This window comes from Sinorhizobium fredii USDA 205, from assembly GCF_001461695.1.
Classification (GTDB): domain Bacteria; phylum Pseudomonadota; class Alphaproteobacteria; order Rhizobiales; family Rhizobiaceae; genus Sinorhizobium; species Sinorhizobium fredii.
The window spans coordinates 1-43,132 of record NZ_AUTC01000162.1; the positions used below are offsets into that span (position 1 = coordinate 1).

Annotated in this window: 41 protein-coding genes and 2 pseudogenes; 21 read left to right on the forward strand and 22 right to left on the reverse strand. The window is 61.3% G+C overall.

The window, feature by feature from the left end; translation table 11 throughout:
• Window positions 1-1,033: 1,033 nt before the first annotated feature.
• The 6 genes from N181_RS23385 to N181_RS23405 form a co-directional block, all read right to left on the reverse strand.
• Window positions 1,034-3,262, reverse strand: coding sequence for a xanthine dehydrogenase family protein molybdopterin-binding subunit (locus N181_RS23385; protein WP_037434459.1), 2,229 nt, complete (start codon window positions 3,260-3,262; stop codon window positions 1,034-1,036).
• On the reverse strand, window positions 3,259-4,236 hold the full coding sequence (locus N181_RS23390; protein WP_037395629.1) for an FAD binding domain-containing protein: 978 nt from the start codon (window positions 4,234-4,236) through the stop codon (window positions 3,259-3,261). Before N181_RS23390 ends, N181_RS23385 begins: the two co-directional genes overlap by 4 nt.
• A 3-nt stretch (window positions 4,237-4,239) precedes the next feature.
• Window positions 4,240-4,854, reverse strand: coding sequence for a (2Fe-2S)-binding protein (locus N181_RS23395; protein ID WP_037395631.1), 615 nt, complete (start codon window positions 4,852-4,854; stop codon window positions 4,240-4,242).
• Complete coding sequence (locus N181_RS33390) at window positions 4,851-5,027, reverse strand: hypothetical protein (RefSeq protein ID WP_153451609.1); 177 nt, start codon at window positions 5,025-5,027, stop codon at window positions 4,851-4,853. Before N181_RS33390 ends, N181_RS23395 begins: the two co-directional genes overlap by 4 nt.
• Window positions 5,028-5,069: 42 nt before the next feature.
• Window positions 5,070-5,768, reverse strand: coding sequence for a helix-turn-helix domain-containing protein (locus N181_RS23400; protein WP_234885938.1), 699 nt, complete (start codon window positions 5,766-5,768; stop codon window positions 5,070-5,072).
• A gap of 352 nt (window positions 5,769-6,120) precedes the next feature.
• The gene (locus N181_RS23405; RefSeq protein WP_037395635.1) at window positions 6,121-6,969 is read right to left on the reverse strand and encodes an oxidoreductase; all 849 of its coding nucleotides are present in this window, start codon (window positions 6,967-6,969) and stop codon (window positions 6,121-6,123) included.
• Window positions 6,970-7,114: 145 nt separating this feature from the next.
• Between N181_RS23405 and N181_RS23410 the strand changes: the two genes are divergently transcribed.
• The 3 genes from N181_RS23410 to N181_RS23415 all read left to right on the forward strand — a co-directional run bounded on the left by N181_RS23410 (window position 7,115) and on the right by N181_RS23415 (window position 8,829).
• Window positions 7,115-8,005 (forward strand): LysR family transcriptional regulator, encoded by an 891-nt coding sequence (locus N181_RS23410; RefSeq protein WP_060563913.1) that lies wholly within the window; start codon window positions 7,115-7,117, stop codon window positions 8,003-8,005.
• Between the two features lie 333 nt (window positions 8,006-8,338).
• On the forward strand, window positions 8,339-8,512 hold the full coding sequence (locus N181_RS34305) for a hypothetical protein (RefSeq protein WP_086018617.1): 174 nt from the start codon (window positions 8,339-8,341) through the stop codon (window positions 8,510-8,512).
• A gap of 74 nt (window positions 8,513-8,586) precedes the next feature.
• The gene (locus tag N181_RS23415; protein ID WP_037395657.1) at window positions 8,587-8,829 is read left to right on the forward strand and encodes a hypothetical protein; all 243 of its coding nucleotides are present in this window, start codon (window positions 8,587-8,589) and stop codon (window positions 8,827-8,829) included.
• Between the two features lie 382 nt (window positions 8,830-9,211).
• On the opposite strand, the gene N181_RS23420 is transcribed toward N181_RS23415, so the two are convergent.
• Window positions 9,212-10,408, reverse strand: coding sequence for a hypothetical protein (locus N181_RS23420; RefSeq protein WP_037434463.1), 1,197 nt, complete (start codon window positions 10,406-10,408; stop codon window positions 9,212-9,214).
• Window positions 10,409-11,107: 699 nt separating this feature from the next.
• Between N181_RS23420 and N181_RS23425 the strand changes: the two genes are divergently transcribed.
• Window positions 11,108-11,539, forward strand: coding sequence for a CHRD domain-containing protein (locus N181_RS23425; protein ID WP_037395661.1), 432 nt, complete (start codon window positions 11,108-11,110; stop codon window positions 11,537-11,539).
• 131 nt (window positions 11,540-11,670) lie between these two features.
• On the opposite strand, the gene N181_RS35270 is transcribed toward N181_RS23425, so the two are convergent.
• The gene (locus N181_RS35270) at window positions 11,671-11,799 is read right to left on the reverse strand and encodes a hypothetical protein (protein WP_255875570.1); all 129 of its coding nucleotides are present in this window, start codon (window positions 11,797-11,799) and stop codon (window positions 11,671-11,673) included.
• A 690-nt stretch (window positions 11,800-12,489) separates the two neighbouring features.
• Window positions 12,490-12,679: pseudogene (locus N181_RS34995) on the reverse strand (hypothetical protein).
• An 82-nt stretch (window positions 12,680-12,761) separates the two neighbouring features.
• Here N181_RS34995 and N181_RS32265 point away from each other — a divergent pair.
• Window positions 12,762-12,917 (forward strand): annotated as a pseudogene (locus N181_RS32265) (ISNCY family transposase); the annotation flags it as partial.
• A gap of 211 nt (window positions 12,918-13,128) precedes the next feature.
• On the opposite strand, the gene N181_RS23440 reads toward N181_RS32265, so the two are convergent.
• A complete protein-coding gene (locus tag N181_RS23440; RefSeq protein ID WP_037395665.1) occupies window positions 13,129-13,908 on the reverse strand; it encodes a class I SAM-dependent methyltransferase in 780 nt (259 codons plus the stop codon).
• An 86-nt stretch (window positions 13,909-13,994) separates the two neighbouring features.
• Between N181_RS23440 and N181_RS23445 the strand changes: the two genes are divergently transcribed.
• From N181_RS23445 to N181_RS23455, 3 genes are all read left to right on the forward strand, one after another.
• Complete coding sequence (locus N181_RS23445; protein WP_037395666.1) at window positions 13,995-14,450, forward strand: Rrf2 family transcriptional regulator; 456 nt, start codon at window positions 13,995-13,997, stop codon at window positions 14,448-14,450.
• A gap of 305 nt (window positions 14,451-14,755) precedes the next feature.
• Entirely contained in the window at window positions 14,756-15,343 is a 588-nt protein-coding gene (locus tag N181_RS23450) for an ankyrin repeat domain-containing protein (protein WP_037395668.1), read from the forward strand.
• A gap of 14 nt (window positions 15,344-15,357) precedes the next feature.
• Window positions 15,358-15,870 carry a YHS domain-containing (seleno)protein gene (locus N181_RS23455; RefSeq protein WP_370009200.1) on the forward strand — a complete coding sequence of 171 codons (513 nt, stop codon included), beginning with the start codon at window positions 15,358-15,360 and terminating at the stop codon, window positions 15,868-15,870.
• Window positions 15,871-15,909: 39 nt separating this feature from the next.
• Here the strand turns inward: N181_RS23455 and N181_RS23460 are convergent, their stop codons facing one another.
• The 7 genes from N181_RS23460 to N181_RS23490 all read right to left on the reverse strand — a co-directional run bounded on the left by N181_RS23460 (window position 15,910) and on the right by N181_RS23490 (window position 23,658).
• Window positions 15,910-18,072 carry an adenylate/guanylate cyclase domain-containing protein gene (locus N181_RS23460; protein ID WP_060563915.1) on the reverse strand — a complete coding sequence of 721 codons (2,163 nt, stop codon included), beginning with the start codon at window positions 18,070-18,072 and terminating at the stop codon, window positions 15,910-15,912.
• A gap of 368 nt (window positions 18,073-18,440) precedes the next feature.
• The gene (locus tag N181_RS23465; protein ID WP_037395714.1) at window positions 18,441-18,722 is read right to left on the reverse strand and encodes a MurR/RpiR family transcriptional regulator; all 282 of its coding nucleotides are present in this window, start codon (window positions 18,720-18,722) and stop codon (window positions 18,441-18,443) included.
• Between the two features lie 25 nt (window positions 18,723-18,747).
• Window positions 18,748-19,764, reverse strand: coding sequence for a Gfo/Idh/MocA family oxidoreductase (locus N181_RS23470; RefSeq protein WP_037395672.1), 1,017 nt, complete (start codon window positions 19,762-19,764; stop codon window positions 18,748-18,750).
• A 28-nt stretch (window positions 19,765-19,792) separates the two neighbouring features.
• Entirely contained in the window at window positions 19,793-20,587 is a 795-nt protein-coding gene (locus N181_RS23475) for a hydroxypyruvate isomerase family protein (protein WP_037434466.1), read from the reverse strand.
• A gap of 81 nt (window positions 20,588-20,668) precedes the next feature.
• A complete protein-coding gene (locus tag N181_RS23480; protein WP_037395677.1) occupies window positions 20,669-21,457 on the reverse strand; it encodes an ATP-binding cassette domain-containing protein in 789 nt (262 codons plus the stop codon).
• Window positions 21,457-22,578: an ABC transporter permease gene (locus tag N181_RS23485; RefSeq protein ID WP_037395679.1), complete on the reverse strand. Its 1,122-nt coding sequence runs from the start codon at window positions 22,576-22,578 to the stop codon at window positions 21,457-21,459. Before N181_RS23485 ends, N181_RS23480 begins: the two co-directional genes overlap by 1 nt.
• A gap of 129 nt (window positions 22,579-22,707) precedes the next feature.
• Window positions 22,708-23,658, reverse strand: a complete 951-nt coding sequence (locus N181_RS23490) for a sugar ABC transporter substrate-binding protein (RefSeq protein ID WP_037395681.1) — start codon at window positions 23,656-23,658, stop codon at window positions 22,708-22,710.
• A 181-nt stretch (window positions 23,659-23,839) separates the two neighbouring features.
• Here N181_RS23490 and N181_RS23495 point away from each other — a divergent pair, with 181 nt between their 5' ends.
• Window positions 23,840-24,835: a LacI family DNA-binding transcriptional regulator gene (locus N181_RS23495; RefSeq protein ID WP_037395682.1), complete on the forward strand. Its 996-nt coding sequence runs from the start codon at window positions 23,840-23,842 to the stop codon at window positions 24,833-24,835.
• 84 nt (window positions 24,836-24,919) lie between these two features.
• Window positions 24,920-25,834 carry a myo-inosose-2 dehydratase gene (iolE, locus tag N181_RS23500; protein WP_037395684.1) on the forward strand — a complete coding sequence of 305 codons (915 nt, stop codon included), beginning with the start codon at window positions 24,920-24,922 and terminating at the stop codon, window positions 25,832-25,834.
• Between the two features lie 158 nt (window positions 25,835-25,992).
• On the opposite strand, the gene N181_RS23505 is transcribed toward iolE, so the two are convergent.
• The 3 genes from N181_RS23505 to N181_RS23515 all read right to left on the reverse strand — a co-directional run bounded on the left by N181_RS23505 (window position 25,993) and on the right by N181_RS23515 (window position 30,949).
• The gene (locus N181_RS23505; RefSeq protein ID WP_234892879.1) at window positions 25,993-26,577 is read right to left on the reverse strand and encodes a TetR/AcrR family transcriptional regulator; all 585 of its coding nucleotides are present in this window, start codon (window positions 26,575-26,577) and stop codon (window positions 25,993-25,995) included.
• Window positions 26,578-26,729: 152 nt separating this feature from the next.
• Window positions 26,730-29,837 (reverse strand): efflux RND transporter permease subunit, encoded by a 3,108-nt coding sequence (locus tag N181_RS23510; protein ID WP_037395688.1) that lies wholly within the window; start codon window positions 29,835-29,837, stop codon window positions 26,730-26,732.
• A complete protein-coding gene (locus tag N181_RS23515; protein WP_037434467.1) occupies window positions 29,837-30,949 on the reverse strand; it encodes an efflux RND transporter periplasmic adaptor subunit in 1,113 nt (370 codons plus the stop codon). Before N181_RS23515 ends, N181_RS23510 begins: the two co-directional genes overlap by 1 nt.
• A 99-nt stretch (window positions 30,950-31,048) precedes the next feature.
• Between N181_RS23515 and N181_RS23520 the strand changes: the two genes are divergently transcribed.
• The 5 genes from N181_RS23520 to N181_RS23540 all read left to right on the forward strand — a co-directional run bounded on the left by N181_RS23520 (window position 31,049) and on the right by N181_RS23540 (window position 35,582).
• Window positions 31,049-31,651 carry a TetR/AcrR family transcriptional regulator gene (locus N181_RS23520; RefSeq protein WP_037434468.1) on the forward strand — a complete coding sequence of 201 codons (603 nt, stop codon included), beginning with the start codon at window positions 31,049-31,051 and terminating at the stop codon, window positions 31,649-31,651.
• 483 nt (window positions 31,652-32,134) lie between these two features.
• Window positions 32,135-32,827, forward strand: coding sequence for an MFS transporter (locus tag N181_RS34135; protein WP_202907434.1), 693 nt, complete (start codon window positions 32,135-32,137; stop codon window positions 32,825-32,827).
• Window positions 32,764-33,393: an MFS transporter gene (locus N181_RS34140; protein WP_202907435.1), complete on the forward strand. Its 630-nt coding sequence runs from the start codon at window positions 32,764-32,766 to the stop codon at window positions 33,391-33,393. The genes N181_RS34135 and N181_RS34140 overlap by 64 nt, the downstream gene beginning before the upstream one ends.
• Window positions 33,394-34,692, forward strand: coding sequence for a beta-ketoacyl-ACP synthase II (gene fabF / locus N181_RS23535; RefSeq protein ID WP_037434470.1), 1,299 nt, complete (start codon window positions 33,394-33,396; stop codon window positions 34,690-34,692).
• Between the two features lie 74 nt (window positions 34,693-34,766).
• A complete protein-coding gene (locus N181_RS23540) occupies window positions 34,767-35,582 on the forward strand; it encodes an oxidoreductase (protein ID WP_037434471.1) in 816 nt (271 codons plus the stop codon).
• 194 nt (window positions 35,583-35,776) lie between these two features.
• Here the strand turns inward: N181_RS23540 and N181_RS23545 are convergent, their stop codons facing one another.
• Window positions 35,777-36,802 carry a LacI family DNA-binding transcriptional regulator gene (locus tag N181_RS23545; protein ID WP_234885937.1) on the reverse strand — a complete coding sequence of 342 codons (1,026 nt, stop codon included), beginning with the start codon at window positions 36,800-36,802 and terminating at the stop codon, window positions 35,777-35,779.
• Between the two features lie 209 nt (window positions 36,803-37,011).
• Here N181_RS23545 and N181_RS23550 point away from each other — a divergent pair, with 209 nt between their 5' ends.
• From N181_RS23550 to N181_RS23575, 6 genes are all read left to right on the forward strand, one after another.
• The gene (locus tag N181_RS23550) at window positions 37,012-38,043 is read left to right on the forward strand and encodes a sugar ABC transporter substrate-binding protein (protein WP_037395698.1); all 1,032 of its coding nucleotides are present in this window, start codon (window positions 37,012-37,014) and stop codon (window positions 38,041-38,043) included.
• 102 nt (window positions 38,044-38,145) lie between these two features.
• Complete coding sequence (locus N181_RS23555) at window positions 38,146-39,102, forward strand: ABC transporter permease (protein ID WP_037395720.1); 957 nt, start codon at window positions 38,146-38,148, stop codon at window positions 39,100-39,102.
• Between the two features lie 17 nt (window positions 39,103-39,119).
• Window positions 39,120-39,896, forward strand: coding sequence for an ATP-binding cassette domain-containing protein (locus tag N181_RS23560; RefSeq protein WP_037395700.1), 777 nt, complete (start codon window positions 39,120-39,122; stop codon window positions 39,894-39,896).
• Complete coding sequence (locus tag N181_RS23565) at window positions 39,896-40,870, forward strand: ABC transporter permease (protein WP_037436114.1); 975 nt, start codon at window positions 39,896-39,898, stop codon at window positions 40,868-40,870. Before N181_RS23560 ends, N181_RS23565 begins: the two co-directional genes overlap by 1 nt.
• Window positions 40,871-40,880: 10 nt before the next feature.
• The gene (locus tag N181_RS23570) at window positions 40,881-41,891 is read left to right on the forward strand and encodes a Gfo/Idh/MocA family oxidoreductase (RefSeq protein WP_037434476.1); all 1,011 of its coding nucleotides are present in this window, start codon (window positions 40,881-40,883) and stop codon (window positions 41,889-41,891) included.
• Window positions 41,892-41,903: 12 nt separating this feature from the next.
• On the forward strand, window positions 41,904-42,863 hold the full coding sequence (locus N181_RS23575) for a sugar phosphate isomerase/epimerase family protein (RefSeq protein WP_037395707.1): 960 nt from the start codon (window positions 41,904-41,906) through the stop codon (window positions 42,861-42,863).
• A 25-nt stretch (window positions 42,864-42,888) separates the two neighbouring features.
• Here the strand turns inward: N181_RS23575 and N181_RS34310 are convergent.
• On the reverse strand, window positions 42,889-43,132 hold a 244-nt coding region (locus tag N181_RS34310; protein ID WP_210172817.1), incomplete at its 5' end, for a hypothetical protein.

Below are 43,132 nucleotides of genomic sequence, written 5' to 3' on the forward strand. Positions count from 1 at the left end.
CTTCTTCGGCGTCAATCCGAAGTGCGGCCCCACCGCGCGTGAGGAGCGGAATCGCTCGGGCGCATCGACGGCCACGACAAACGTCAGACAAGGTACGAGGAGCTGATCCTGATCGGGATCTCTCCCCCTTGAACCGCACCCGAGGGGTGCCATCGTAGTCGATCCAGATGACCTCGCCCTGGCCACCACGTGATCGCCCTAGTGAAACTTGCTCTGTTCAATCTTCTTGTCGGCATGGCGCCAGCCCTCCGACTGCTACTATGCGCGCAGCCGGCAAACGGTAACACTCAGAGCGCGCCCCAATACCCCAATTGGGCGGCGCCCTAATCCTTGACTGCAACCTGCGCTGTGCGACCCTACGATTTCTCGTGTAGTGCGTGGGAGGCAAGCAGTGAAAATCAGAAGGGCGAAGAAGAAGTATTCCGGAACGGTCCAAAAGGCAGGTGGAACCGCCCGCCTGAACGAGGAAGGCTTCAACGCAATTGGGCGCGGCCCCCATGGCCCTGGTTTCTCGTATCGTGGGATGTGGACTGACTCGGGATGTCCGGGCACGTTCGAGGGGTGGCTCGTAAGCAGGGGCGTCATCTCGAGTAGTGGCCTACGGGAACGGCATTGACACGCTGAAAGTCAAACTCTGATGACCTTTGACGACGACGTTGAGAGGGCGCTCGCTCGCGCCAGCGAAGAACTTGAGATGAAGCGACAAGAGCTAATCCGCCTCATCATTCGCGAATGGTTGGAGTCGTACGGCTTTCTGCCCTTCCATGAGTTGGACGAAGGTAGCGAGACAGAGGGGAGTGCGTGAGACGCGCCAAGTTGCAGCGGTCCTCCGACTGGCCCAGTGCCGTCGGCGAAGGCCGCACAAGACGCACGGCCTCCTCCGGCGCTGTCGGATTGTGTAGCGATGGCTCGCGGCTGGCCTGACCGGGAACAAAAAATCGAGTACGACGGCACGAAGGATGAGGTTGGCTCACTCAGCGTTTCCGCGCTGCCGACCGTCACAAGAAACGTTAGCTCAGAATCCGTCCCCGTTTCATGCACTCAGCACGTCGTCGATGTGGATCGGCAGCGAGCGGACGCGCTTGCCGGTCGCGTGGAATACCGCGTTGGCGATCGCCGGTGCGGTGCCTACCAGCGCGATCTCGCCAAGGCCCTTCACGCCGAGCGCATTCACATGCGGATCGACCTCGTCGACAAAATGCGCCTCCAGTCGAGGTATGTCGAGGTTCACGGGCATGAGATAGTCAGCCATGTGGGCGTTGACCGGCCGCCCGTCACGCGGATCGAGAACCGTGCGCTCCATCAACGCCATGCCGATGCCGCCGATCATGCCGCCGGTGCATTGGCTCCTTGCAAGCAGCGGATTAACTACGCGCCCGATGCCATAGGCCCCGACGATGCGACGCACCCGAATGGTTCCGACATCAGGATCGATCGCGACTTCCGCAAAAACTGCGCCGAAGGAATGCATGGAATAACGTTCCGCAACGTCCCCACCGCGCTCGGCAGAGCCGTCTGCCTCGACCGGCCTTCCGCTCCTCGCGACGATGTCGCCATAGGATAAACCCGCCCCGGTCTGTCCGCGACGGCGCAGTCGGCCCTCACTCCATTCCAGATCTCCTACCGGCGCCCTGAAGAGGGGCGAGTTGTCATCCGCCATTGCGCGTCGCGCCGCCTCAGCCTGCGCCGCGATACAGGCAGCCCGGATGGCCGACCCCACCGAGGCCATCGTCCACGAGCCCCCATGCGACGGCGTCTGGGGGTAGGCGGATCTGCCGAGGTTGAAACGGACTTGTTCCGGCGGCAAGCCGAGGAATTCGGCCGCCACCTGCGTCATCGATGTGTAGGTCCCCGGCCCCATGTCGCTCGCGGCAGCCTCGACCTCGGCCACGCCATCCCCAAGCAGCCGCACCCTTGCGTGCGCAGGCGCCTGGTAGGCCGGATAGGTGGCGGTGGCCGCTCCCATGCCGATCAGAAGGCGTCCGTCGCGCATGGAACGCGGCTCGGGTGTTCGTCGCGCCCAGCCGAAGCGCTCGGAGCCGAGCTCGTAACATTGGACCAGAGAGCGGCTGGAAAATGGCTTGTTTTCCGCTTCGTCGAGCTCGGGTTCATTGCGGCGCCTGAGTGCGACCGGGTCGATGCCGAGCTTGTAGGACAGCTCGTCAATGGCGCTTTCGAGCGCAAAGATACCACTGGCCTCCCCCGGTCCGCGCATATGATTGGGCGTGCTCGTGTCGAGCGGCGTCAGGCGATATTGCGTGCGCACATTGGGGCACGAGTAGAGGTAGTCGGTGACATTGGTCAGGGCCTCCATGAATTGTTCATAACGGCTCGTCTCTCCGGTGCCCTCGTGAACTATTCCAGTAAGCCTGCCCTCTGGCGTCGCGCCGAGCGCCACCCTCTGACGTGTGCGCGGGCGGTGGCCGGTGGCGAAAAACATCTGCTTGCGCGTGAGAACGAGCTTCACGGGCCTGCCGACATGACGCGCGGCAACTGCCGCCAGAGTGACATGCGGCCACGTCCGGAGGCTCGTCCCGAAGGCGCCGCCGATGAAGGGGCAGACGACCTCCACGTTCTCGGCAGGCATGCCGAAGACGGCGGCGATTTCCGCTTGCTCGTTCACCAGATACTGGCTCTTGCTCCAGAGCGTCAGCCGCTCCTCTTTCCAGGCGGCGATCGTCGCATGCGGCTCCATAGGGTTGTGGTTCTCGCGGGCGATCTCATAGGTCTCGTCGATCTTGATCGGGGCCTGTGCTACGGCGCCATCGGCATCGCCGCGCGCCCTGTCGGCGAGCGCTCTCGCACGGGTGGCCGCTGCCGGCACGATCGCCTCTGCACGCGGATCCGAAGGATCGACAAGGGGCGGCCGGGCGGCATAAGTGACACGCAGCGCAGCGGCAGCGCGTTCGGCATGATCGAGGGTCTGCGCGACGACGACGGCGACGGGCTGGCCGTAAAAACGCACCTCGTCATCCTGCAGGACATGCAGCCGCTCACCGTCGGCCGGATCGATGACGGCCTTGTGCGGTAGGTAAGCCAGTTTCGGCGCGTTGTGGTGGGTTATCACGGCGACGACGCCGGGCATGCGCTCGACCTCGTCGTTCCAAATCCCACTGACCCGACCGAGCCCAACCGTTGCGTTGACGATCACTGCGTAGAGCTGGTCCGGCTGGTTGAAATCGGCGGCGTAGTGCGCCGCACCGGTGACTTTGGCGCGACCGTCGACCCGCGTCAGAGGCTTTCCGATAGACGTCGCAGTCATGCTGCTTCCCCCGCCATTTCGAGCGCGCGGACAATTGTCCGCGGCAAGAGTTCGACTTTGAACGCGTTGTGATGTAGCGGCCGGGCGCCTCGCGTAGCCAGCCCAGCTGCTTCCTCGAAGACGTGCCGGTCCGGCCGTTTCCCTACCAAAGCGGCTTCGCAATCGCGCAGCCGCCAGGGCCGCGTGGCAACTCCGCCCACGGCGAGACGCACTTCGCGGATCACGCCATCCTCTATCACCAGCGCAGCCGCTGCCGAGACTAGCGCGAATTCGTAGGACGCCCGGTCGCGGACCTTCAGGTAGCGGGCGCGGCGACCGTGTGGCCCTCCCGGCACGCGGATTTCGACGATGAGCTCGCCGGCGAGGAGTGAGTGCTCGAGATGCGGTGTGTCACCCGGCAGCCGGAAAAGCTCTTCAACCGGAAAGCCGCGTTCGCCTTGTGGTCCCCGGACCCGCATCGTCGCATCAAGCGCCACGAGCGCAACGGCCACGTCGGACGGGTGCGTCGCGACGCAGTGGTCGCTCGTGCCGAGGATCGCATGCCCGGCATTCAGTCCCTCGATGGCACTGCAGCCGGAGCCTGGCGTGCGCTTATTGCAGCCGGCGTCAAGCATGCGGAAATACGGACATCGCACCCGCTGCAACAGGTTACCACCCATCGTGGCCATGTTCCGCAACTGCGGCGAAGCGCCCTCAATCAGACTTTCGGCGACGACAGGTTGCAGGCGTTTGACATTGGGGTCGGCGGCGACTTCGGCCATGCGCGCGAGCGCGCCGATGACCAGATCTTCGCCCTCTACACGGATGCCGGCCAAGGGAAGCGCGTTGATGTCGAGCAGCCGCTCCGGCCGTTCCACTTCTTCGCGCATCAGGTCGACGAGCGTCGTGCCGCCGGCAATATAACGCGCGCCGCCGACGGCGGCGGCAACCGCCTCTTCGGTGCTCTGAGGCTTCTCCAACACGAAGGGAAACATGGCTCAACTCCTCCCTGCCGCGTCGGCAATGGCTGCGACGATGCCCGGATAAGCGCCGCACCGACAGATATTGCCGCTCATCCAGAACTGGATCTCTTCCGGCGAGCCCGTATGACCCTCGGCAATGCAGCCCAGCCCCGACATGATCTGGCCCGGCGTGCAGAAGCCGCACTGCAATCCCTCATGCTCCACGAACGCTTCCTGGAGGGGATGAAGCTCGCCGCCCTTTTCGAGACCTTCGATCGTTTCGATCTGCGCTCCATCGTGCATTGCTGCCAAAGTCAGGCAGGAGACAATGCGTTTGCCATTGACGAGAACCGTGCAGGCGCCACAGGCACCCTGATTGCACCCCTTTTTCGTGCCGGTGAGGTTCAGCGACTCGCGCAGAACGTCGAGGACCGACTGGCGCGGGTCGACGGCTAGTGTGTGCACGCGACCGTTCACCGTCATCTTCACAGTCACCGTCACCGTGCTCGTCGCGGCCGCAGGCGCGTTCGCCGCTGCCACGGATGCGGGCGACAAGGCTGCCAGCGCCGCTGCTCCAGCTGTCGCCTGGAGCGCTTCCCGGCGAGATATGATTGGGCCTGGCTGACGCAGTTCTGACGGATTCTCGGTCATGAAGGAACACCCTCTTCCACTACTGCATGTCTCTTGAAATCGGAGCCGATTTTCAGCCTTTGCGCGGCTGACGCGCGGTGCTGTAGGCGATTAGCGGCGGCAAAATAGAACTCGCGCGCCTTCGTGACTGTCGCGATCTTGCGAAGTTGCGTGAATCTTGCGGCGATCAGCACGTATGGCTCTACGGACGAGCTCGCCTGTATGGACACTCAGCCTCAGAGACGGCGGCGGAACTCGCTCGGCGTGAGACCCACCACCTTGCGAAAAATCGCGGCAAAGGAAGATTGCGTTTCGTATCCGACGATCACAGCGACGTCGATGATGCGCAGCGTTGGGTTTTTAAGGAGCTCCTTGGCGTGGGCGATCCGCTGGCGAGTCAGCCAGCCGTAAGGCGTTTGTCCGGTCGCCAAGCGGAAAGCCCTGCAGAAATGAAAGCGGCTCAAATTGACGAGATCCGCAAGCTCCTGAAGCTGGATGTCCTCGGCGAAATTCTCGCGCATATAGGCGGTGACGCGTTTGACTTGCCGCTCGGACAGGCCGCGCCGCGGCCCGGGCGCCATCGGCATCGCCGTTGCGGAATGAGCTCTGAGAAGCTGGAGGCATACAAGATCAAGGAGCTGCTCGATGAACAGGTATGCTATCCCATCTCCGGAACTGACTTCGTCGTTGATCAAGGCCATAATCGCGAAGAGCTTGGGGTCGCCGAAGTTCACGCGGTCGAGCAACTCCGGCTCGCGGCCATTGCCGATCTGATCCGCACAAGCCAGAAGACGCTTGTGCCCCAAGAAGACGTTTGAAACCTCGACGACGCCGTCCGCCCGCCAAAAGCCGGCGTGCCCTCTCGGCGCCAGGGTGATCGTCCCCGCCGCCGCGGGCGCCGAAGTCGTTTCCCGCCCGATCGTCACCGATGCCATCCCCTCCCCGAAATATTTCGCAGCGAGGACATGGTCCTTTAAGGGCGGCAGATCATATTCGAACGGCTCGTTCCGCCATCGACCCACCAACCGCGTATCGCCCGCAAACGCCTCTGGAATTACCGGCGGCAGAAGGCCTCGTTGTAAACGGCGAATATGATCCGTTGTGTCCGCAAGCCGGCCTTCACGCATGGGAGACTTCTCTCACGATCTGAAGCGTTTATACGTAATGCGATGCTTCGTATTTCCCTCAGCAACCGACGTATCCGGGCCAGAAACGCGGGCTCCGATTACCCAGGAGTTCGGGGCTCCGTTTGTTGGTCTCCAACGGAGCCCGGGGATCGGGGGATACTTAAACGGCTATCCCATTCTTCGGGAAATCCGTAGAGAGAGCAAGTTCGCGCCACTCGGCGAGCTCTCGGGCGACACTGGCATTCTGTTCCTCGATGACGGCCACCGTGTCGCTGCCGAAGGGCATGCGCAGCGGCGGCTTGGCCGAGTTCACCAGAGTGACGATCCCCGCGGCGAGCTTTGCCGGATTTCCGGGCTGAGCGTGATTTGCATCGGCTGCAAAGTCGCGCATGTTGCCGGCCGGCGTGCCGATGTAATCGGGGATTGCGGCCGCACTGACCGATAGCGAGTTGTCGGCCAGAAAATCGGTGCGGAAGAAGCCCGGCTCGATGATCGTGACCTTGATGCCGAACGGCTCGAGTTCCGCCGACAGCGACTCCGAGAGGCCCTCCACGGCAAATTTCGTCGAACCATAAACGCCCCATCCGGGATAGCCGAAATAGCCGCCGATCGACGAGAAGTTCAGCACATGGCCCGACCGCTGGCGGCGCATGTAGGGCAGGACGGCGCGCGTAACTTTCAGCACGCCGAAGACATTCGTTGCATAAAGCTTCTCGATTTCCTCTGCTGTTGCTTCCTCGACGGCACCCAGCAAGCCATAACCAGCATTGTTGACGAGGACGTCGATGCGCCCGAAGCGCTCAATAGCCTTCGCGGCGGCTTCTTTCGCCTGGGCTTCATTCGTGACATCGAGCGCGACGGCGAGAAGATTGGAATTGTCGCCAATCTGCTCGATCACAGCGCTTGGGTTGCGGGCAGTAGCGACCACGGCGTCGCCGGCTGCGAGTGCCCCCTTGGTCATCAGCGCGCCGAAGCCACGGGATGCCCCAGTGATAAACCAGACCTTCATGACACATTCCTTCCAGATTTGATGGCTCTTTCAGAGCCGATGTGGTGGTTGGCGTCCGCACTGTGCTGACGGGCTGAATTTGACCCAAATCGTTGTGATGCATAAGATTCGTTATTCTCGAAACTATGATGAGTGGAGTTCAATAATGCGGGCATCCGAGCTTTCCGAACTTGCAGCCTTTGTGGCTGTGGCCCGGCACAAGAGCTTTCGGAAGGCGGGCGAGGAGAGGGGCGTCACGGCTTCGGCTATCAGCCACGCGGTGGTGAACCTCGAGAACCGTGTCGGTGTCCGGCTTTTGAACCGCACCACACGCAGCGTTTCCCTAACGGAAGCAGGCGAACTCTTGCAGTCGTATCTCGATCCGGCCTTTGGCGAGATCACATCCGCGCTCGACGCGCTGAACAGGTTTCGCGACACGCCATTCGGCAGAGTAAGAATCAACGTGCCGAACTCGATCGCGCCATTTGTGATTGGCCACGTCATCGGGCCTTTGCTCGATAAGAACCCGAATCTGCAGCTGGAAATCAGCGCCACCGATCGTTTGGTCGACATCGTCAGGGAGGGGTTCGATGCCGGAATAAGGTTCGGGGAGCGGGTGAGCGAGGGGATGGTCGCACTCCGCATCAAGCCGCGGCTGCGCCTCGTCGTCGTCGGTTCGCCCGCCTATTTCGAGCGGCGGCCGAAGCCGATCACGCCGCACGACCTCAAACGCCATCTCTGCATCCAGAATATGTTCCCATCCGGCGCGAGGTATGCCTGGGAATTTCAGAAGGACGGGCAGTCGGTGAGCTTTCATCCGACCGGACCGCTTTCGCTCGATGATCACGAACTGATGGTCGAGGCCGCCCTCAGCGGCGTGGCGCTTGCCTATGTCTGGGAAAACCGCGTGCAAAAGCAGATTGCAGGCGGTGAGCTCGTACAGGTGCTGGACGACTGGTGTCAGCCGGAGGAGCCGCTTTATCTCTACTATCCCAGTCGCCGGCACCTATCTGCGGGTTTCCGGACTTTGATCAATGCGATGAAAGCCCAAGCTTGATGAAGGCCGGACTACCTCAAGGTTCAACTTCTATGTCGTGGCAAATCGGTTCCCCAGAATCGGGCAGCGACTGGCATGGCAATGGAGGGAGCTGACGCAGGGAATTTGGCCGCCCTCGGCGCTTCTCCATCCGGCTGGAATGAACACGACGGTCATCGTCTTGAGCCACACCGGCCATCGCGCGGTATCCGGTTAACGGCGCCAGTTCAGCGGCGGCAGTTCATGAGCGTAGGACCTTTGGCCATATCGTCTCGGACTAAAGTCCCGCGGGACGCGCGAGGGGGAACCGGAGAACGCCCCCTTCGTTCTCCTACCTGCTAACGGAGCCGTGAAATGTTACGCCGCGATCGTCACAACACGCAGTCAACCGCCTTCCCGATCGGCCTACTTTTGCTCGCCATCGGCGCAATCCTTGCCTATCTCGCGGTTGGTGGAGCTTGGTCGGACAATAGGACCGAAACCGCTGTCTATGCGCCGCAAACCATAGACAACTCGAAGCCGCGCTGAGTTCCTGCCGCCATCTAGAAGCAAGATACCGGACAGAGACGAGAGGCCCCTTTTGGGGCCGGGAGAAAACCGCAATGCCCAAGCATTCAGCAAAAGAGATTTCGCCAAAGAGAGAGGCCGAGGCCGAGCTTGTCGAACAGGTCGTCTCTGATTGGTGCAAAATGCATCAAGTGGACCTGATGAGCCATTCGGCTGTGATGGAGGGGCTGAGAGTTCTATACATGATCCGAGAGTTTGATCTGACCGACAGAGATGAGCTTCTGAAGGAATTGCTAGCAAGCGGCGAGATCGGCACCCACTCCCCGGTGGGCGAATAGACCCGGAAGGCCCGCTCAGCTCGCTCTGGGCCATCACGGTGGTGTCCCACAAGCGAGAGCCGCGCTTCTAGACGGCCGCGCTCTGATCGACCGTTGTTACAATCCCGAAAGACCCCGGGAGAACGTTACCTCGGAACGTTGGTCCTTGGTCCGACGCTTGTCGCTAAAGGTCTGAGTCCGGTTGGTAGCTTTCCCGAGATCGAGGACGAGCTCCTCGCCCCGCACCGTACCTTCTGGCGAAGCTGACGAGCCCCCTTTCGCAGGTGATGCAAAGGTTGCCCTCGGCATCCGGGGTCAATCTCACACGATCGGCCATCAAAAGTCCAAGACGGTAGTGGCGCGATGGCCCGACTCGTCGCCGGGCCATGCTGTTCGCGGCGATTTAGGCCCAGTAGTCGTATTCAAGTTGAACGCTAATCGACGAACCGTTCGCGACTTGCTGGCTGAACTCACCGTTAAACGCAATCATTCCGTCGGTGAAATCGGCGTCGCTGAGTGTCACCGTATCGGAATATGGATTTAAGCTTTCGGTTGTGGAGCTGTTCGAAGCGGCGCCCACAAATTTGAACGAATGTGTGTCAATCAAACCTTCAAGGCTCTCGTTTCTCGCGTTCAGATCGGCGTCTCCGGTCACTGTGACTATGCCATCAAAACCGTCTGGATCGACGGTGAAGGATCCCGAAAACGACCGTTCATCCTCACCGCCGCCGATCTTCTGAAAGGTAAATGAGTCTGTGGCGGTATAGACGTCCGCCGTGCCAGCTATCTGAACGGTCAACGAGTTGGCCGTCGAGCCGCCCTGGCCATCCTCAATCATGTAATTGACTACGACGCTCAGCGTCTCCCCCACCTTCAGATCGATGGCTCCGCCGGGCTGCAGATCGGGGTGGGACGTATCGACCGTCACTACGCCGTCCAATATGGTGACGTAACCAGGAGGAGTGGTGGACTCAGGTCCTCCATCGATGGAAAAGCTCAAGCTGCCGGTGACAACCGAAAGCGTTCCGCCATCCGGATCGGATGCGGTCGCGAGAAGATCGATAGGAGACGCGACAATGTCTTCGGTCAATTCCTTCAGGATCGGCTCGGCGCTCGGGGGCTGGTTCGTGTCAGCCCAACCGGCGTGGTAATCGGCCGGCTCTTGCGTATCCGTGTAGAATTCTCGGGTATGATAGATCGTGTCGAGTTTCTTGCCGTTCGCCTGGACCGTCGACCAAGTTTCGGTGTCGAGACCGGTGAGAATGGCTGCCAAGTCAATTTCAACGCCATTGACCAGCATCTTGGGCGCAGGGTCGGTAATGCTGCTGCCGTCGACGGCGCCAGTCTTGCTTTGTGCCGCTCCGAACAGGCCCGTGAGCGTGAAATCACCGGCGATCACCGAAGCCTTCACGGCCAATGCATCATCGATCGAAAGGCCAGCCTGGTTGGCCAGAAAGCCGACGTAGTCAGCGACCGTCGCATCCTCCAGCGCCTCCGTTAGCGCGTTGGTGTAGCTCGATGAGAGCTGTCCTTGCGCGGATTGGCTGAGGCTGGCGCTGTACGGCCCATCCGACATGAAGCTCGTTGTGAAGAAAGTCATTTTGCTTATCTCCTTGCCGCATTGCTGGCGCTTTCACCCCGCGCCGCGTTCAAAAGTTTCAAGAAAATTCATTCACTCTTTCCCGACTCTTGATTGCGGGCGAGATGGAGCCGGTGCACCCTAATTAAGAAAACTTCTCAATGGACGCGCAGCTCCTCCCCTGACCGGCGCGCTGAAATCGCCGGCCCGACGACACTTGGTTTTTGGCTTGGCCCGCCGCAGTCGTTTGTGTACCGCTTTAGGAGTAGGTGATGTGAAATCTATAGTTGAGCGCTTCCGACATGTCGTTAGCACTGCGTCCGAAAAGTTGTCCCCCCGTACATTTCGCCTTTTGATGGCGTAAGCGCTTTTCGCAGCGTAGCATCAGAAACGCCGCCGAAGCGCGGTTCCTCAAGGCAGCACAACGAGGTAGTTCTCGCACCCACAACTTGCCACAGCGCCGGCCTGTGCATCGCTCAATTCTAGTTACTATTCATCTGCTCCGGGATGATCACTAGGGATGAGTAAGCGGCGTTTGTAACGCGTGCTGCATTCAATCTGATGTGCAGCCTAAGCGCATCCGTGAGCGACGACGAGGAAGACGCGCGCACGGATAGCTGCACCTGCCCCGGTCTGACTTGAGTGGCGACTGGAACTCATCCCGGGTCTAAAGAGTTGAAAGGCCGGCTGCTGTACACCTGAACTTTTGGAGAATGTGCGATGAGATCTATCCGTAAGAACTCGCTCCTGGCCGGCCTCGCCGTAGTTGCTTTAATGGCTACGAGCCCCGTTTCGGCCGAGACATTGAAATTCAAGGCTGACTTGAAAGCATCGAGTGAGGTGCCGCCTAACGACAGCGCCGGCCAGGGTACGGGTGACATTACCTTGGACACCGCCACCAAAAAGCTGACATGGACGGTGACTTCCAGCGGTCTGTCCGGGGAAGCCACGGCCGCGCATTTTCATGGCCCGGCGGCTCCGGGCGAAAATGCCGATCCGGTGGTCGATATCTCCAAAGCCATAGCTTCCGGATCTGCCGAAATCACCGACCAGCAACTGGCGGATTTGCAGTCCGGAAAATGGTATCTCAACATCCACACGCAAAAGTTCCCCGATGGAGAGATCCGCGGGCAGGTGGAAAAAGCACAATAGAGTTCACCACGCCGGCGCTTCGATGTTTGGGCGCACGAAACGACAGTGCGCCCAAGGCGACGGGTGGTGGGGTTCGAAGGGAGACGAATCCGTGCTCCTTGGCGTCGTGACGACCCTCAGTTTACACCCCGTCAAATCAGCTTGAACGAGAGTAACGCCGAGAGCGAACCGGGCTGCGACGTGGCTTCAGGGGCTTCGTCGCTCGCGAGTAACGCCTTTAGAAGCTCATCTTTTTCCGTCATATCATACTCGCGGATCATGTAGAGAGCTCTCAACCCCTCGACAGCGGCCGTATGGCCCTTCGGGTCCACCTGGTGGATATATTGCACGAATCGGAAACGACCTGCTTCACAAGCTCGGCCTCCGTCTCTCTTGTTGGCGAAATCATTCTTGCAAATCGCTTGGCCATTGCGGCTCCTCCCGATCCCTCGCAGTGAACCCTCAACCCCCAAGATAGTTCCAGCCTCGCCTCTGTCGGGTGTCTGTCTTCGCCGTTTGGGTTCTCATCGGACCCTAACCTTTCAGGCGATCATTGGATGCTGGGACAGCCCGGAGAAGGCTAGTCACAAATGGCAACTGGACAGACGCGCTGGCTCGTTCACGATGGAATTGCAAAGCCTGCAAAAGCTCGTGACCATCGCGGGCTGAGAAATGCCTCCAGTCGCGCAGCGTCTGCGATAGCCGGCGCTGCGTGACATGGTCTCGTTCGCTTCGGTCGTATCCCCGCACATGCTGTGCGACAGAGGGCATTCGCATGGGAACACTCGCTTCCGGCACGCTGTCCTTCTTTCGAGCTCCTCCGAGGAGCCGGACGGGTCGACTACTGACCAAGCTTATCGCGCTCGGATCAGGCGCTGTGCTCGGAGTCGCGCTCGCCGCTCTATCGCTCGCGGTTGCAGATTACGGAGCGGCATGCAACTGGTGTTGACGTTTCGACCTGGCAGTCGGCTTCACAAATGAGGAAGATTTTGCTGCTCCCTGATGTAGGCAATCGTAGCGGCCTCCAGTTCCTTGCATTCTTCCTCGGCACTGAGAAGGGTTTAGTCGTCACGCGCCTCCGAGCAACGAAGAGTATCACGGCATAAACAGGCATGCTCGGAAGCCTCGCACAGCTTGAAGAACACAAGATCGTTCATCCATCCACGCGCTGTCGCGAAGCTCAGGAGCGGCTAAGAAGAGCCGCTGCGTCAGTAGATGATGGAAGCCGGCCTGGATGGCGTGACGCGAACGCAAGAAGCGGGTTTTCGAGCCCCGGCCGGCGCGATTGCTTCGGCGAACTGGTCCAGATCGACGGCTCACATCACTGGTGGCTTGAGAATCGTGGCCCCAAATACGCCCTGCTATTTATATCGATGATGGTACCGGCAAGCTGCGCCATGCTCTTCGCCTTCGCCACATTCGCTTCCGCATCAGGCCCAACCTCCTGGAACAGCGAGCAGATCGCTCCACCTTGCATAAACACGGCCTTTTCGAAATCCGGGAGGAGGCGTTTCATTTCGCACGATCATGCCAGTCACCTTCAGCAGAGGAGATATCGGAGCCGAACCTTCTTGAAAGCAGTCATCCGTTCAGCCGCCGCCGCGCGATGTTCAGCGGCGCGCGACACCGATCAGTGCGGTAGATGGTATCGGCAGAACCGCTCGATCGGCAGCAATTCTGCGGACCTCGGCGACGACTGCCGCTTTCTCCTGATCGGAAAGACTAGTCCAATCCGGAGACATGCCAAACAATGTGTCGGGCTCATTGAGTGTCGCGACCTCAAGTTCATATTCATATATGACTTGATCGATCTGCGGATCCCGATAGCCTGCATCGATCAGTTCCCGCGCGAAATCCTTCGGATCGTTTAGCGCCTGGACGGCTTTCGGCATCGCCATGCTCTGAAGGTCAGGAAACAGCGTCTGGCGGATCTGGCCCAGCAGCAGAAACGTCGCCGCGCCACGACTCTGCCAGGTTGCGACCACACCATATCCACCCGGACGAGTCACTCGCGCCATCTCGGCGAGGCCCTTGCGCCAGTTGGGGAACATGATCACGCCGAATATCGAGAAGACTGCGTCGAAACGCGCGTCAGGAAGGTCGAGCTTCTGCCCATCCATGACGCGCGCCTCCACATTGGGCAGTCGGGCAGCCGCGATGCGGGTGACCATGCCGGGCGAGAAGTCGGTCGCGAGCACCTGAGCGCCCGTGCGCGCCGCAGCCAGTGCCAATGCGCCAGTGCCGGCCGCGACATCCAGGACTCGAGCCTCCGAGGTCAGCGGCACGCGTGCCAACGCCGCTTCGGCATAGCGCGCAGTGAAGGGGTGCGCGGTCTTCTCGTAGTGCCGAGCGGCAGTATCCCAATGATCGGGGTTCTCAAATTCACGCATGTCACGCCTCTACGAATCATGTAACATTTAATGTAACGTGAATTGCCGATGCTGCCAATCCACTCCACCGTGCAAAGGATGAAACCGTGCGCAACGACAGCCGTCTTTCCCGCATGCTCCATGTGTTGCTCCACATGGCACGCCACGATGGACCTATGACGTCCGAGGTGGTCGCGCGCATGCTTGGGACCAACCCGGTGGTCGTACGTCGTACCATGGCAGGCCTGCGTGAAGCGGGTTATGTGCGATCGGAGAAAGGGCACGGCGGCGGTTGGTCGATCGCCATGGACCTGACGAAAGTGTCGCTGCTCGATGTTCATCGGGCAGTGGGAGGTCCGCGCATCTTCGCCATCGGTAGCGAGCATCCCAACCCCGACTGCGCCGTCGAGAAGGTCGTCAACGAGGCGGTCGAAGGCGCCATGCGTGAGGCTGAGGCATTGTTGATCGGCCGTCTCGGGGAGGTCAGCCTGGCGGAACTCGCCAAACGCTTCGACATGCGTTGTACTGGGGCGATTGATGCGCGGGCGCCGAAGCAAACCTAAGCATACTAGCAGGCGGGATACATTTTAGGCGTGTCCGCAATGCGCGCCCTCATGTCGGCCATTGAGGTGATCTTTGCTGTTGCCCGATAGCAGACGTTGCTGGCGACCACCCTGGACATCGTAGTTGCGCCATTTCCGGGCCTACGCACACCATGCCGACAAGGTCACGTCTCGGCCTAATATCAGCCATTCAGCCTTGCTGACGACGGACTTTGATGTTTGAGCGGTGACCCAGAACCAATCGATCGCCGCTTTCACTAAGCAGGCCTGAGGTGTAAACTATTTAGCCTTTCGAGGGGGCAGCCATGTTTCGAATCCTGTTTGTGGTGGCTGTCTTACTCGCGTCGGCGAGTGTCGTCGCGGGTGAGTCCTTGTTTGACGCCGTGAAGGCCGGCGACACGGCCAGAGTCGAGCGCCTGCTGGCGAGCGGAGCCGAGGTCGACAGCCGTGATCGCGACCAAGCCACGCCGCTGATCGCTGCGTCGCTCAGCGATCACCCGGCGGTCGCCGCGCTGCTGCTCAGCAAAGGCGCCGACGTGATGGCGCGCAACGCCGGGGGCTTCACGCCGCTCCATGCGGCGGCGTATTCGGGCAGCGTGCGGATCGCAGAACTGCTGTTGGGCAAGGGCGCTGTTCTCGAAGATGCTGCCAACAAGGCGGGCGTGACACCGCTGATGGTCGCCGTAGAAGAGAACCGCGTCGCCATGCTTGAGCTGCTGATCGCCCGCGGTGCCAATGTCAACCGGCCGGAGAGTCTTCACAGGTACACGCCGGTGACGCGCGCCGGCTTCAAGGGTCATAGAGACATTATACGGGTGCTCAAGCGCCACGGCGCGGCCTGCCCGCCCGCCGAGGTGATAGGCGCCTCGTTGTGCATCGAGATGAGTGACTGAACGGAGGACGGAGTATGTGCGAAGCACTCCAAAAATATGGCGTCACCCCCACTCGAGGATCAGCATTTGGAGCGACACTCTCGATCGCCTTGATGGTCAGTTGCGTTCCTGCCCTCGCCGCCGACCAGGTCAATACCGGCTATTTCGGCGGTGTAGCGATCATGGGCTACGACCCGGTTGCCTACTTCACCGAAGGCCGGGCGATGAAGGGCTCCGAGGAGTTCTCCTACGACTGGCTGGGGACGCCGTGGCACTTCGCCAGCAGCAAGCACCGTGAGCTCTTCATCGGTGAACCTACCACGTATGCGCCACAATACGGGGGCTACTGCACCGGAGAAGTGGCCTTTAATGGTGCCACGATCAATATCGATCCGGAAGCGTGGGCGATCATCGACGGTAAGCTGTACCTGGCTTACAGCAAGGAATTCATGGCCGAGTTCAAGGCCCGCCCGAGCGACCTCTTGGCAAAGGCTGAGGCTAATTGGCCCGCCGTCGAGACCCAGCTGGAGCAGGACGGGTTCCGGTGATGCGCAGATCGAGGTGCCACGTCGAGACGGGCAGCGGACCTACTCGACGGGCGAAAAATGGAAGAGCGTGAATGCGTTGACATAGGTGTATTCGGGTTTGCCCGGGTCATGGGTTCGCCGATAAACCGGGCCGCAGCGGGGCCGCCCGAGTAACACGTTCTCGCTCTGCTCGCACAGCATGTCCCGATCGACGAAGGCGGTCCCGGTTGCGATCTGTGTCGGAGTCCGGAAAGCCGTCTTGCCATCGCGGCGAAGTTGCAGGAGAGCCGGCTCGCCCGCGCCTGTCTGTCCCTGCCATGTCCGCCCGAAGGCCAGGCGGGAGATATCCGCCCCACTCAGCCTGTCGCGATCCTCGCCGCGGAAGTCGAAGGGCCATTCGGGAAGGCCGGCGTCGCGCATGGCTTCGAGGACGCGCTCGAGGTCCTGACCATTGCGAAAATGGGCATAGAGAACGCGCCAGGTCTCGACGGAAGTGACGGGGGCGGTACGGCGGGCTTCCCCCGCCGCGTCGCGGGCTTCGCTCAAACGACCGGCGCGAGCGTAGGCCGCGGCGAGTAAGGCATGAATATCGATGAGGCGCGGCGCCTCGGCGCGGGCGCGCTTCAGCGTTTCAATCGCCCGGGCGTAATCCCCATGCAATAGGAACGCCAGTCCCGCGACCAGCCGTTCGCTCGTCGAGAGGCTGGGGTTGAGCCGCTGCGCGGTCTCGATTGCAGCGACAGCCTCGGCGTGGCGGCCGGCGAAAGTGAGGACGAGGCTCAACGCCGCATGGGCCTCGGCGTCGCTGGGCCCCAGCGCCACGGCCCGCCCGGCGGAAGCGAGTGCCTCCTCGTATCGGCGATCCACGACTTGAAGAATGGCGAGGATGGCATAGGGCCGCGAGGATTCCGGGTTCAGCTCCAGCGCGCTTCCGGCCTTCTCATACGCCCGTCTCCTAGCCACGGGGCCTGGCAGAACGTTGTCATAGTCGAGGCGCCAGACATAGACCGCGGTGCGCGCATCCGCCGCATGCGCCTCGGCGAAGGAGGGATCGAGCGTGGTCGCTTTCGCGTAGAGCTGCAACGCTTCCCGCAGCAGGCCGGTTCTCTCCGCCTGCTCGCCGCGGAGATAGTAGTCATAGGCTTCGAGGTTCGCGGTCGGCGGCCGCGCCAACTGATCTTGCTCCGACGCCGTCGGCTGCACCCCGAGAGCCTCGACGATATGGCGGACTACTTCGTCCTCCACGGCGAAGACATCCGAGGCGCTGCGGTCGAACTCCTCGGCCACCAGATGGTCGCCGGTCGCCGTATCGATGAGCTTAGCATTGACATGAATCCGGTCGCCGCTTCGCCGGACGCTGCCTTCCACCACATAGCGGACACCGAGGTCGCGCGCTATGTCCTGCACGACGACCGGCCGGCCCTTATAGGTGAAGACGGAATTGCGAGCGATGACGACCAGTCCCGACAGCTTGGCGAGGTCGGTGATGAGATCGTCAGTGATCCCGTCGGCGAAGTATTCCTGTTCGGAGTCGCCGCTCAGGTTTGCAAACGGCAGGACGGCGACGGACGGCCGCTCAGGCGGCATAGACATCTGCCAGACCACGAGCATCGCGACGGCGGCGGTCAACACCGCTCCAGCCACTGCCAAGATCAGGAGCCGAGCGCCCGCCTTGCGCGTTGTGCCGACAACTCTTCCCGCTGCCCCAGCATCGAATAGGACGCGATAGACGCGCACCGGATCGGCGATGTTCTTGAGGTGTTGCTCACCGAGATAGGCAAAGCCCACATCGGCCTTGTGAATGGCCTGATCGAAGGCGGTGCCAGAGATCATCACGCCGCTGGGATCGGCGATCGTCTGCAATCGGTCGGCAATGATCACGCCCTCGCCGTGGATGTCGTCGCCCTCTACGATCACGTCGCCAAGATTGATGCCAATGCGAAACGCAAGCCGACGGTCGGCCGCAACGCCGACGTCGCGCTCGGACTTGGCGCGCTGGACCTCAACCGCGCAGCGCACCGCATCGACCACGCTGTGGAACTCCACCAGCAGCCCGTCGCCCATGGTCTTGATCAGCCGGCCATGGTGCGCGGCGATTCTGGGCTCGAAGACCTCGCGCAGATCGGCTTGGAAGCGGGCACGCGTGCCTTCCTCGTCGGCTTGGCTCAGGCGGCCATAGCCCACGACGTCCGCGATTAGGACGGCGGCGAGCCGACGCTCCATACCTAGTCCTTCGTGAGAGCGACCACACGGCTAACCACGCAAGGTTACGCCGAGCCATTGGCAAACGCGAGTGCGCCGAAGATTGAGCTGAAAGATTGACGCGGCTTGTAGGTTGATACTAGCGGACGGAGTGGTCAGCGCTGCCTTTTCGATCTCTGTGTGAGAAGGTCGGCTTAGGGTCCGGTCAGTCAGGGACGACCTCGGACCTACCGTATCGAATGTCCGCTATCGCTTTTTTGGACGCCAGAAACTGCCGGACGGCTGTCGGCCCCGGAGCGGTCGCTGACTGACGATCGCGTGTCGACGAGACGAAGGTGGCCGCCGCAGAGGCCGCGGACGACCGAAGCCCGTCAAAGACACCCGCTGATCTAGGAGTTCGCAGTTCTCCTTAGATGCTGTTGGAAGAACAACTTGAAATCCCGAAAACTGTCGAAGCCAAGGGCGGTAGCAAGACGTGTGACCGAGGTGGGGGAGACGGAGCACACGGCAGCGATCGAACGAGCGCTGCCGAAGGCGATAATATCTGGCCTTGCAAGCGCCAGACGAGCGACCTGCTCGAGCTGTTTGGGCAGCGTAAGGGACCTGCAAGCGAACAGGCCCTTGAGCTCCATGACGTCGGTCGGAGGTTTTGTCCCCTCGCTCGTCTTCATGACCGCCTCCATTCCTCGCCCTTTATTACAGCGCGATGGCTGCCTTCCGTGAGACAGACTCAATGCAGGCCAGCGCGATGCTCAGCGCATTGCGCGCATCGACACCGGTCGGTCCTTCGGTGATCTCGCGGCGACGAACGGCTGCTACGAAGGACGCGAGCTGCGCTGTGTAACCGTGGACGAAATGGTCGGTGTCGCGACGCCAGGTGTCGCTCGACACGCCGTTCTTATCGAACAGCGTCATGCTGGAACGACGGACGTCGCCCATGGTCACCATGCCGCCGGAGCCGAAGACCTCGCCGCGGATGTCGTAGCCGTACATCGCGCAGAAGTTCGCCTCCGCGACAGCGATCGAGCCATTGTCAAATCGGATCGTGACGACCGCCGTGTCGTGGAAGCCCTTGTCGGCGAAATCCGGACGAACCAGCGCGTCGGCAACGGCCGTAACCTCGACCGGCTTGGCATTCGGGTTCAGCCAAAGCAGCGTGTCGAAATCGTGGATCAGCGTTTCGTAGAAGATCGCCCACTGCGGAATCCTGGCGGGGTCGGCACCGAACGGACCGGGGTCGCGGGTCAGCGATCGGAGCAACTGAGGGGTACCGATCTTTCCGCCATCGATCGCGGAACGCCCTTCCGAGAAGGCCTGATCCCAGCGGCGGTTGAAACCGACCTGGAGCGGAACGTCGGCTGAGCGTGCCGCCGCGATTGCCCGGTCGGCGTCCTCCAGCGTCAACGCCATCGGCTTCTCGCAAAAGATCGCCTTGCCGGCTTCGGCGGCCTGCACGAGGATGTTCGTATGAAACCGCGCCGGCGTGGCGATGATCACCGCATCGAGTGCCGGGTGGGCGAGGAGATCCGCGACGTCGGTGTAAGAGCTTTCAACGTTGAGCTTGCCGGCGAGACTGGCCGAAGCCCCTGGCGCGGGATCGGCGATGGCGACGAGCTCGGCGTCGACGAGGCGGCGTGCGACGGTCTCACCGTGGAAGGAACCGATGCGGCCGGCACCGATCAGACCGACATTGACGCGTTTGTTCTTGAGCATTGAATTGATCCTGTCAGGGTTGAAAAAGTCAGACGGTGAAGGCGGTGCGGAACGCTTCGAGCGCCGCTTCGGGGTCGCCTGCCGCCCAGGCTTCCATGCCGATCGGGCCGGAATAGCCCATGGCATTCAGCGCCTTGGCGATGCCGTTCCAGTTGACCTCGCCGGTTCCCGGTTCACAGCGGCCGGGTACGTCCGCCACCTGGATCTCGCCGATCCAAGGCAGGCACTTGCGGCAGAGTTCGATCAGGTTCCCCTCGCCAATCTGGGCATGGTAGAGATCGAGATTGAGGCGGAGCCGCGGATGATTGACGCTCGAGACAAGCGCCAGCGTGTCCTCGGCGCGGCCGAAGGGCACACCGGGGTGGTCGACCGGCAGGTTGAGGTTTTCGAGCGTGAAGGTGACGCCTTCGTCTTCGGCCATATCCACAACACGGCAGAGAGTGTCGCGCGCCTTCAGCCACATCGCGCCGGTGACGACTTCGATCGGCTGGACAGGCAGGCCTCTGTCTCCCAAGCCTGTGCCGTGCAGGTTGAGCCGCTCCACGCCGAGCCGTTTTCCAACCTGCGCGGTCTCGCGTGCGGTCCTCACGAGTTCTGCTGCACCGTCGTCGTCCGTCAGACGGCCGGTCAGATAGCCGTTCATGATCGTGAAGGTCGCGCCGGTCGCTTCCAACTTCTTGAGATCGTGTTCCGGCCAGTTCCAGAGACCAACGCCGAAACCCATTTCCTTGAGGCGCGCGGCGCGCCACTCGATCGGCTTGTCGCGCCAGAGCATTTCCGCGCAAGCTGCGAGTGGGAAGGGAGCAGTCTTGGATACAGTCATTGCGATTTCCGTACTTGGATATGACGATGGGTGGAGCGGCGCAAAAACGCCGCACCGGCATGCATTGCGAACAGCATTTGATCAGATCGTTCCGCCGAGCTCTTCCGACAAAGACTGCAACTCCTTGCCGCCGGCCATCAGGTTCTGCAGTTCATCGATACCGATCTCGTTCTTGGCATAGGTTCCAAGTGTCTTGCCGCGGTTGAGCACGGTGAAGCGATTGCCAACGGCATAGGCGTGACGAACGTTGTGGGTGATGAAGATCACCCCGAGCCCCTTGGCTCGGACCTGGTTGATATATTTCAGCACCATCGACGTCTGGGCGACGCCGAGCGCCGACGTCGGTTCGTCGAGGATCAGCACCTTGGCGCCGAAATAAACCGCGCGGGCGATCGCCACACATTGCCGTTCGCCGCCCGATAACGTGCCAACCGCCTGCTGCGGGTCGCGGACATCGATGCCGATCTTGTGCATCTCGTCACGCGTGACGTTGTCGGCCTCATCCATGTTCATGCGCTTGAAGGGGCCGAAGCCGATCAAGGGCTCCCGCCCCATGAAGAAATTGCGGGTGACCGACATCAGCGGGATCATCGCCAGGTCCTGATAGACCGTGGCAATGCCAGCATCGAGGGCGTCGCGCGGGCCGGAAAACACCCGGGGCTGGCCGTCGACCAGGAAATCACCCGAGGTCGGCTTGTGCACGCCGGCAAGCGTGTTGATCAGGGTCGATTTGCCCGCGCCATTGTCGCCAAGCAGGCATAGAACCTCGTTGTGATTGACGCTCATGGACACGCCGTTGAGGGCGATGACCGAGCCGAAATGCTTGACGAGGTTCCTGACCTCGACGAGGGGCGTCTGAGATGTGCTCATCAGCGTTCTCCCGTGACGCGTTTGCGGATGACGTTGTTGAAGACGACGGCGGTCAGCAGCATGCCGCCGAGGAAAACGAGGTACCAATCCTGGTCGATCGAGGTGTAGGTCAGACCAATCAGCACCATGCCGAAGACGATCGATCCGAAGAACGCCCCGATGGCGGAGCCGTAGCCGCCGGTCAGCAGGCAGCCGCCGATGACCGCCGCGATGATTGCCTCGAACTCTTTTTGAAAGCCGCGACGGGCGTCCGTCGAGCCGGCGTCGAGCACGGTGAGGATGGCGACCAGCGTGGCGCAAAGAGCGGTGACGACGAAGAGCGTGGTCTTGACCCTCGCCACCGGCACGCCCGACTTGCGCGCTGCGCGCGGATCGCCACCGGATGCGAAGATCCAGTTGCCGAAGCGCGTCCTCAACAGGATCCAGGTGGCAAGGAGCGCGATGGCGATGAACCACAGGATCTCGACGGGGATGCCGGACACTCTCGGCGAGCCGTTTGGAAAGGTGTCGATAATGCCCGCTTGCGCAAGCCAGGTGAACAGTCCGGGGAAGGCGTCTCCAGAGAACAGAGGGGCCAGCGGACTGCCGGCCACCGCTTCCTTCATGCCGCGAAGCTGGGTCGCGCCACCGCTTGCCCATTTCAGGCCGACCAGCGTCAGGCCGCGCAGAATGAACAGGAAGGCCAGCGTCACGATGAAGGACGGAAGGCCGGTGCGCATGGTGAGCTGAGCGTTGGTGATGCCGATGAATACGGCAAAGGCGATGGCGACGAGAATGGCGACGCTGAGCGGCACCTGCCAGACGACCAGCGCCGTGCCGAAGACCAGCCCGGCAAAGGCGACCATCGAGCCGATCGAAAGGTCGAATTCGCCGCCGATCATCAAGAGAGCTGCGCCGATGGCGAGAATGCCGAGCTGGGCGGCCGGGGCCATGAAGTTCATCACACCCGCCAACGTGAACATGGCGGGATTGGCGGTGAGAAGGAAGAAGATCGTCACGAGCACCAGACCGGCTACAGCGCCGAGTTCGGGACGCCGTAGAATTGCGGTCAATGTCGAAACCTTTTTCAGCCGCTCATCGGATCTGGCTACAGACCCGTTCTGTTCGTTGGCTAGCGTCATGGTTCGTTCCTAAAATCTGGGTCGTTGTCCGTTCGCGCGACGACCGCCTGCGAATCGAAGTTTCGCGTTGGCCAAATGCGCGGCGACAGGGGCAGCCCCCGTTCAGGACGGGGGCTGCCAGGCTCCGCCTTAGCGAATACCCTGGGAGGATTTCTCGATTACTTGCGCAGCCGTCTCGGCGGTCACGAAGCTCGGACCAGACGCCACGTTGCCGGCCGGGATCGTTCCGTAACGCGCATTGAGCGCCAGGAAGGTCACCGGCAGATATCCCTGCAGATAAGGCTGCTGATCGACCGCGAACAGCGCCTTGCCGTCGGCCACGGACTGAAGGAAGCTCGCTGAGAGGTCATAGGAGGCGACCTTCACCTTGTCGCCGACTCCCATCTTCTCCACGACCGCCACGGCCCGCTCGCCGACGAGCGGAGCCGAAAGGCCGAGCACGACATCGATCGACGGGTCGGACGTCAGCGCCGCCTGGATCTTCGATTCGATCTCGGCGGGATCGGAGGTCGTCGGCAGCACCGTGACCTTGCCACCCTCGAAGCCCTGCTCCGTACCGGCACAACGCTGGTCGAGCGCGGCGTTGCCAACTTCCTGGTTGACGCAGAGGACGTGCTTGAGGCCGAGCGACTTCAGCTTCTCGCCGACCTTGACACCAGCCGGCGTCTCATCCTGGCCGACATGCAGCTTGATTCCGAGTTTTTCGGCAGCGGAGATGCCCGAGTTCATTGATATGACCGGAATGCCGGCGGCGACGGCCTTCTCGATCGCCGGGCCGAGCGCATCCGGGTCCGGGTTCGAAATGACGATGCCGGCAGGGTTCTGGTTTACGGCAGCTTCGATGAGCTGAGCCATCGCCACCATGTCGAAGGTCTCCGGCGCGCGGTAATCGACCTGGACGTTGCTGTCCTTACCGGCTTGCATGATGCCGTTCTTCACGATCGACCAGAAAGGGTCGGATGCCTGCCCATGCGTCACGGCGATTATGGTGGGCTCCTGAGCTTTCGCGCTCACGGCCGCCGAGGTGGCGACGCCGAGTACGACCGCGCCGAATGCGAGCTTCTTCAAAAGGGATTTCATTTGTTCCTCCTCATTCGCCGTCCACTCCACAGGATGGCGAGAAAAACGAATGCTACCGGGTGCATTTCTGTTGCTACCGGGTGCAAACGGGTGCATATTATCCTTGAATAGCGTAAAAGCAAGCATTCATTTCATCTAAATCAAAAAATGGAATATCCGTTCCATTTCACAGGGAGGCTCTATGCGCAAGCGGGCGACAGCGAGGGAAGTGGCGGATGCCGCCGGTGTCTCGAAGTGGACGGTCATACGGGCTTTCACTCCGGGCGCATCGATCGCGGAGGAAAGCAAACGCAAAGTCCTCGAAGCGGCTGCGGCGCTCAACTACACTCCGAACCTGCTTGCCCGCAGCCTCGCGACCAACTCCACCCATCAGGTGGCTGTGTTCGTCGATGATTTCGCCAATCCTCAGAAATTGCCGTTCCTCGAGACATTGACCGAACGACTGCAGGCCGAGGGGCTGGTCGCCGTGCTCATCAATATCAACACGCACTTCGACCATGTGCACGCACTGCTCCACGCAGACCAGCGCCAGGTCGATGCCGTCATCCTGTTCGGAACGGCATTTCGCAGCGAGACACTGAGCGATCTGCAATTCGGCCGGGGGACGCCACCCATGTTCGTGCTGGCGAGAGACAGTCAGATCGAAGGCGTGCCGGCGGTCACATGCGATGCCGAACTGGCGCTGCGGGAGATCGTCGATCATCTGTTCGAAAGAGGATACCGGCGTCCCGGCTTTATGACGGGTGCGACCGTCCTGTCGACGGCACTCAGACGTCGGCAGCATTTCGTCGAATTCTGGAGAAAGAAGGGCGTGGACGACGTCGCGGTGTTCTCGGCTGAGAAATACAGCGCCGAAGCCGGGGCCGACGCCGTCCGCGGCTACCTCAAGCAGACCAACCCCGCGGACCGAGTCGACGTCCTGATGTGCGAAAACGACATCTTGGCGCTCGGAGCGATGGATGAGATCCGCGGCCGTTTTGGCTTGCGCGTCCCGGAAGACATGGCCGTCGTCGGCTTTGACAACTACGAGCTCTGTGGATCGTCCGCCTACAGCCTCACTACCTACGAGCAGCCCCGCGACGAAATGGTTGAGGTGATCGTCGGGATTATCACGGGACGGCTGGAGCCCGAGACCGTGACACTGCCGGGCACCCTTGTCGTGCGCAATTCCACATAAGCCGGAGTCATTGGCGAGACCGTCATTTCTCGAGTACGGGGAGCGCCCCACCGCTCAAAGAATCCAGCCCATGCGGAGAACAATATGATCCCTCGAAAAGCCATTGCCTTGCCCGCCGGCGTGTGTCTTGCCGTCAGTCCGCTGTCCTGGACCAATGACGTGCTTGAGGACCTTGGCGCCGACATCTCGCTAGAGACATGCCTGAGCGACGCAGCCGAGACCGGTTACCAAGGCGTCGAACTCGGAAGGAAATTCCCACGAGATGCCGCAACCTTGCGACCGCTTCTTGCAAGCCATGGCCTCGCCTTGGCGTCCGGCTGGCATTCGGGAGAATTGGCTGAACGCGGCGTCGGCGAAGAAATGAAAGCCGTTGCCCGCCATGCCGAACTTCTGCGCGAGATGGAGTGCAAGGTCATGGTCTATGGCGAGGTCGCGGTGATGACACCAGGATCGCCGCTCGATGCACCGATGTCTGAGCGGTTGACTATGCCGAAGACGGAGGTAGTCGCCTATGCCGCCCGGCTCACCGAGTTCGCCAAGCGTCTGGCGGGCGAGTACAATCTCAAACTTGCCTATCACCATCATCTGATGATGGTGGCAGAGACATTCGATGAGATTTCAGACATTTTTGGCAGAACGGGCCCGGAAACCGGGCTTCTCCTCGACACCGGACATGCGGTAGCGGGCGGCTTTGACTATGTCCGGCTGATCGAGCGCTTCGATGATCGGATCGTTCACATCCATCTGAAGGACGTTCGCGGCCCAGTGATACGCGATGTCCGGGCGGGCGACCTGAGCTTCAACGCCGGTGTGCGCAACGGCATGTTCACTGTGCCCGGCGACGGTATTGTCGATTTCGGACCGATTGCCCGCTTTGTCCGGGGAAATGGATACCGTGGGTGGCTGGTGGTCGAAGCGGAGCAGGATCCTGCGTTCGCCCCGCCGCGCCCCGCCGTCGCCCGCGCTTTCGACCATATCCGGGACGTCTTTGCTGGCTGAACGCATCTGCGCATGATGGTTCGTCGCGGCGGCCCGATGACGGCTTCCGGCGCTTTCTGCCGTCCATCCGCAGCGAAATTCCGCTCTTTACCCTGTCGCGACGGATGGAACCGGATCGATCCTGGATCGACTGTCCCGTTAGGTCCGCATCCGGCTGGTCAGCGGGCATGATCGGACCTCCCGATAGCTTTTCGGATGAACCGGATCTGCTCGCGCAGGCCCGCGTCGGTGTCTTCGCAGTGTTGAAGGCAGTGCTCGATCAGAATCGGATGGATGAACGGCATGAACGCGGTCTTGACTGCGCGCGCCGCTTCGGCGGGATCTTCGATCTCGAACTCGCCGGTTTCGATGCCCTCGCGGATGATCGCCTCGAAGATCGTCACCATCTGCTCAGCGTGCGCCTTGATGACCGGCCGGTTCTCCTGCATGTTGGCTACAATCAGGTCGTGCATGCGCCTGTCGTTGAGCAGTCTCGTCTTGTTGTGATGGTGGACGGCGGTCAGGAGTTCCTGGAGTTTCTCCGAGGGCGGCGTGCTCCTGCGTGCGATCGTAAGGGCGAGCTCGGCGGTACCGTTCAAGACCCGCCTGCAGATGGATTCCTTGATTGCATCCCTGGAGGGGAAGAAACGGTAGACGTTCGCCCGGCTCATGCCGAGTTCAGAGGCAATGTCGGCTACGGACGTCTTATGATGACCTATACGACGGAAGTGCTCCTCCGCCACCTCCTGGATGCGCGCACGCATGCTCTCGGTATCTGCCGCCGGTCGGACCGGATAATCCATGGTATCCCCAGAGTGGATGAACGGAACGGCCCGCCGTGAAGCATCTGCGAGCGGGAAGTCGTGAGGCTGGCCAAGCTCGCGTGCAGGCAAGGCCAGCAAGCCCGCGACAGACGCTACTCGGCAGCCATTGCTATTCGCAATTCCAGCTCCTCGGTCGGCTCATGGGTCTCATCTGCAGTCGGCTTGATCCTGAACCACGCCGCGTACAGTGCCGGAAGGAAGAGCAGGATCATCACAGTACCTACCGCGGTTCCACCAATCAGCGTATAAGCCATCGATCCCCAGAACACCGAATGGGTCAGCGGAATGAAGGCAAGGACGGCTGCAAGTGCTGTCAGGATGACCGGGCGTGTCCGCTGCACCGTCGCCTCAATGACGGCGTGATAGTCGTCGAGGCCGGCCACCATGTTCTCCTTGATCTGTTCGGTCAGGATCAAGGTGTTACGCATCAGGATTCCGGCCAGTCCGATCAACCCGAGAATGGCGTTAAAGCCGAAGGGCTGATTGAAGAGGAGCAAGACGGGAACCACCCCGGCAAGCCCGAGCGGCGCGGTCAGCATGACCATGGTCATCGTCGACAGGCTTCGGACCTGGAGGATGATGACGATCAGCGTGGCAGCTATCATGGCCGGGAAGATTTTGACGAGCGCGACATTCGCCTTGAGAGACTCCTCAATGTTTCCGCCCATTTCGATACGATATCCGACGGGAAGCGAGGCAATCAGCGGCTGAAGCGCGGTCATGACCTGCTGTGAGACCTCCGGGGGCTGCGTCGCCTCATTGATATCCGATCGGATCGTGATGACCGGGGTTCGATCGCGGCGCTTCAGGATCGGTTCCTCAAACCGGATTTCCGAATGGCCAATCTGATCGAGCGGAACCTGGCGGCCGTCCCTGCTCATCAGCGAAAAGTCGGCGAGCCTCGCCGGATCGAGGCGGCTCGCGCCAGCACTGCGTGCCACGACAGGTACGTTGCGGATGTTTTCGCGAACCTGCGTCACCGGAATACCACTCAGCAGCAACTGCATCTGCTGGGCTGCCTCAGCCGGCGAAAGGCCAATCAGATTGAGCCGGTGCTGGTCGGGGACAAAGCGAAGCACAGGCGTACGATTACCCCAGTCGCGGTTTGCCTGACGGACGTCCGGTACGCCTTTCATGATGTCGAGGGCTTTCTCAGAGATGTCGTACAATTGCACAGGATCCGGCCCCATGATGCGAAACTCGACGGGGAACGGTGTATAAGGACCGAACACGAGCTGCGTCACACGGACATAGGCTTCGGGCGCGAGTCCTTGGGACACCGCCTCTCGCAGCCGGTGCTTCAAAGCCTCGCGCGCGTGAGAGTCGGGGGTCAACACAACGATCTTGGCGAAGGCGGGATCCGGCAATTCCGGTGCCATGGCAAAGAAAAACCGGGGAGCGCCCTGACCGACATAGCTGGTGACGATTTTCGCCTCGGGCTGTTCCTGCAACCAGCGCTCGAGTTTCTCGACCGTGGCCGTCGTCGTCTCGATACTCGTGCCTTCAGGCATGCGAACTTCGACCAGCACTTCGGGACGATCCGACGTCGGGAAGAACTGCTGTTTTACTCCACCCATCCCAACGACAGAAAGAGCCATGACGATGCCAACGACAGCGCATGTCATGTACTTGTGGCGCACGGCAAACTCGATGAGACCCCGCAGGCGCCGGTAATTCGGAGTGTCGTAGATGGCGTGGTGGCCCCCCTCGACCGGCTTGATATCCGGGAGCATCTTGACCCCGAGATACGGCGTGAAGATCACCGCGACGACCCATGAAACGATCAGCGCGAAGCCCACGATCCAGAAGATGTTGCCAGCATATTCGCCGGCGGTCGATCTGGCGAAGCCGACCGGCATCAACCCGATGATCGTCACAAGCGTGCCCGACAGCATCGGCGCGGCCGTATGGCTCCAGGCATAGGCCGCCGCCTTGATGCGATCCATGCCCTCTTCCATTTTCACCACCATCACCTCGATGGCGATGATGGCGTCGTCGACGAGAAGGCCGAGCGCCAGGATCAGTGCACCAAGCGTGATGCGGTCAAAGAACCGCCCGGTTTCCAGCATGATCAGAAAGACGACGGCAAGCGTCAGGGGAACGGCCAGTGCCACGACGATCCCAACACGCCAGCCGAGGCTGAGCAGGCTCACAAGCAAAACAACGCCAAGCGCCATGGCGAATTTCATCATGAACTCGCCGACCGCAGCGTCGATGTTCACGGCCTGATCGCTGACCTTGGCGAGCGTCATACCGAGCGGCAGCGTCTGCGCGATCGCGGCAGATCTTTCTTCGAGCGCCTTTCCGAGTTCCAGACCGTTCCAGCCCTGCTGCATAACTGCGCCGAGCATGATGGTCGGCTCGCCCTCATGCCGGATCAGATAGGTCGCGGGGTCTTCATACCCTCGCCGCACCTCCGCGAAATCAGAGAGTTTCAACGTACGTCCGGCAGCCACGATCGGCGTGTCGGCAATTGCCTGGACACTATTGTAGGCGCCATCGAACCGGATAAATACCTGCGGTCCGCGCGTATCGATCGAGCCTGCCGGTGTGACGGTGTTTTGTCTCTGCAAAGCAGCGGCGATGTCCTGTGCCGATACTCCGAGAGTGGCGAGCTTGGCATAGGAGAACTCGACAAAGATCTGTTCCGGCCGCTCGCCAAGGATGTTGATCTTCTTGACGCCCGGCACGTGCAGAAGGTCCTGGCGGATCACCTCTGCCTGCCGCACAAGCTCGCGCATTGGCATACCCTTGGCCTTTAGCGCATAAAGAGCGAAGCTCACGTCCGAATATTCGTCGTTGACGAAGGGACCGAAGACGCCAGCAGGCAGGTTGCGGGCTTCATCCCCCAACTTCTTGCGCGCCTGGTAGAATTCCTCTTCCACGGCCGTGGCCGGCGTGCTGTCCTTCAGCGTAACGGTCAGATATGCGTAGCCAGGCCTTGTCGTTGTCTCGACACGATCGTACCAAGTCAGTTCCTGGACGCGCTTTTCGAGCGGCTCCGCGACAAGATCCTGCATTTCGCGTGCAGTTGCGCCTGGCCATACGGTAGTGACCGTCAGGGTTTTGATGGTGAAGGAGGGGTCCTCCGCGCGCCCAAGACTGAGGAAGGCGTAGATGCCCGCAGCGGCCAGCAGAACAATGAAGAACAAAGTGACAGCTCGCTCCCGAACCGCGAGCGCGGAAAGATTGAAGCTCATCAGTTGGACTCCTCTGCCTGAAGCTCGGTCCTGACGGGCGCGCCATCTTTGAGGAGATGCGCCCCGAGGGCGACGACCTGCTCTCCAACCGTGATGCCGGTGACAGACGCTGTTTCTTCACCGAGCCGTTTGACCTCGATGGGAGCGAAGTGCACGGTGGCAGAGGCTTGATCGACAACCCAAACCCCGGTCCGGCTGCCGTCATTCAACACGGCGCCGACCGGCACCGCGACCTCCGACTGCCCTTCTCCGTTGAGGATTCTGATGGTAACCGTCGCACCGAGCGGCGCCGAGGCGGCGTCGCCGTCGAGCACGTAACGCGCTTCGTATGTGCGGGTCTGAGGATCGGCGGCATCCGAGATCTGTCGCAGGCGCGCTTTTCCGCGCCGCCCGTCACTTCCATAGACACTTGCTTCGGCTTCCGACCCGATTGCGGGACGGACGGTTTCGGGAAGCGCGACCAAGGCCTCGCGCGGGCCTGCATGCGCCAGTTGAACCACCGTCTGTCCCGCTGCGACGACCTGTCCGGGTTCGCCGAGCGTCGCGACCATCGTTCCGTCCGCATCGGCCACCAGAACCGAGTAGGTCGCTTCGTTTTCTGCGACTTTGGCTTCCGCTTCCGCGGCGGCAAGCTGCGCCTCAGCCGTATCCAGCGCCGCCCTTGCCTGCTCGTAACGTTGGGGAGTAGCGGCGACTCCGCCTTTGACAAGAGTGGCATAGCGCCTCTCGTCCGCGCTTGCCTGAACGAAGACCGCGCGGGCCGCGGCAACCGCATTGCGCTTGGCAGTCAGCGCAAGACGCAAATCCGTTTCGTCGATGCGCATCAGAGCTTGACCCGCCTTGACCTGCTGACCGACGTCGACCAATCGCTCCACGATCTTGCCAGGTACGCGAAAGCCAAGGTTGCTCTGCACCCGGGCGGCGGTTGTACCTGTGAAGGCGCGCTCGGATCTTTCCGGTCTTGTGGCTTCCACCAATTTCACAAGTGGTGGCGCGATGCGGGGATCGGCGGCCTCCGCGTGCGGTGCTGGCGTTTCAAAAACGAACGCGAACGCCGCGCTCCCGGCTGCGGCCACGAGGCCGATCGATGTGAATAGAAATTTGCGGTTCATGTCAGATGACCCTTGTTGACGGCCGCCGCCTCAATTTAGATTGCGATCTAAATCTATCCGTGGTATAGATGTCAAGTGAAATCTAATTAGAGGTCGATCATGAGAGTTAGTCGAGCCCAGGCGGAGGCCAATCGCGAAGCGGTCATCGATGCGGCGAGCCGGCTTTTTCGAAAGCACGGCTTTGATGGCATCGGGCTCAAGGATCTGATGAAGGGGGCCGGCCTGACCCAAGGTGGATTCTACAAGCAGTTCGCATCCAAGGACGATCTGGCGGCACAGGCGTCGAGGCGGGCCCTGGAGAGTGCCCTTCGTCGATGGTCCGCTGCTGCCGCGGTCAATCCGCAGGACCCGTTTGGCGCAGTGGTCACCTTCTATCTCAGCATGGCACATCGAGAGGAGAAGATGGACGGCTGCCCGGTCGTTGCGCTCGGCTCGGATGCTGCCAGGCAAGGCGTCGACGTGAAGGCGTCATTCGAAGCCGGAATCAGGGAATACCTTGAAATGCTCGGTGATTGGGTTGGCGCGGCCGACGGCGAGGAGCCAGACGGCAAGGCCATGGCCATTCTGTCGACGATGGTCGGTGCGGTGCTCCTCTCGCGCGCTGTCAACGACGAGCAGATGTCGAAGCGGTTCCTGAAGACGGCCGCCGAAAGCGTACTGAAGGCGTCTGCGGGCGATACAGAGTCGGGAACGCGCCAATGACGATGCGTCCGGCCGAAGAGCGCAGCGCAACTGTTTCAGTCGCCCACCAGGAGCTCTGGTCCGGGCTGGAGCTCGTTGCGAAACTGGCGGACGGGAGCATCCGCCGGCCACCGATGGCGGAAACTCTCCCTTTCACCTTGCTCCCTCCGGAAGAAGGCAAGGTCGGGCTCCTGGCCACGCCCGAGCCGCGGTTTTGCAACCTGACGAATACGGTTCACGGCGGCTGGATCATGACGATGCTCGACACCGTCATGGCGCTTGCCGCCCAGACGACGCTTGTGGCCGGCGAAACCTGTCCGTCACACGAAACCACCGCCAAGTTTGTCCGCCCGATCTTTGCCGATTCCGGCGAAATGCGTGTGTCCGGCCATGTGTGTCCCGCGGCCGGACCGTCATTACGCTGGAGGGCAGCATCGAGGACGCTCAGGGTCGGATCTACGCGCACGGCACGTCGACCTGCCTTGTCTTGGGCAGGAAACCGTGATGTCTGCGTTTTCGATCGTAAACCCCGCGCCTTCCGAACGCCGCCTCACAGGCGGAGCCCTGTTCCTGCTTGCCGGCCTAGCGGCACTCGGGGCGCTCGCCACCAACATCATCCTTCCCGCCTTTCCGCGGATGGGCGCAGAGCTTGCGCTTTCCTCACCCGAACTCGGTCTTCTGCTGAGCAGCTTCTTCGTTGCGTTCGCTGTCGGGCAGCTTGCGGTTGGTCCCCTCTCCGACCGTTTCGGCCGCAGACCGCTGGTGCTGGGAGGCATTGCGATCTTTGCTACGGGCAGCATCCTTTGCGCCTTCGCCGACACCTTGTCCTTCCTGGTCCTTGGCCGCGTTATTCAGGCGTTGGGGGCTTGCACGGCCTCTGCGCTGTCACGCGCCATCGCGCGTGACCTGTTCGACGGCGAGGCGCTTGGCCGGGCTCTGTCGCTCACCATGATTGCCGGGGCGGCGGCACCAGGATTTTCGCCTCTGCTCGGCAGCATCCTTGCCGGCCTGTTCGGCTGGCGGGTCACCTTTCTTGTCGTTGCGGGCTTCGGCGCGGCGCTGGCTTTGCATTACCTCGGCCGCGTTGGTGAAACCCATCCCGCTGGTTGCAGAACGCCCTTGGCGCCTTGGCCGTGGCGGCCGCCTATGGCCGCCTGGCGGGCGACCCCCGCTTTTTACTGCCCGCGCTTGCGGTGAGCCTCGACATCGGCGGTCTCTACAGTTTCTTCGCGGCTGCGCCCGGCGTGCTGATGAACGAGCTCGGGTTGACGGCCTTCCAGCTCGGCTTGTCGTTCGCAACGACGGTCCTGATCGTCTTTCTGGCGGGATTTCTCGCGCCGCGCCTGGCGCATCGCTGGAGCCAGCGCGCCATCAGCATGGTCGGCCTCTTGATCGCGCTCGCTGGAGGCGCCGCCATGTTCGCATTTGCGGCCGTGCCGACCCTTGTGACCTTCACCCTGGCCATCGCGTTGTATCTGTTCGGGATGGGCCTGATCAATCCGCTCGGCACTGCGATTGCGCTCAATCCCTTTGGACGACAAGCTGGGCTTGCATCCGCGCTGCTCGGTTTCATGCAGATGGGCTGCGCCGCGATCGGCGCGTCCTTCGTCAGCGCCCTGCCGTTTCCGTCGTCTGTTTCCCTTGCCGTCGTCCTGACCACGGGTCCGGCGCTTGCCCTTCTGATCTTTCTACCGGTGGTGCTGCGCCAACCCCGTGCGGAGCCGAGCGGTTCCAGCGGCGTACCGGTATCAACAGGAGGATAAATGCGACGGATCGTTATCACAGGCATGGGAGCAGTCAGCCCCCTCGGAGCCAACGTGGCGACTTCCTGGTCTCGGCTCTTAGCGGGCCGTTCGGGAATCCGGCGGCTTCCGGACGAAGTGGTGGGAGACCTCCCGGCGAAGGTCGGTGGAACCGTGCCCTCGCTGGAAGAAGACCCCGAGGCGGGCTTCGATCCGAATACCGTCTTTGCCCCAAAGGATCAGCGCAAGGTCGACCGGTTCATTCTCTTCGCGCTGGCAGCGGCGGAAGAGGCACTCAATCAGGCAAACTGGCGACCTGACTCCGAAACGGACCGCCTGCGCACAGCCACGATCATCGCGTCAGGGATCGGCGGATTTCCGGCCATCACGGAGGCGGTGCGTACGGTTGATCAGCGCGGTGTCCGACGGCTTTCGCCCTTCACTGTGCCATCCTTCCTGGTGAACCTCGCAGCGGGACAGATTTCCATCCGCTACGGCTTCAAAGGTCCGCTCGGCGCGCCGGTGACGGCGTGTGCGGCCGGCATTCAGGCGATTGGCGATGCGGCTCGTCTTATCCGCGCGAATGAAGCCGACATTGCTGTGTGCGGCGGAACGGAAGCATGCATGAATGCCGTCAGCCTCGGTGGTTTTGCCGCCGCACGCTCCCTTTCCACCGGCTTCAATGACAGGCCGACCGAGGCCTCGCGTCCCTTCGACATGTTGCGTGACGGCTTCGTCATGGGCGAAGGCGCCGGCATCCTCGTCATAGAGGCATTGAGCCACGCTCTTGCACGCGGGGCGAAACCGCTCGCCGAGCTCGTCGGCTACGGCACGACAGCGGACGCTCACCACGTCACGTCCGGTCCCGAGGACGGCGACGGTGCGCGCCGCGCGATGGAGATCGCCATTGCCCAGGCCGGAATTTCGCCGCGCGAGATCCGCCACCTCAATGCGCACGCGACCTCGACGCCAGTCGGCGACCTCGGAGAAATCGCGGCGATCAAGAGGGTCTTCGGTACAGACTCCGCCATAGCTGTCAGCGGAACGAAGTCGGCGACCGGACACCTGCTCGGAGCTGCCGGCGGGCTTGAAGCTATCTTCACGATCCTGGCGCTTAGGGATCAGATCGCCCCGCCGACACTCAACTTGAACGCTCCAGATCCGGCCGGCGATGGGACTGACTTCGTTGCGAACCGGGCTCGGCCAACGGAGATGGACTACGCGATCTCCAATGGCTTCGGCTTCGGAGGAGTCAATGCGAGCGCGGTGTTCCGACGTTGGACGGACAAGCTGGCCGGCGCCGGAGAGACCCGTGGCTGACGGCTTGCCTCTGACCGCTCCCGTTATTCCCAATCCACCCGAAACAAAATGCCAAAAGGAAGGAAGTAAATCTCATGAACAAAGCCACTCTTGGTGTCGCCCTGGTGACGGGGGCATCGACCGGCATCGGGCACGCTACCGCCAAAGCCCTTCAGCGCGCAGGCTTTCGCGTCTTCGGCACCAGCCGTCGCACGGTGCCCGCAAGATCCGACGGCGTCACCATGCTGACCTGTGACGTGACGGATGACGCATCCGTGGCGAAACTAGTCGAGCAGGTGCTCGCCGAGACAGGGCGTATTGACCTGCTCGTCAACAATGCCGGCATCGGACTGCTCGGCGGCGCAGAGGAGTCCTCAACTGCCCAGGCAGAGGCGCTCTTCGACGTGAATGTCTTCGGCGTGCTCCGCGTCACCAATGCGGTGTTGCCCACCATGCGGGGTCAAGGCAAGGGCAGGATCATCAACATCAGTTCCATTCTTGGGCTGATCCCGTCGCCCTACAATGCTCTCTATGCATCGACTAAGCATGCCGTCGAAGGCTACTCCGAATCGCTTGATCACGAACTGCGGACATTCGGAATTCGGGTGGCGCTGGTCGAGCCCGGCTATACCCGCACCGCCTTCGAGGAAAACACCACCAAGCCCGATCGCTCACTTGCTGTCTATGACGCGGTGCGCGCTGACATGGAAGTGCAGATGCGCAAGAGCGTCGAAACAGGCGACGCTCCCGAGGTCGTGGCAGAGATCGTTGTCAAAGCGGCAACGGATAAGGCGCCGAGAAGACGTTACACCGCCGGAAAACTCGCCGGCCAAGTTCGCTTGCTGCGCCGTTTCGTCCCCGAATCCGCATTCGACAAGAGCTTGCGCAAACTGGTCGGCTTGCCGGTTTGACGTCGACAATTTGCGATTGCTGGGGGGCCAGGGGATTGTTCTTTCAATCCCGTTCGCGAAGTTTCCCGAACTCGCCAGCCCTCTCGACGAACTCCGCAACGGTCCGGTCCAGCTCATCCGGCAGGTCGGAATCCGGATCCTTGAGGGCAAGCTGGACGGCCGCCGGCTCGAGCGCGAAGCGCAGCTCGCCGGCGTCACAGACCGCAATTGTATCTGGTGTGCACCAGGATCTGCGAATAGGACGGCTCAACCGTTACGCCGCCGACGTTCTCACGGATCCATTTGGCAGCCGCCGTCAACTCGCCGCTGAAGTCGTGCGAAATGACATAGTCCATGACGCCGGATTCCAGCAGGTTTCGTGAGTGGTTGGTCAACTCGTGGCCGACGAAGACCGTGTCGCGGGCCTTTCCGGCGTCCTCCAGTGCCTTTGCCACGCCGCGGTTGGCGCCGGCGACATTGTAGATCGCGGCCGGATAACCATGTGCCTCGAAATAGCGGGTTAACTGCTCACAAGTGCTCTCCGGCCTGTCGTCAGAAATCACACGCTCCTCGATCTTCAAATATGGAAAATCGGAACGCAGCACCCTTCGAAACCCCATCTCACGCTCCTGCTGGCAGCGGAACGCCACGCTCATGACGATCAGAATATTGCTACGTTCCTTCGGAAGCGCATTGCCGATCAACAGCGCGGCCACGCTGCCAGCGGCATACTGGTCATTGCCTATGTAGGCGCTGCGACGGCAACTCGGCAGATCGGTCGTCAGGCAGATGACGGGAATTTCAATGGACCGAAGCTTGCGTATCGCGCGGTTGATCGCCGGATGCTCGCGAGCGATGACTACGACACCATCCGCGGCGCTGCCTTCCTGCTCAATCCGGCGCGCAAACGATGAAGGCTCGACTTCGCTGGTGGTTAGGTAATCTCCTTCAATCTCGATGCCGGCAAGGGTTCGGTTGACCTCAGTTACAGCGGCCGCCATTGCTGCATTGAAGGTCTCGCCGGAGTCACAAAATAGACGAATATGCAAAGGGATGTCGCGGTCCGCGCTTTCGTTCTTCAGCTTTTCGAGCGCCCCCAGGACGCGCGCTCTCGTTCGTTCTCGGACGCCGCTGCGGTTGTTGAGGACCCTGTCGACCGTCGCAGGACCGACTCCTGCGAGCTGGGCAATTTCCTGGACCTTGGGGCCTTTCCATGTCCGATTTTGCAGGTGATCGACCACAGCTTTCTCCAGTTTCCGCCTAAAACTGATGGTAAAGACATCATCGCGGAAGTCATTGCTCTTTGCAACGCCAGATTCTTGAACGCCTTGCCACTATGTTGTGCGACATCGATCTTCTGATGTATTTCGCATCATAAAATGGCCTCCGTCTTCCTTGTCTGATGTGATTTCAATCCACATAATCACATCGATAACGGAGGAGGAACCCCATGAAATTCCGAAATTCAGTTCTGCTTTCTGCCTTGATGGCCGCCACCGCACTCGGCGGCATAGCCAACGCGCAGGACGGCGAAAAGCAATATCGCTTCGTCATGGTCTCTCACATCGGATCGAACGATCCGAACATGGGTTGGCTGACGAAGTCGATGGAGGAGTTCGAGAAGAAATATCCGAACGTCAAAACCGAATACATCTCCACCAACAACTATTCGGTCCAGGAGCACGTTCGCCTTCTCGAGCAGGCTATCTCGACGCAACCCGATGGCATTGCCGTCCCGATCGTCAGTTCCGATGCCTTCGAAGGGCCGCTGCGCAAGGCCATCGAAGCCGGCATTCCGGTCGTTGCCTTCAATATTCCGGACGGCCGGCCCGAGGGCGAGCGCATTCCCTACCTGACCTATGTTGGCGGCGATGAATATCTGACCGGCAAGAAGCTCGGCGAATACGCGCTCGAAAAGGCCGAAGCCGGCGAAATTCCGAAACCGACCCATGTCGTCTGCGCAAGCCATGACTCCGCCCACCAGGGTCTCAAGGCTCGTTGCGCCGGGATGAAGGACGCAATGGAGAAGGCCGGCGCCAAGGTTGATGAACTCTTCATCGGCGCCGAACCGGCGACGGCACGCAATACCTTGCAGTCCTTCCTGCAGGCCAACCCGGATACCAACTACATCTTCACGGTTGCTGGCTGGTCTTCACCCTGGGCATGGGGTGTCGCCAATGAGATGAAGCTCGACCCGAATGTCGACGACAAGGGCGTGACCGTCCTGACGGTTGACGAGGGTCCGGTTTCGATCGAGGGCGTGCGCGCCGGACATGTGCTGGCGACGAACAGCCAGGGCTTCTGGCTGCAGGGCTACGCTCCGATGGAATGGCTCTACTGGAACAAGGAGTTCGGTTACGCGCCGCAGTCGAATATCCTGACCGGTCCCGTGATCATCAACAAGGACAACGCCGACAAGTGGGCCGAACTGGTTCGCGGCGTCTTTGGCGACAAGGCCTACGACGAGCAGAACACCTGGTAAGGGTTCCTCCCGGTGGGGCGGCCGGCTGCGACGAGAAGCGCCGGCTGCCCTTACTTCTTTGTGCGCCTGATATCGCGCATTGAAACCAGCGAGCAGAGTGTCATGAAACAGATTGTGCGAAGCCAAGGCTTCGGCGCGATTATCGGCGTCGTCGTCATGCTTGTCGTGTTTTCCCTGATCGACTTTTCCGGCTGGTGGACCGCCCAGACCATCACCAACGTCACGCAATTCACAGCCATCTTGTCCTTCGTCGCCATGGGCCAGGCCCTTGTCATCATGACGAAGGAAATCGACCTGTCCGTCGGCTCCGTTTACGGGCTGGCTGGCGTTGCCTTCATCACGCTGGAGCCGAGTTTCGGCGTGCCCGGCTCGCTCGTCATAGCGCTGGTCATGGCTGCCTTCGTTGGCCTTCTTCAGGCGTTAACCGTGGTGAAGGGGCACTTGCCGTCGATGATCGTGACGCTCGGCGGACTCTTCGCGGTCCGTGGGATCATCTATGTCTGGACGGGTGGCTCGGTCCACAATTTCTCAGCCGATGCACGCATCCATCCGGTGACCCGTCTGTTCGGCGGCGAACTGTTCGGTGTCGAAGCGGCCATATTCTGGCTTGTCGTGGTCGCGGCCGTTCTTGGTATCGTCCTCAGGGCCACACCCTTCGGAAATCGCCTTCTAGCCACCGGGGGAAACCGTGAAAGCGCGGAATCGCGCGGCGTTCGCACCGACCGAGTGAAGATCTGGGCCTTCGTCCTTTGCTCGCTACTCGCCGGATTCGCCGGCATCCTGACCCTATGCAACCAGCCGCAAACCCATGTCACGCTCGGCGAAAATATGGAGCTCGAGGCCATTTCTGCCGCGGTTATCGGCGGCTGCCTGCTGACTGGCGGACGCGGCTCGATCATTGGAGCCGTACTCGGAGCTCTGATCGTCGTCAGCTTCCGCTACGAACTCATCGCTCTTGGCGCGCCCTCGTCCTGGTACATCACCTTCGTCGGTGTCGTGCTCATCATGGCGGTGATCTTCAATCAGAAACTGGCCCGTTTCCTCGGACACAGCGTTTGACGCGGGAGGACATCAAAATGGCGAACAGCAACCCCCTCATTCAGGTCAAGAACCTTGATCTCCACTTCGGCGCTTTCCACGCCCTCAAGAACGTCTCGGTGGACTTTCACGCCGGCGAGATGATTGGCCTGGTCGGCGACAACGGCGCCGGCAAGACGACGCTGATCCGTGTCCTTTGCGGCATTTACGCCCCGACGTCGGGCGAAGTCTTTTTCGATGGCAATAAGGTGGAGAAATTTCACCCGAAGCTTGCGATCGACCAGGGGATCGAGACGATCCAGCAGTCCGTCGGCCTCTGCGACAACCTGTCGATCGCGCGCAATTTCTATCTTGGACGCGAGCCGGTTAAGCGTGTTCTCGGCATCCCCTTCCTCGATATGGGCAAGATGCGAGAGAAGTCTACACGCGTGATCCGGCAATTCGGCTTGCGTGCAAATGTCTCCGCGGACGACGAGGTGGAACGCCTGTCAGGCGGAGAACGTCAGTCTGTGAAGATCGGTCGCGCGGTCGAATTCAAGAACAGGGTCGTCATCATGGACGAGCCGACCAACCATCTGTCGGTACGCGAACGCGAGCACGTCAACGAGCTCGCCGTCCAGCTCAAGGAGCAGGGCCTGCTCGTCATCTACATCACCCACGACATCTTCCAGGTGCACAAGCTCGCCGACCGAATTGTGATCATGGAGAATGGCGAAAAGGTCGCGGACGCAACGACGGATTCCATGACGGCGGAAGAACTCGAAGAGGTTATCCGCCAGGGCGGGCGCGTCGTGGAAAAGCGGGAGGCCGTCTGATGGCTAACTCCTCCGCCAAGCCTCTCATTCGACGCCACGCGGAAATTGGGATCTTCCTGATCGGCGCCGTTCTCATCGTCATCTTCGCCTCAACGTCGGACGGTCGGTGGGCCAATCTCTACAATATCGGTACCATCCTGCAGGTGACGGCAACGCTGGGTTTGATGAGTCTCGGCGTCGCTCTGGTGATCGGGACAGGCGAGATCGACATCTCGGTCGGTTCGACTTTCGGCATGGGCGCGCTGGCCTACCTCTGGCTTGCCGCTCAGGTTGACCCGGCGATCGCCGCAGTTGCTGCGGTGTTGGTCGGCGCCGCGATCGGACTGTTCAACGGCTTGCTGGTTACCCGAACCGGCACGCCATCCCTCATCATCACGCTTGGGACGCTGATGATCTTCCGCGGCATCGCCATCGCTCTGACCGAGGGATTTTCATTCTCTATTCCCTATGCAGCGCGCAAGGGCTGGACCTACTTCGTCCTCGGCGGCGGTGATTTCCTGGGCTTTAACACCGCGCTCTACTGGCTCACGACCTTGACCGTTATTCTCCTGGTGGCGTTGAAGGCAACGCCTTTCGGCAACCGCCTTCTCGCCGTTGGCGGGTCTGCCGAAAGCGCGCATTCGCGTGGCGTTCGCGTTGATCGCATCAAACTGTCCGCTTTTGTCCTGTGCGGCATGTTGGCGGGTTTCGCTGGCACGCTCGAGGCCGGCAAGCTTGGCTTCGCAGACGGCTCGATGGGGCGCCTGATGGAACTGCAGGCGATTGCCTCCTGCGTGCTTGGCGGCTGCCTGCTCGCCGGCGGCAGGATCTCGCTGCCAGGTGCGCTGATGGGGGCCTTCGTCCTGTCCTCCATTCAATCCTATCTCGTGGTTACGGGCGTCCGTCCACAATGGTTCATCCTCGTCCTTGGTCTCATCGTGGTACTCGCCGCCTATGGCGACCGATCGCTGCGGCAATGGGCGCTTCGCAAGTAAAGGGTTCAAAATGTCTGTCAGAATAGCGATCATTGGCGCGGGTATCATGGGGGCCGACCACGCCCGCATTGTCGCTGAAGATCTTCCGGGAGCCTCGCTGCAGGTTGTCTGCGACGCCTCGCAGGAGCGTGCGCGTAAGGCGGCCGACGAATACGGGGCAGGCGACGTCTCGGACGATCCGCTTGCCACCATCAGACGCGATGACGTTGATGCCATTCTGATTGCCAGCCCCGACGAAACCCATGCGCCGCTTGCGCTTGCGGCCATCGAAGCTGGAAAGCCCGTGCTTTGCGAGAAGCCACTCTCGCAAAGCGCGAAGGAGTGCCAGGAAGTCATCGAGGCGGAAGTGTCCCGCGGCCGGCAGTTCGTCCAACTGGGCTTCATGCGCCGCTTCGATCCGTCCTATCGCGACATGAAAGCGGCCTTGAACGACGGCTCGCTCGGGGCCGCGATCATGATGCATAATTTCCACCGGAACGTGGAAGCGCCTGCGAACTTCACGGGCCGGATGGCTATCACCAACTCTGCCCCCCACGAGTTCGATGTCGCCCGGTTCGTCCTCGGCGCCGATTACAAGGCGATCTCCGTCTTCCAGCCAGCCGGGATAGATGCTTCCAGGACGGGAGCGCCGGTCTTCATGGTCCTGGAGACCGACAAGGGCCAGTTGGTCAACATCGAGATCAACAACAACGCCGCCTACGGCTATGACGTCCGCGGTGAGCTCGTCGGCGAAAAGGGGTCAGTCTTTCTCAACGCGCCGATCCATACGCGACAGAACGGCCGGCTCATGTCCTACGAGCGTTATGGGCCGGATTGGAGGCCGCGATTTGCGGAGGCCTATCGGCTTCAGAACAAGGCCTTTCTCAATTTCGTCCGAACCGGGGAATTCCCTCCAATCGCGGCGGACGCTTGGGACGGCTACTGCGCAGCGCGCGTTGCGGAAGCGGGCGTCGAAGCCCTTCAGAAGGGCGCGCGCGTCACCCTTGCGAGAGCGGAAAAGCCGTCCCTCTACAAACATTAAAGGATTAAAGAGATGAAACTCGGCTTCGTTTCGGACAGCCTCGGCGGAATGACCTTCGATGGGCTTCTCGACAGCGCCGCGCGCCTTGGAGTCTCGGGCGTGGAGGTCAACACGGGCGGCTGGTCGACAGCTCCCCACTTCGACCTGAAGACGATGAAGGCAAGCGCCGATGCTCGCCGCGCCTTCACTCGCGCCTTCGAAACCCGCGGGCTCGAGATCATTGCGTTGAACGCCAACGGCAATCCCTTGCATCCAACCCAACCCGAGCAGGGCGAGTGCCTCAAGGACACGATCCGCATCGCCGGCGAGATGGGGATCAAGACCGTCTGCTCCATGTCCGGACTGCCGGCAGGACGTAACGGCGATCTGATGCCGAACTGGGTCGTCTCTTCCTGGCCGCCGGAAACGCAGGAGATCCTGCGTTACCAGTGGGAGGAAAAGCTCCTACCCTTCTGGACGGAGATCGTCGTTCTCGCGATAGACTGCGGTGTCGAACGCATCGCACTCGAGCTTCACGGCAACCAGTGTGTCTACAACGTTCCCTCGCTTCTGAAGCTCCGGGCGGCCCTCGGCCCGATTGTCGGCGCTAATCTCGATCCATCGCATCTGTTCTGGATGGGGGCGGATCCCCTCGTCGCCGCCGAAGCACTCGGCGAGGCCGTCTATCACGTCCATGCCAAGGACACGATGCTCAACGCGCCTGTTCAAGCGACAACTTCGCTCCTCGAGAATGGTTCGCTGATGGACGTTCCGGCGCGAAGCTGGTCCTACATCACCCTCGGTTTTGGCCACGGCGAGGAGTGGTGGCGACAGTTTTGCTACCGCCTGAAGATGGCAGGCTATGACGGCTGGCTGTCGATCGAGCACGAGGACGTGCTGCTCAATAGCCTCGAGGGGTTGGAGAAATCCGTCGCCCTGCTCAAGGGGGTGATGCCCGTCGCGCCGAGTGACTTCAAGCCGCAGGCAATTTGAGGGTCGAACGACGGTGCGCCCGAATTCACATGGACATCCGTAATTGCCGCTCACATCTGGAGAACGGTAGAGAATGCGAGGCCTGATTGAAGAAGCACCACCAAGCAGTCTTTCGGAACTGAAGTCGATGATCGCCTCGAGACAGCTCGAATTCCCAGATCAGCTTGAACGGGTTGTCCGCTGCGCCCTCGTCACGCCGGAACAAATCGCCTTGGTTCTTTCGATAGCGTCCGGGAAGGTGGTGTAATTTCGGGGGCGCATAGAGTGGA

What these genes read in the sequence shown, in the direction of transcription:
- N181_RS23385 (WP_037434459.1), bottom strand. Translation starts at nt 3,262, where the DNA reads ATGACTGCGACGTCTATCGGAAAGCCTCTGACGCGGGTCGACGGTCGC.
- N181_RS23390 (WP_037395629.1), bottom strand. Translation starts at nt 4,236, where the DNA reads ATGTTTCCCTTCGTGTTGGAGAAGCCTCAGAGCACCGAAGAGGCGGTT.
- N181_RS23395 (WP_037395631.1), bottom strand. Translation starts at nt 4,854, where the DNA reads ATGACCGAGAATCCGTCAGAACTGCGTCAGCCAGGCCCAATCATATCT.
- N181_RS23400 (WP_234885938.1), bottom strand. Translation starts at nt 5,768, where the DNA reads ATGGCATCGGTGACGATCGGGCGGGAAACGACTTCGGCGCCCGCGGCG.
- N181_RS23405 (WP_037395635.1), bottom strand. Translation starts at nt 6,969, where the DNA reads ATGAAGGTCTGGTTTATCACTGGGGCATCCCGTGGCTTCGGCGCGCTG.
- N181_RS23410 (WP_060563913.1), top strand. Translation starts at nt 7,115, where the DNA reads ATGCGGGCATCCGAGCTTTCCGAACTTGCAGCCTTTGTGGCTGTGGCC.
- N181_RS34305 (WP_086018617.1), top strand. Translation starts at nt 8,339, where the DNA reads ATGTTACGCCGCGATCGTCACAACACGCAGTCAACCGCCTTCCCGATC.
- N181_RS23415 (WP_037395657.1), top strand. Translation starts at nt 8,587, where the DNA reads ATGCCCAAGCATTCAGCAAAAGAGATTTCGCCAAAGAGAGAGGCCGAG.
- N181_RS23420 (WP_037434463.1), bottom strand. Translation starts at nt 10,408, where the DNA reads ATGACTTTCTTCACAACGAGCTTCATGTCGGATGGGCCGTACAGCGCC.
- N181_RS23425 (WP_037395661.1), top strand. Translation starts at nt 11,108, where the DNA reads ATGAGATCTATCCGTAAGAACTCGCTCCTGGCCGGCCTCGCCGTAGTT.
- N181_RS35270 (WP_255875570.1), bottom strand. Translation starts at nt 11,799, where the DNA reads ATGATCCGCGAGTATGATATGACGGAAAAAGATGAGCTTCTAAAGGCG.
- N181_RS23440 (WP_037395665.1), bottom strand. Translation starts at nt 13,908, where the DNA reads ATGCGTGAATTTGAGAACCCCGATCATTGGGATACTGCCGCTCGGCAC.
- N181_RS23450 (WP_037395668.1), top strand. Translation starts at nt 14,756, where the DNA reads ATGTTTCGAATCCTGTTTGTGGTGGCTGTCTTACTCGCGTCGGCGAGT.
- N181_RS23455 (WP_370009200.1), top strand. Translation starts at nt 15,358, where the DNA reads ATGTGCGAAGCACTCCAAAAATATGGCGTCACCCCCACTCGAGGATCA.
- N181_RS23460 (WP_060563915.1), bottom strand. Translation starts at nt 18,072, where the DNA reads ATGGAGCGTCGGCTCGCCGCCGTCCTAATCGCGGACGTCGTGGGCTAT.
- N181_RS23465 (WP_037395714.1), bottom strand. Translation starts at nt 18,722, where the DNA reads ATGAAGACGAGCGAGGGGACAAAACCTCCGACCGACGTCATGGAGCTC.
- N181_RS23470 (WP_037395672.1), bottom strand. Translation starts at nt 19,764, where the DNA reads ATGCTCAAGAACAAACGCGTCAATGTCGGTCTGATCGGTGCCGGCCGC.
- N181_RS23475 (WP_037434466.1), bottom strand. Translation starts at nt 20,587, where the DNA reads ATGACTGTATCCAAGACTGCTCCCTTCCCACTCGCAGCTTGCGCGGAA.
- N181_RS23480 (WP_037395677.1), bottom strand. Translation starts at nt 21,457, where the DNA reads ATGAGCACATCTCAGACGCCCCTCGTCGAGGTCAGGAACCTCGTCAAG.
- N181_RS23485 (WP_037395679.1), bottom strand. Translation starts at nt 22,578, where the DNA reads ATGACGCTAGCCAACGAACAGAACGGGTCTGTAGCCAGATCCGATGAG.
- N181_RS23490 (WP_037395681.1), bottom strand. Translation starts at nt 23,658, where the DNA reads ATGAAATCCCTTTTGAAGAAGCTCGCATTCGGCGCGGTCGTACTCGGC.
- N181_RS23495 (WP_037395682.1), top strand. Translation starts at nt 23,840, where the DNA reads ATGCGCAAGCGGGCGACAGCGAGGGAAGTGGCGGATGCCGCCGGTGTC.
- iolE (WP_037395684.1), top strand. Translation starts at nt 24,920, where the DNA reads ATGATCCCTCGAAAAGCCATTGCCTTGCCCGCCGGCGTGTGTCTTGCC.
- N181_RS23505 (WP_234892879.1), bottom strand. Translation starts at nt 26,577, where the DNA reads ATGCGTGCGCGCATCCAGGAGGTGGCGGAGGAGCACTTCCGTCGTATA.
- N181_RS23510 (WP_037395688.1), bottom strand. Translation starts at nt 29,837, where the DNA reads ATGAGCTTCAATCTTTCCGCGCTCGCGGTTCGGGAGCGAGCTGTCACT.
- N181_RS23515 (WP_037434467.1), bottom strand. Translation starts at nt 30,949, where the DNA reads ATGAACCGCAAATTTCTATTCACATCGATCGGCCTCGTGGCCGCAGCC.
- N181_RS23520 (WP_037434468.1), top strand. Translation starts at nt 31,049, where the DNA reads ATGAGAGTTAGTCGAGCCCAGGCGGAGGCCAATCGCGAAGCGGTCATC.
- N181_RS34135 (WP_202907434.1), top strand. Translation starts at nt 32,135, where the DNA reads ATGTCTGCGTTTTCGATCGTAAACCCCGCGCCTTCCGAACGCCGCCTC.
- fabF (WP_037434470.1), top strand. Translation starts at nt 33,394, where the DNA reads ATGCGACGGATCGTTATCACAGGCATGGGAGCAGTCAGCCCCCTCGGA.
- N181_RS23540 (WP_037434471.1), top strand. Translation starts at nt 34,767, where the DNA reads ATGAACAAAGCCACTCTTGGTGTCGCCCTGGTGACGGGGGCATCGACC.
- N181_RS23550 (WP_037395698.1), top strand. Translation starts at nt 37,012, where the DNA reads ATGAAATTCCGAAATTCAGTTCTGCTTTCTGCCTTGATGGCCGCCACC.
- N181_RS23555 (WP_037395720.1), top strand. Translation starts at nt 38,146, where the DNA reads ATGAAACAGATTGTGCGAAGCCAAGGCTTCGGCGCGATTATCGGCGTC.
- N181_RS23560 (WP_037395700.1), top strand. Translation starts at nt 39,120, where the DNA reads ATGGCGAACAGCAACCCCCTCATTCAGGTCAAGAACCTTGATCTCCAC.
- N181_RS23565 (WP_037436114.1), top strand. Translation starts at nt 39,896, where the DNA reads ATGGCTAACTCCTCCGCCAAGCCTCTCATTCGACGCCACGCGGAAATT.
- N181_RS23570 (WP_037434476.1), top strand. Translation starts at nt 40,881, where the DNA reads ATGTCTGTCAGAATAGCGATCATTGGCGCGGGTATCATGGGGGCCGAC.
- N181_RS23575 (WP_037395707.1), top strand. Translation starts at nt 41,904, where the DNA reads ATGAAACTCGGCTTCGTTTCGGACAGCCTCGGCGGAATGACCTTCGAT.